This is a genomic window from Cryobacterium sp. PAMC25264 (genome assembly GCF_019443325.1).
Classification (GTDB): Bacteria; Actinomycetota; Actinomycetes; order Actinomycetales; family Microbacteriaceae; genus Cryobacterium.
Map to the genome: position 1 here is coordinate 3200122 of NZ_CP080383.1, position 57503 is coordinate 3257624.

At 68.3% G+C, this 57503-nt stretch carries 51 protein-coding genes and 2 pseudogenes (2 of these 53 only partly in view); 24 read left to right on the forward strand and 29 right to left on the reverse strand.

What is annotated here, in order from left to right:
• Together KY500_RS14925 and KY500_RS14930 are read right to left on the reverse strand one after the other, a co-directional pair.
• On the reverse strand, positions 1-1052 hold the 5' portion of the coding sequence (locus KY500_RS14925) for an NAD-dependent succinate-semialdehyde dehydrogenase (RefSeq protein WP_219901211.1). The gene continues 328 nt to the left of window position 1, outside the view; only the first 1052 of its 1380 coding nucleotides appear in the window; it begins with the start codon at positions 1050-1052; its stop codon lies off the left edge, out of view.
• A gap of 157 nt (positions 1053-1209) precedes the next feature.
• Positions 1210-1563 (reverse strand): VOC family protein, encoded by a 354-nt coding sequence (locus tag KY500_RS14930; RefSeq protein ID WP_219901212.1) that lies wholly within the window; start codon positions 1561-1563, stop codon positions 1210-1212.
• 67 nt (positions 1564-1630) lie between these two features.
• Here KY500_RS14930 and KY500_RS14935 point away from each other — a divergent pair, with 67 nt between their 5' ends.
• Together KY500_RS14935 and ald are read left to right on the forward strand one after the other, a co-directional pair.
• Positions 1631-3334, forward strand: coding sequence for a sodium:proton antiporter (locus KY500_RS14935; protein WP_219901213.1), 1704 nt, complete (start codon positions 1631-1633; stop codon positions 3332-3334).
• A 211-nt stretch (positions 3335-3545) separates the two neighbouring features.
• Positions 3546-4652, forward strand: coding sequence for an alanine dehydrogenase (gene ald, locus KY500_RS14940; protein WP_219901214.1), 1107 nt, complete (start codon positions 3546-3548; stop codon positions 4650-4652).
• 200 nt (positions 4653-4852) lie between these two features.
• Here ald and KY500_RS14945 read toward each other — a convergent pair whose 3' ends face one another.
• The 4 genes from KY500_RS14945 to KY500_RS14960 are packed head-to-tail and all read right to left on the reverse strand — an operon-like array spanning position 4853 to position 6792.
• The gene (locus tag KY500_RS14945) at positions 4853-5392 is read right to left on the reverse strand and encodes a TetR/AcrR family transcriptional regulator (RefSeq protein ID WP_219901215.1); all 540 of its coding nucleotides are present in this window, start codon (positions 5390-5392) and stop codon (positions 4853-4855) included.
• Complete coding sequence (locus KY500_RS14950) at positions 5389-5982, reverse strand: sugar O-acetyltransferase (protein WP_219901216.1); 594 nt, start codon at positions 5980-5982, stop codon at positions 5389-5391. Before KY500_RS14950 ends, KY500_RS14945 begins: the two co-directional genes overlap by 4 nt.
• Before the next feature lie 52 nt (positions 5983-6034).
• On the reverse strand, positions 6035-6520 hold the full coding sequence (locus KY500_RS14955; protein ID WP_219901217.1) for a hypothetical protein: 486 nt from the start codon (positions 6518-6520) through the stop codon (positions 6035-6037).
• Positions 6517-6792 (reverse strand): helix-turn-helix transcriptional regulator, encoded by a 276-nt coding sequence (locus KY500_RS14960; protein ID WP_219901218.1) that lies wholly within the window; start codon positions 6790-6792, stop codon positions 6517-6519. Before KY500_RS14960 ends, KY500_RS14955 begins: the two co-directional genes overlap by 4 nt.
• Before the next feature lie 104 nt (positions 6793-6896).
• Here KY500_RS14960 and KY500_RS14965 point away from each other — a divergent pair, with 104 nt between their 5' ends.
• Genes KY500_RS14965 through KY500_RS14990 form a run of 6 tightly spaced genes read left to right on the forward strand, consistent with a single transcriptional unit; the run spans position 6897 to position 11543 of the window.
• Positions 6897-7892: an epimerase gene (locus KY500_RS14965; RefSeq protein ID WP_219901219.1), complete on the forward strand. Its 996-nt coding sequence runs from the start codon at positions 6897-6899 to the stop codon at positions 7890-7892.
• Between the two features lie 56 nt (positions 7893-7948).
• Positions 7949-8353 (forward strand): molybdopterin-binding protein, encoded by a 405-nt coding sequence (locus tag KY500_RS14970; protein WP_066598279.1) that lies wholly within the window; start codon positions 7949-7951, stop codon positions 8351-8353.
• Positions 8350-9153, forward strand: coding sequence for a molybdate ABC transporter substrate-binding protein (gene modA / locus KY500_RS14975; protein WP_219901220.1), 804 nt, complete (start codon positions 8350-8352; stop codon positions 9151-9153). Before KY500_RS14970 ends, modA begins: the two co-directional genes overlap by 4 nt.
• Before the next feature lie 4 nt (positions 9154-9157).
• Positions 9158-9976, forward strand: a complete 819-nt coding sequence (locus KY500_RS14980) for an ABC transporter permease (protein ID WP_219901221.1) — start codon at positions 9158-9160, stop codon at positions 9974-9976.
• Positions 9973-11058 carry a sulfate/molybdate ABC transporter ATP-binding protein gene (locus KY500_RS14985; RefSeq protein WP_219901222.1) on the forward strand — a complete coding sequence of 362 codons (1086 nt, stop codon included), beginning with the start codon at positions 9973-9975 and terminating at the stop codon, positions 11056-11058. Before KY500_RS14980 ends, KY500_RS14985 begins: the two co-directional genes overlap by 4 nt.
• 23 nt (positions 11059-11081) lie before the next feature.
• The gene (locus tag KY500_RS14990; RefSeq protein WP_255579398.1) at positions 11082-11543 is read left to right on the forward strand and encodes a MepB family protein; all 462 of its coding nucleotides are present in this window, start codon (positions 11082-11084) and stop codon (positions 11541-11543) included.
• A gap of 101 nt (positions 11544-11644) precedes the next feature.
• Here the strand turns inward: KY500_RS14990 and KY500_RS14995 are convergent, their stop codons facing one another.
• Positions 11645-12661, reverse strand: a complete 1017-nt coding sequence (locus KY500_RS14995) for a LacI family DNA-binding transcriptional regulator (RefSeq protein WP_219901223.1) — start codon at positions 12659-12661, stop codon at positions 11645-11647.
• Between the two features lie 26 nt (positions 12662-12687).
• Here KY500_RS14995 and KY500_RS15000 point away from each other — a divergent pair, with 26 nt between their 5' ends.
• Complete coding sequence (locus tag KY500_RS15000) at positions 12688-14118, forward strand: MFS transporter (protein WP_219901224.1); 1431 nt, start codon at positions 12688-12690, stop codon at positions 14116-14118.
• The gene (locus tag KY500_RS15005) at positions 14111-14770 is read left to right on the forward strand and encodes a sugar O-acetyltransferase (protein ID WP_255579399.1); all 660 of its coding nucleotides are present in this window, start codon (positions 14111-14113) and stop codon (positions 14768-14770) included. Before KY500_RS15000 ends, KY500_RS15005 begins: the two co-directional genes overlap by 8 nt.
• Before the next feature lie 232 nt (positions 14771-15002).
• On the opposite strand, the gene KY500_RS15010 is transcribed toward KY500_RS15005, so the two are convergent.
• The 4 genes from KY500_RS15010 to KY500_RS15025 form a co-directional block, all read right to left on the reverse strand.
• Entirely contained in the window at positions 15003-15749 is a 747-nt protein-coding gene (locus tag KY500_RS15010; protein ID WP_219901225.1) for an SUMF1/EgtB/PvdO family nonheme iron enzyme, read from the reverse strand.
• A 174-nt stretch (positions 15750-15923) separates the two neighbouring features.
• The gene (locus tag KY500_RS15015) at positions 15924-17012 is read right to left on the reverse strand and encodes an EAL domain-containing protein (RefSeq protein WP_255579400.1); all 1089 of its coding nucleotides are present in this window, start codon (positions 17010-17012) and stop codon (positions 15924-15926) included.
• An 8-nt stretch (positions 17013-17020) separates the two neighbouring features.
• Complete coding sequence (locus tag KY500_RS15020) at positions 17021-17197, reverse strand: DUF1059 domain-containing protein (RefSeq protein WP_219901226.1); 177 nt, start codon at positions 17195-17197, stop codon at positions 17021-17023.
• Between the two features lie 108 nt (positions 17198-17305).
• Entirely contained in the window at positions 17306-18928 is a 1623-nt protein-coding gene (locus tag KY500_RS15025; protein WP_219903467.1) for a peptide chain release factor 3, read from the reverse strand.
• Between the two features lie 140 nt (positions 18929-19068).
• On the opposite strand from KY500_RS15025, the gene KY500_RS15030 reads away from it, so the two are divergent.
• Both KY500_RS15030 and KY500_RS15035 read left to right on the forward strand, forming a co-directional pair.
• Entirely contained in the window at positions 19069-21423 is a 2355-nt protein-coding gene (locus KY500_RS15030) for an excinuclease ABC subunit UvrA (protein WP_219901227.1), read from the forward strand.
• A gap of 81 nt (positions 21424-21504) precedes the next feature.
• Positions 21505-23043 carry a hypothetical protein gene (locus KY500_RS15035; RefSeq protein WP_219901228.1) on the forward strand — a complete coding sequence of 513 codons (1539 nt, stop codon included), beginning with the start codon at positions 21505-21507 and terminating at the stop codon, positions 23041-23043.
• Between the two features lie 7 nt (positions 23044-23050).
• On the opposite strand, the gene KY500_RS15040 is transcribed toward KY500_RS15035, so the two are convergent.
• Together KY500_RS15040 and KY500_RS15045 are read right to left on the reverse strand one after the other, a co-directional pair.
• Positions 23051-23686 carry a hypothetical protein gene (locus tag KY500_RS15040; RefSeq protein WP_219901229.1) on the reverse strand — a complete coding sequence of 212 codons (636 nt, stop codon included), beginning with the start codon at positions 23684-23686 and terminating at the stop codon, positions 23051-23053.
• A gap of 43 nt (positions 23687-23729) precedes the next feature.
• Positions 23730-23921: pseudogene (locus KY500_RS15045) on the reverse strand (GTP-binding protein); the annotation flags it as partial.
• Positions 23922-24170: 249 nt separating this feature from the next.
• Between KY500_RS15045 and KY500_RS15050 the strand changes: the two are divergent.
• Positions 24171-25124 (forward strand): ROK family protein, encoded by a 954-nt coding sequence (locus KY500_RS15050; protein ID WP_219901230.1) that lies wholly within the window; start codon positions 24171-24173, stop codon positions 25122-25124.
• Between the two features lie 145 nt (positions 25125-25269).
• On the opposite strand, the gene KY500_RS15055 is transcribed toward KY500_RS15050, so the two are convergent.
• From KY500_RS15055 to KY500_RS15080, 6 genes are all read right to left on the reverse strand, one after another.
• Positions 25270-26808 (reverse strand): glycoside hydrolase family 3 protein, encoded by a 1539-nt coding sequence (locus tag KY500_RS15055; protein ID WP_219901231.1) that lies wholly within the window; start codon positions 26806-26808, stop codon positions 25270-25272.
• On the reverse strand, positions 26805-27749 hold the full coding sequence (locus tag KY500_RS15060; protein WP_219901232.1) for a carbohydrate ABC transporter permease: 945 nt from the start codon (positions 27747-27749) through the stop codon (positions 26805-26807). The genes KY500_RS15055 and KY500_RS15060 overlap by 4 nt, the downstream gene beginning before the upstream one ends.
• The gene (locus tag KY500_RS15065) at positions 27746-28690 is read right to left on the reverse strand and encodes a carbohydrate ABC transporter permease (protein WP_255579401.1); all 945 of its coding nucleotides are present in this window, start codon (positions 28688-28690) and stop codon (positions 27746-27748) included. Before KY500_RS15065 ends, KY500_RS15060 begins: the two co-directional genes overlap by 4 nt.
• A 105-nt stretch (positions 28691-28795) precedes the next feature.
• Positions 28796-30148: an extracellular solute-binding protein gene (locus KY500_RS15070; RefSeq protein ID WP_219901233.1), complete on the reverse strand. Its 1353-nt coding sequence runs from the start codon at positions 30146-30148 to the stop codon at positions 28796-28798.
• 73 nt (positions 30149-30221) lie between these two features.
• Complete coding sequence (locus KY500_RS15075) at positions 30222-31397, reverse strand: ROK family transcriptional regulator (protein WP_219901234.1); 1176 nt, start codon at positions 31395-31397, stop codon at positions 30222-30224.
• Positions 31398-31511: 114 nt separating this feature from the next.
• Positions 31512-32165 carry a nucleoside/nucleotide kinase family protein gene (locus tag KY500_RS15080; RefSeq protein ID WP_219901235.1) on the reverse strand — a complete coding sequence of 218 codons (654 nt, stop codon included), beginning with the start codon at positions 32163-32165 and terminating at the stop codon, positions 31512-31514.
• 324 nt (positions 32166-32489) lie between these two features.
• Here KY500_RS15080 and KY500_RS15085 point away from each other — a divergent pair, with 324 nt between their 5' ends.
• Both KY500_RS15085 and KY500_RS15090 read left to right on the forward strand, forming a co-directional pair.
• Positions 32490-33896, forward strand: a complete 1407-nt coding sequence (locus KY500_RS15085) for a DUF6421 family protein (RefSeq protein ID WP_219901236.1) — start codon at positions 32490-32492, stop codon at positions 33894-33896.
• Complete coding sequence (locus tag KY500_RS15090; protein WP_219901237.1) at positions 33889-34563, forward strand: SDR family oxidoreductase; 675 nt, start codon at positions 33889-33891, stop codon at positions 34561-34563. The genes KY500_RS15085 and KY500_RS15090 overlap by 8 nt, the downstream gene beginning before the upstream one ends.
• 163 nt (positions 34564-34726) lie before the next feature.
• On the opposite strand, the gene KY500_RS15095 is transcribed toward KY500_RS15090, so the two are convergent.
• Positions 34727-37249: an MMPL family transporter gene (locus KY500_RS15095; RefSeq protein ID WP_219901238.1), complete on the reverse strand. Its 2523-nt coding sequence runs from the start codon at positions 37247-37249 to the stop codon at positions 34727-34729.
• A 97-nt stretch (positions 37250-37346) separates the two neighbouring features.
• A complete protein-coding gene (locus KY500_RS15100) occupies positions 37347-37991 on the reverse strand; it encodes a TetR/AcrR family transcriptional regulator (RefSeq protein WP_219901239.1) in 645 nt (214 codons plus the stop codon).
• Between the two features lie 129 nt (positions 37992-38120).
• Here KY500_RS15100 and KY500_RS15105 point away from each other — a divergent pair, with 129 nt between their 5' ends.
• From KY500_RS15105 to KY500_RS15130, 6 genes and pseudogenes are all read left to right on the forward strand, one after another.
• On the forward strand, positions 38121-39506 hold the full coding sequence (locus tag KY500_RS15105; RefSeq protein ID WP_255579404.1) for a sensor histidine kinase: 1386 nt from the start codon (positions 38121-38123) through the stop codon (positions 39504-39506).
• Entirely contained in the window at positions 39503-40207 is a 705-nt protein-coding gene (locus KY500_RS15110) for a response regulator transcription factor (protein ID WP_219901240.1), read from the forward strand. The genes KY500_RS15105 and KY500_RS15110 overlap by 4 nt, the downstream gene beginning before the upstream one ends.
• A gap of 131 nt (positions 40208-40338) precedes the next feature.
• On the forward strand, positions 40339-40920 hold the full coding sequence (locus KY500_RS15115; protein WP_219901241.1) for a GrpB family protein: 582 nt from the start codon (positions 40339-40341) through the stop codon (positions 40918-40920).
• A gap of 108 nt (positions 40921-41028) precedes the next feature.
• Positions 41029-41535, forward strand: a complete 507-nt coding sequence (locus tag KY500_RS15120; protein WP_219901242.1) for a universal stress protein — start codon at positions 41029-41031, stop codon at positions 41533-41535.
• Positions 41536-41641: 106 nt separating this feature from the next.
• Positions 41642-42525: pseudogene (locus KY500_RS15125) on the forward strand (ABC transporter ATP-binding protein).
• Between the two features lie 65 nt (positions 42526-42590).
• Positions 42591-43694 carry an ABC transporter permease gene (locus KY500_RS15130; RefSeq protein ID WP_255579949.1) on the forward strand — a complete coding sequence of 368 codons (1104 nt, stop codon included), beginning with the start codon at positions 42591-42593 and terminating at the stop codon, positions 43692-43694.
• Between the two features lie 8 nt (positions 43695-43702).
• On the opposite strand, the gene KY500_RS15135 is transcribed toward KY500_RS15130, so the two are convergent.
• Entirely contained in the window at positions 43703-44962 is a 1260-nt protein-coding gene (locus KY500_RS15135) for a phosphotransferase (RefSeq protein ID WP_219901243.1), read from the reverse strand.
• A gap of 190 nt (positions 44963-45152) precedes the next feature.
• Here KY500_RS15135 and KY500_RS15140 point away from each other — a divergent pair, with 190 nt between their 5' ends.
• From KY500_RS15140 to KY500_RS15150, 3 genes are all read left to right on the forward strand, one after another.
• Positions 45153-46223, forward strand: a complete 1071-nt coding sequence (locus KY500_RS15140) for a low specificity L-threonine aldolase (RefSeq protein WP_255579407.1) — start codon at positions 45153-45155, stop codon at positions 46221-46223.
• Complete coding sequence (locus KY500_RS15145) at positions 46220-47920, forward strand: long-chain-fatty-acid--CoA ligase (protein ID WP_219901245.1); 1701 nt, start codon at positions 46220-46222, stop codon at positions 47918-47920. Before KY500_RS15140 ends, KY500_RS15145 begins: the two co-directional genes overlap by 4 nt.
• Before the next feature lie 154 nt (positions 47921-48074).
• Positions 48075-48650 carry a nitroreductase family protein gene (locus KY500_RS15150; protein WP_219901246.1) on the forward strand — a complete coding sequence of 192 codons (576 nt, stop codon included), beginning with the start codon at positions 48075-48077 and terminating at the stop codon, positions 48648-48650.
• A gap of 223 nt (positions 48651-48873) precedes the next feature.
• Here the strand turns inward: KY500_RS15150 and KY500_RS15155 are convergent, their stop codons facing one another.
• From KY500_RS15155 to KY500_RS15185, 7 genes are all read right to left on the reverse strand, one after another.
• Entirely contained in the window at positions 48874-49923 is a 1050-nt protein-coding gene (locus KY500_RS15155) for a zinc-dependent alcohol dehydrogenase family protein (RefSeq protein WP_219901247.1), read from the reverse strand.
• Positions 49924-50089: 166 nt separating this feature from the next.
• Positions 50090-51766, reverse strand: a complete 1677-nt coding sequence (locus KY500_RS15160; RefSeq protein WP_219901248.1) for a cell wall metabolism sensor histidine kinase WalK — start codon at positions 51764-51766, stop codon at positions 50090-50092.
• Positions 51767-51889: 123 nt separating this feature from the next.
• Positions 51890-54052: an ATP-dependent Clp protease ATP-binding subunit gene (locus KY500_RS15165; protein ID WP_219901249.1), complete on the reverse strand. Its 2163-nt coding sequence runs from the start codon at positions 54050-54052 to the stop codon at positions 51890-51892.
• A 224-nt stretch (positions 54053-54276) separates the two neighbouring features.
• Positions 54277-55572: a Y-family DNA polymerase gene (locus KY500_RS15170; RefSeq protein WP_219901250.1), complete on the reverse strand. Its 1296-nt coding sequence runs from the start codon at positions 55570-55572 to the stop codon at positions 54277-54279.
• Complete coding sequence (locus tag KY500_RS15175; protein WP_255579950.1) at positions 55565-55969, reverse strand: LexA family transcriptional regulator; 405 nt, start codon at positions 55967-55969, stop codon at positions 55565-55567. The genes KY500_RS15170 and KY500_RS15175 overlap by 8 nt, the downstream gene beginning before the upstream one ends.
• 124 nt (positions 55970-56093) lie before the next feature.
• Positions 56094-56747: an alpha/beta hydrolase gene (locus KY500_RS15180; protein ID WP_219901251.1), complete on the reverse strand. Its 654-nt coding sequence runs from the start codon at positions 56745-56747 to the stop codon at positions 56094-56096.
• Positions 56744-57503 carry the 3' portion of a VOC family protein gene (locus KY500_RS15185; protein WP_219901252.1) on the reverse strand. It continues 155 nt past the right edge of the window, so the window shows 760 of its 915 coding nt (coding positions 156-915); its start codon lies beyond the right edge, outside the window; the stop codon is at positions 56744-56746. The genes KY500_RS15180 and KY500_RS15185 overlap by 4 nt, the downstream gene beginning before the upstream one ends.

The following is a 57503-nucleotide window of genomic DNA, read 5'->3' on the forward strand; positions in this document are numbered from 1 at the left end:
AGCACTGCCGGCGGGAAGAAGTTGCCGGTGGCGGTACCGCTGGCCAGCACGGTCGCACCCTGGGCAACGGCCCGGCCCAGCTGCTCCTCGAGACGCTCGGTGGCGGCGGCAGAGGAGAGCGGCCCGAGCAGGGTGCCGTCGGCGAACGGGTCGGCCGGCTGCGCGGCGGTGAACACGGCGGTGAACTTCTCGGCGAACTGCTCGTAGAGGTCGTCGATCACGATGAACCGCTTGGCGGCGTTGCAGGACTGGCCGTTGTTGTCCAGGCGGGCGTTGACGGCATCCTGCACCGCGGCATCCACATCGTCGGTGGAGAGCAAGATGAACGGGTCGGAGCCGCCAAGCTCGAGCACGACCTTCTTCAGGTGCTTGCCCGCGAGTTCGGCCACGGCCGCGCCGGCTCGTTCGGAGCCGGTCACCGAGATGCCCTGCACCCGCGGGTCGGCGATCAGGGTCGCGACCTGCTCATTGGTGGCGTAGATGTTCACGTAGACCCCGGCCGGTGCGCCCACCGTCTGCGCGGCCTCGGCGAAGATGTCGGCGATGGCGGCCGCAGACTCCGGGCACTGCGGGGCGTGCTTGAGCAAGATGGTGTTTCCGCCCACGACGTTCGGGCCGGCGAAACGGGCCACCTGGTAGTACGGGAAGTTCCACGGCATGATTCCCAAGAGCACGCCGAGGCCGCCGCGGCGGATGAACGCGCTGCCCTTGCCGTCGGAGAGCTCGATGGGCTCGTCGGCGAGGAACGCCGCACCGTTGTCGGCGTAGTACTGGTAGATCGCGGCGGCGAAGTCCACCTCGCCCAGGGCCTGGTCGAGCGGCTTGCCCATTTCACGCACAATGATCTCGGCCAGTTCGTCACGGCGCTCGGTGTGCAGCTCGGCGACCTTCTGCACCAGGGCGGTGCGCGCGGCGACACCGGCCGTGCGCGACCAGTCACTCCGGGCGGCGTCGGCCGTGGCCACGGCCGCCTCCAGCTCATCCGCGGTGATGGTGGGATACTCCCGCAGGGTCTCACCGGTGGCGGGATTGATGACGGCGTAGTGGCTCATGCTGGTTCTCCTTCGGTGACGCACGGTTCGGCCAATGGATGCGCAATCCATCGTTCTGACAACTCTTTCCGCAGCCGAGCGGGCTTATTTCGGACGAATTCGCCCCCATAGTGCCATATGAAGCCCTGAGATCGATATGCCCCGTGCGGATGTGAGCTCATGCCGGCTGCCACAGTTCGATCCTGTTTCCTTCCGGGTCGGTGACCCAGCCGAACCGGCCCACGCCCGCCATCTCCTGGACGTCGTCGGCCACATCCGCCCCGGCAGCGCGCATCTGCGCGAGCATGGCGTCGAGGTTGTTCACCCGGAAATTGAGCATGGTCTGTTGTGCCCGCGAGCCGAAATAGTCGCTGTCAGCGTCGAAGGTCGCGAACACCGTCGGCCCGACCGTCTGGCTCCACAGGCCGTTGGCGTCGATATCCAGGCCCAGGCACTCGCGGTACCAGGCGCTCAGCGCCGTCGGGTTCGCAGCCCGTAAGAAATATCCACCGATTCCCAGTGCTCGTTCCATGCGGACATCCTGGCACGACACCGATACGGAAGACTGGCACGACACCGATTGCGGAAAGACAGGCACCATGGACGTCCAGCTGCTCCTCGTCATGACCGGCGCCCTGATCATCGCCGCCTTCGCCCACTTGCGCGGTCTGCAGGCGGGCATCGTCACCGTCACCCTGGCGGCAGCCATCTCGTTCATCCCCGGCCTGCCCCGGCTGGAACTCGACCCCGAGCTGATCCTCGGTGTCGTGATCCCGCCGCTGCTCTACTCCGCCACTCTGAACTTCTCCTTCTTCGCGTTCGTCAAGAACCTGCGCAGCATCCTGGGTCTCGGCGTGGGCCTGGTGGTCTTCACCACCGTCGTGGTCGGCTTCCTCACCTCCTGGATCGCCCCGGAGATCGGCCTGGCCGGGGCGTTTGTGCTCGCCGCCGTGGTCTCACCGCCGGACTCGGTCACCACGGTCAGCCACGGCCGCGAGATCGGGCTGCCTCGGCGCACGATCTCGATCCTCACCGGGGAGAGCCTGGTGAACGACGCGGCCGCGCTGACCCTGTTCGCGGTGGCAGTGGCCGCCGTCACCGGAGACAGCGAATTCATCGAGAACCCGTTCCTGCTCTTCGGCTGGGAGGCCCTGATCGGCCTGATCCTCGGTGTGATCGTCGGCCGGGTCGTCGTCGCGGTGCGCCGCCGAGTGGGCAACCCCACCATCGAGAGCGGGCTCAACCTGCTGGTGCCGTTCCTGGCCTACTTCGCCGCCGAGCAGCTGCACGCCTCCGGCATCATCGCCGTCGTCGCGGCCGGCTTCACCGTGAGCATCTCGCACTTCACCGTGCGTCCGAGCACGGCGCCGTCCACGGCGTACCGCACGCGGCTGCAGGAGGCGGCGCTCTGGCCCGTGGTCGACCTCATCCTCGAGGCTTTCGTCTTCGCCTACATGGGCCTGCAGTTCCGGTTCGTGCTCGAAGACCTCGCCGAGTCGAGCACGCCCACCTGGTCCACCATCGGCCTGGGCCTGATCGTGCTGCTCGCGGTCATCCTCTGCCGGTTCGCCTGGGTCTACTTCAGTTACGGCCGCGCCCAGCTGGCCCTGCTGATCTACGCCAAGCGGATGGCCGCCTCGCTCGACCCCACCGCCCTGGGCCGCAGACGCCGCCGCGGCTCGGCGCGTCCGGCGGACCCGGCCAGCGCGGCCGGGCGCGACGACGGTCGTGGCAGCGGGCGTGGCAGCGGGCGTGGCGGCGGGCGTGGCGGCGGGCGTGTGGGGCGACGCGTCGGCGGGCGCGACGGCCACAGCGGACCGCTCGGCCGGGAGGGTGGCCGAGACCGCGGCCATATCACGGTGCTTACCCCGGCCGAGAACCTGCTGGTCTCCTGGACCGGCATGCGCGGCATCATCACGTTCGCCGCGGCCGGCGGGATCCCACTCACGATCGCCTCCGGCGCGCCGTTCCCCGGCCGCACCATCATCCAGACCGTGGCGTTCATCGTGGCGGTCGGCACCCTGCTGCTGCAGGGCTCCACCCTGCCACTGCTGGCCAAGACACTCCGCATCGACACCAGCGCGGAAGACGCCGAGGTCGAGGAGGGCCGCGCCGACGCCCGCGCCGCAGCCGCGGCCGCCGTGGCCGGGCGGGAGGACCGCACCAGCGGCGAGTACTTCGACCTGCAGCGGGCCGCCCTCACTCAGGCCGTGGTCTCCCGCGAGGTCTCCCCGGCCAGCGCCGGCGACGTGCGGCACGAGCTCGACGCCCTCCAGGCCGGTGTGACGCCCCTGCTCGACTGACGGATGTGCCCGCTCCGGCGACCGAACAATCTACGGTCGCCGCGGCGTGAGCGAGGGATCATCGTCGGAAAACAAAAACGCCCGACCGAGTTTGCGCGTGATTATTCGGCCGAAACCCATCTGAAACAGGAAGACAGCAGTATTTCCTGCAGGGACCAGTTGATTCTTCGGGCTGACCCCGCATCCAATCCCTTCCCCACCTGGAGCAATCATGCGCGTCGGAATCCCCAGCGAGATCAAGAACAATGAGAACCGAGTGGCCATCACCCCCGCGGGAGTGTCCGAACTCACCCGTCGCGGCCACGACGTGGTCGTCCAGCGCGGGGCCGGCCTCGGCTCCTCCATCACAGACGACGCCTACGCCCTGGCCGGTGCCACCATCCTCGACACCGCGGCCGAGGTGTGGGCCGCCGCCGAGCTGCTGCTCAAGGTGAAGGAGCCCATCGCGGCCGAATACGGCTACCTCCGCGCCGACCAGGTGCTCTTCACCTACCTACACCTCGCCGCCGATCGCGCCCAGACCGAGGCGCTGCTCGCCTCCGGTACCACCGCCATCGCCTACGAGACCGTGCAGCTGCCGGGCCGCAGCTTGCCACTGCTCTCCCCCATGAGCGAGGTCGCCGGGCGGCTGGCCACCCAGGTGGGCGCGTACCACCTGATGAGCGCGGCCGGCGGGCGCGGCATCCTGCTCGGCGGCGTGCCCGGCACCCCCAAGGCCAAGGTCGTCGTGATCGGCGGCGGCGTCGCGGGCGAGCACGCGGCGGCCAACGCCCTGGGCATGGGCGCCGACGTCACCATCATCGACCTGTCGGTGCCGCGCTTGCGCGAGCTGGAAAACCGGTTCGACGGCACGATCCAGACCCGCGTCTCCACCGCGTACGAGATCGCCGCCCAGCTTGCCGACGCCGACCTCGTCATCGGCTCGGTGCTCATCCCCGGCGCCGCAGCACCCAAGCTCGTCACCGACGAGATGGTCGCCGGCATGAAGAAGGGCTCGGTGCTCGTGGACATCGCCATCGACCAGGGCGGCTGCTTCGAGGGTTCACGGCCCACCACGCACGACGAACCCACCTTCACCGTGCACGACTCGGTCTACTACTGCGTCGCCAACATGCCCGGCGCTGTGCCGGAGACGTCCACCCGGGCGCTCACCAACGCCACCCTGCCCTACGTGATCGCGCTCGCCGACAAGGGCTGGGAGCTAGCCATCGCCGATGACGCCGCGCTGGCGGCCGGCCTGAACATCCACGCCGGCGCCGTCACCAACGCCGGCGTCGCCACCGCGCTCGGCCTGCCGCTCGCCGCCGCCCGCGGCTAGCGCTCCCTCCGGCGCCGCGACGGGCCGCCGAGAGGTCGCAAGGGTCCCTTCTCATCACCTCACAGGGGACCTTCGCGGCAACTCGGCGAGAGCCCGACCGCCCGGGCCACTCCGCTCCCGAGGTGCGCGGGTCAGGCGCCTGTGCGCGGGTTGCGCGCCAGGCGCGCAGCGGCGCCGCGCCCGCGGAAAGTGCCGGCCCGCTACCGTGCCGTGATCCGCGCCACGGCGTCCACCGTGCGGTGCGGGTCGGCCGGAGCGGTGTCGAGGGCCCGGTGGATGGACAAACCCTCAATCAGCGCATCCAGCTGGGCAGCCGTGTCCGGGGAGAAGTGGCGTTCGAGCGCGATGCGACTTCGGCGCATCCATCGGTGGGTGATCTGCCGGTACTCGGGATTGCGCGCGGCCAGGGCGTACAGCTCGTGGGTGAGCACAAGCTCGTGCGGGGAGGCGAACAGGTCGTCGTTGATGATTCCGACCACCGCAGCCCGGGCCTCGGCCAGGCTTCCGGCCGCCGCCAGCCGGCTCTCGAACACGGCCACGACGGTGTCCGAGAACCGGGTGAAGGCCTCCCGCAGCAGTTCGTCCATGCCGGTGAAGTGGTACGTCATCGAGCCGAGCGGCACATTCGCCCGTTCGGCGACCTTGCGATGCGAGGTGCCCGCCACGCCGACCTCCGCGATCAGCTCCAGGCAGGCGTCGATGATGCGGTCGCGCCGGCCGGGGTCGAGACGGCGGGTCACCGCTCGTCGTCCGGCAGCTCACGGATGACGCGGGCCGGGTTGCCCACGGCGATCACGTTCGCCGGCACGTCCTTGGTGACCACGGAACCGGCTCCGATCACACTGTTGTCGCCGATGCTCACGCCGGGCAGCACGATGACACCGCCGCCGAGCCAAACGTTGTCGCCCAGCACGATGGGCCGCGCAGCCTCGACCTTGTCTCGGCGGGGCTCGGCGGCGAGCGGATGCGTGGGGGTGAGCAGCTGCACGTTCGGGCCGAGCTGGCAGTCCCGTCCGATGGTGATCGTGGCGACGTCGAGGGCGGTGAGGTTGTAGTTGATGAAGGTGCCGGCGCCCACGGTGATGTGCTCGCCGTAGTCCACGAACAGTGGCGGCTTGATGAAGGCGCCCTCGCCCAGGTCTCCGATCAGGTCGTCCAGGATCGGCCTGGCCGTGGCCGCATCGACCGCGAACGCCGCCTGGTAGTCGCCGGCCAGCCGCACAGCGCGGTGGGCCGCCTTCTCAAGGTCGGGGTCGTCGGCGATGTAGGGATCCCCGGCGAGCATCCGCTCACGGTTGGTGCGGTCGTCTCCCGCGAAATAATCAATCATGTGTACGAACGTACACTAGTCGCGTACGTTCGTACACACGCAGGTCGAATGCCTAGACCTTCATCCGCAGCGCTGTCACGAAGGTCGGGATGGTGATGATCAGCTGCCAGGCGATCACGGGGATGATCACCATCACCTCGGTGGGTGCGGCCCACCACGGACTCTGGGCAAGGAGCATGAGCACCACGGTGATCACGAAGACCACCGAGAGCACCCGGTAGGACTGCGCGTAGACCAGGCCACGGATCTGTGCCTGCCGCTCGTCGAGCACCTCGGGCGACAGCTCTTCAACGCCGCGCGTGGAGGCCTTGAGACCGCCGAGCGTGATCACCATCGCAACCATGAGCACCACCATGCCGCCGATGAAGACGCCGACGGGCATCAGCCCAGCCGTGCCGATGAGCACCCCCTCAACCACCAGGATGGCAATGAGTCCGGCAGCCAAGAGGCGACGAGCGCGCGGGTTGCGCAGGCTCTCCATCGACGGGTCGTCCAGGCGGGCCGCGCGGCGCTGCTGGGAGGTCAAGGATGCGTTCATCGGCGTTCTCCTTCGGTGTTGTAGAGCTGGTCGGCCATGCTGGCGAACGGGGTCAGCGAAAAGACGGCGTCGAGCGGAACCCCCAATGCCGCGGCAATGCGCAGCGCGAGCACCAGGCTCGGGCTGTACTCCCCGCGCTCGAGGTAGCCGATGGTTTGGTAGTGCACCCCGGCCAGCTCGGCAAGCTCTTTGCGACTCATGCCGCGCTCGGCGCGCAGCACGGGCAGCCGCGTGTAGAACTGAGGCTGCTCATCTTGCGCTTGCTTCTTCATGTAGCATGATGTACTACACTAATTCGTGTTCGCACAAGACAGACGGCCGTGCCGCCTCTTAGCCAGACGGTCACCGCCGGCACCGCGCGCCGTAAGCTGAGCCCGTGGGGGACACGAGAAAACGCGCAGTGGTAGCCGGGGCATCCGGATTCATCGGCCACAGGCTCGTTCGCGAGCTCCTCGACCAGGGGTACCAGGTCGCCTGCATCGGCCGCTCCGGTCCCGACGCGAGGTGGGGCGACGACGCCGCAGTGCTGTCACTGGTCGACGGAGCCGATCTGCTGGTGAACCTGGCGGGAAAGATCGTGAACTGCCGGTACACCGAGGCCAATCGCACCGAGATTCTCCACTCCCGCGTCGACACCACCGGAGCGCTGCATCGGGCGGTCGCGGCGAGCGCGAAGCCGCCGCGACTGTGGCTGAACGCGAGTACCGCCACGATCTACCGTTACGCGCTCGACCGCCCGATGACCGAGTCCACGGGCGAGCTCGGCACCGGCTTCTCGGTGGACATCGCCCGCGACTGGGAGCGCGAGTTCTTCGCCGGTGACCTCCCCCAGACCCGGCGGGTGGCCCTGCGGATGGCGATCGTGCTCGGCGACGGTCCCGCCACCGCGATCCTCGTGCGATTGGCCCGATGGGGCCTCGGCGGACCGCAGCTCGACGGCTGGTGGTTTCCGCACCAGCGCTACCGCGGCATCGGCCACGCCCCCTCCGGCGACGGCTCGGCGCCCGCACACCGTTCGCACGGACGACAACGGTTCAGCTGGATCCACATCGACGACGTTGTCGGCGCCTTGAAATTCATCGTCTCCCACGATGAGATCACCGGGCCGGTCAACCTGGCGGCGCCTCACCCCAGCGACAATCGCACGCTCATGGCCACGCTGCGCCGGGCGGTGGGGGCTCCCATCGGCTTGCCGGCCTTCCGCTGGATGCTCGAACCGGCCATGTGGTTGCTCCGAACCGAGCCCGAACTGGTGCTGAAGAGCCGCTGGGTGCAGCCGGAACGCCTGCTCGCCGCCGGGTACACCTTCGCCTGGCCCGACCTCGCCCCGGCGATCACCGATGTTGTGCCACGACGGCGACGCCGTCGCTGAGGTCACTGCGCCCCACGCGAGCTAATTTCCGTGAAAACGGAGATAGAGTACATTTCATGCCTCAGATACGGATCAAAGACGCCGCCGCGTTCCTCAGCGTCAGCGACGACACCGTTCGGCGCTGGATCGAGAACGGCACCCTGCCCAGCTCGAAGGATGCCTCCTCCCGCACCGTCGTCGACGGCCTCGCGCTGGCCCGGCTGGCCCGTCAGAACGCGGTGCTGCCCGACGACCCGTCCGGGATCGGCCGCTCCGCCCGCAACCGGTTCGTCGGCCTGGTGACCGACATCGTCATGGATACCGTCATGGCGCAGGTCGAGATCCAGTGCGGTCCGCACCGGGTGGTGTCACTGATGAGCAGCGAGGCCGTGCGCGAGCTCGGCCTCGAACTCGGCTCGGTGGCCATCGCCGTCGTCAAGGCCACCACCGTCATCGTCGAGACCCCGGCGGGCAAGTCGTGACCGGCACACGTCGCCTCCGTCCATTCGCTCTGCTGGCCGCGTTCGGCGTCCTCGCCGCCGGCCTCACCGGCTGCGCCGCGCCGGCCGAGACGACGCCCACGCCGGCGGCATCGGCCGACGACCTGAACGGCAGCATCACGGTCTTCGCCGCGGCCTCGCTCACAACCACGTTCACCGAGCTCGCCGACGCCTTCGAGGCCGAGCACCCCGGCACCACCGTCTCGCTCAACTTCGCCGGCTCCTCCGACCTCGTCACCCAGATCACCGAGGGCGCCCCGGCCGACGTGTTCGCCTCCGCCGACACCACGAACATGACCAAGCTCACGGATGCCGGCCTCCAGCAGACCGACCCCGTCGACTTCGCCACCAATGTGCTCGAGATCGCCGTGCCGCCGGGCAACCCCGCCGGCATCACCGACTTCGCCGATCTGGCTGAGCCCGGGCTCCAGCTGGTCGTCTGCGCCCCCGCGGTGCCGTGCGGTTCGGCCACCGCCGCCGTCGCGTCGGCGGCCGGGGTCAGCCTCAGCCCGGTGAGCGAGGAGTCATCGGTCACCGATGTGCTCGGCAAGATCACCTCCGGCCAGGCGGATGCCGGCCTGGTCTACGTCACGGATGTCCAGGCGGCGGGTGACGCCGTCGAGGGCATCGACTTCGCCGAGTCCGGTGAGGCCGTGAACACCTACCCGATTGTGGCGCTCAAGGGCTCCGCCGATGCGGCCATCGCCCAGGCCTTCATCGACTACGTCACCGGTAGCGCCGGCCAGCGCGTGCTGGCCACCGCCGGGTTCGGGGCGCCGTAGCCGCATGAGCCCAGCAGCCAAGCAGTATTCCGGCGTCCCCGCCTGGGTCGCCGCCCTTGCCGCGGTCGGCGCGGCATTTGTGCTGCTGCCCCTGGCGGCGATGGTTCTGCGGGTCAACTGGGCGGAGTTCATTCCCTTGATCACCTCGGATTCCTCGGTCGCCGCGCTGCTGCTCAGCCTGCGCACCTCGCTCGCCGCCACGGCGCTCTGCGTGCTCTTCGGGGTGCCCATGGCGCTGGTGTTGGCCCGCACCGACTTCTGGGGGCAGAAGGTGCTCCGCTCGCTGGTGCTGCTGCCGCTGGTACTCCCGCCGGTGGTGGGCGGCATCGCTCTGCTCTATACCTTCGGCCGCCGGGGCCTGATGGGCCAGACCTTCCAGGCGCTCGGCATCGAGATCGCCTTCTCCACCACAGCCGTCGTCATCGCGCAGACTTTTGTGGCCCTGCCGTTCCTGGTGCTCAGTCTCGAAGGCGCATTGCGCACGGTGGGCACCCGGTACGAGGCCGTCGGCGCCACCCTCGGGGCGAGTCCCACGACGGTGTTGCGGCGCATCACCCTGCCACTCGTCGTGCCGGCCGTCATCTCCGGCGCGGTGCTGTCGTTCGCCCGCGCGCTCGGCGAGTTCGGCGCCACCCTCACCTTTGCCGGCAGCCTGCAGGGCACCACCCGCACCCTGCCGCTGGAGATCTACCTGCAGCGGGAGACCGACCCCGACACCGCGGTAGCCCTCTCGCTGGTGCTGGTGATCGTCGCGATCGTGATCGTCAGCCTGGCCCACCGCGCGGGTCTGCCCTCCCTGCGGCCCGCGCGGGTATCCTCGTGAGCTTCTCCGTCGACGTGCACGTCGCCGAGCGGGACGTGCGGCTGCACCTCACCGTGGCGGCGGGCGAAACCGTCGCGGTCCTCGGCCCGAACGGGGCCGGCAAGTCCACCCTGCTCGGCGCGATCGCCGGTCTGATCAGGCCCGACAGCGGGCGGAGCGAGTTGAATGGCACGGTGTTGTTCGACCTGCCGGCCGGGCCCGGCCGCGGCATCTGGCGGCCGGCGCACCAGCGCGGCGTCTCCCTCCTCGCCCAGGAGCCCCTGCTGTTCCCACACCTCAGCGTGCTCGACAACGTCGCATTCGGCCCGCGCAGCATCGGCGCCACGACGGCCGGCGCCCGCGCGAGGGCCGCCCGCTGGCTGGGCGAAGTGGATGCCGAGCCTCTCGCGGCGCGTCGCCCGGCCGAGCTCTCCGGCGGGCAGGCGCAACGCATCGCGGTGGCCCGCGCCCTGGCCTCCGACCCCGGCCTGCTGCTGCTCGACGAACCGCTGGCCGCCCTCGACGTCTCGGTGGCGCCGGCGGTGCGGCGGATGCTGCGCCGCGTGCTTGTCGATCGCAGTTCGATCATCGTGACGCACGATGTGCTCGACGCGTACACGCTCGCCGACCGGGTGGTGATCGTCGAGAACGGCCGTATCGTCGACGAGGGCACGCCCGCCGAGGTCTTCGACCGGCCGCGCAGCGCCTTCGCGGCCGGGCTCGCCGGCCTCAACCTGATCACCGGTGTACGCCGGGGCGACACCATGGTCACGGCGGATACCGCGACCACGGTCGAGAACATCCCCGAGCCGACGGTGGCCGAGGGAGCGCCGCTGTCCCTGGCGGTGCGTCCGGCCGCTGTGTCCGTGGTGATTGAGCCGCCGGCCGATCCGCAGTTCAGCAGTGTGCGGGCCGAGCTGATCGACCTCGAGCCCCGGGGCGATCTTGTTCGGGCGCGAAGCGCCGTGCTGGCCGCGGATGTCAGTCCCCAGGAGGCCGCGCAGCTTGACGCCGCCGTGGGCTCCATGGTCTGGTTCGCGTTTCCGGCCGACTCTGCCACGGTGTATCCCACCGTGCCGCCCGACCGCCCCACACCGCTGTGATTCACCCGGACGTGGCAGAGGCAGTGGCCCTGCTCGGGTCGTTGGGCGGCCATCCGGAGCCGGCGGCCGCCGAGATCGACAACGCGGACTACGGCGCCGCCTTCACCCGCATGGGAAAACGACGCCTGCGGTTCCGAGTCGGCAGGGTGACGCCCCGTAAAGTCGGCCTGTTCGTCGCCGTCTGGCGGCGCTCGCCCTCTGGATCGACCGAGCCGTTCCAGGTCGACGATGTCGATCACCTCGTTGTCCTCACCCGGGAGGGGCAACACACCGGTCTGTTCGTGTTCCCGCGGTCCGCGCTGCAACGTCACGGCATCGTGTCCGTGGCGGAATTCGGCGGCAAACGCGGCTTCCGGGTCTATCCACCGAGGTCGCGCACCGACAACGCCCAGGCCATCCGCACTCAGGCGTGGCAGGGCGCGTTTTTCCTGGATACCAGCGACGGCGTCGACCGTGAGCGGCTGCGCGAGCTCCTCGACGCCTGAGTGTGGTTGCCGCACGGTTGACGAGACCGTCGCAGTGGCCCCGGCGCTAGCTCCGGGGACGAGGGCAAGAGACGGTTGAACGAGGTCGCCCCGCAGCCGTCTCAGGCGGAATCGCGGACAACAAGTGTGAGAGCCGTGCGTCGACTTTCCTTCGTGCCGGCGGGTGCGCGGCCGAAGAGAATGTTGTCGACAAGATCGATGGCGTGCTGGGCAAGTTCGGTTTTATCGATCGCGAGACTCGTGAGCTCAGGGGTGACGAGGGCGCCGACCGCCAACCCGTCAGTCCCGATCACGGCGATGTCGCCGGGTACGGAGATGCCGGATCGTGCGAACTCCTTCAGCGCGCCAATGGCCATCACGTCGTTATAGACGAGCACGGCATCTGCGCCCGGATAGTTGTCCATGAGTTCGCGAGCCGCACGAGTACCGCCTTCGTGGGTTTCGTCGTTACGGAACTCGGAACCCTCAGTCCACGGGAGTCCGTGTTGGCTCAGGTATCTGCGGTAGGAGTTCTTTCGGGCCGACGCGATGTGACTGGAATCGATCATGGCGATCTGCCGACACCCGAGGGCAGTCAGGTGATCAAGAGCCGCTTCGACGCCGGCGGCATAGTCGATCTCCACATACGCACCGACCCGATCATCTGCGGATCCGTCGAGCATGACGAGCGGGACACCGTGAGCTTTTCCGCGGATCGCGTCGTCGGGGAGCATGTCGACTGTATCCGTGCGGCAGCCGGTCAACACCAGCGCGTCTACCCGGTCCACCAAGGACTCGAGCCGCGATCGAGCTTTCTCCACGTCATCCCCTATGTCCGACAGAATGACGCTCCAGTCGCGCTCGGATGCGATGCGGCTCAGCGCCGACGCGAGCTCGGGATAGAACGGGTTGCGAAGGTCCTCCACGACTAACCCGATCGTCACCTCCCGTCCGCGCACCAGGCTTTGGGCGGCGCGATTAGGGCGGTAGTTCAACTCGCGGGCGGCTGCGATGACGCGTTCGCGCGTCGTGGCGCTGATGTCGGGAAGGCCGTTGAGGGCTCGGGTCACAGTCTGGCGAGAGACGCCGGCAACCCGAGCCACATCCAGGATGGTGACGGGTGAACCCTTATTTGCCATGCACCAACCGTACTGCTATCCTCGCCGTGAACGTTCCCGTGAACGTTCACGGTACTCAATTGAGGACGAGGTTTGTGAACATTTCGATTCCAGGCCGCCCAAGGCTCCGCCCGGCACGCGAGGCGAGGCGGGCGCGCACCGGCGTAGCAGTGCTGTTCTTCGTGAACGGTGCGCTGCTCTCCAACCTTCTTCCGCGCTATCCCGAGATCAAGAGTGATCTTGATCTGAGCAACGTGCTCATCGGGGCCGCTGTCGCCGCACACCCTCTGGGGGCTCTCATCTCGGGGCTCGGTGCCGGCATCCTGGTCCGCCGGTTCCGTTCCTCGAGAGTGGCTATTGGATCTTCCCTTGTGGCCGCAGCAGCGCTCGTTCTGGCCGGCTTCGCCACCGAGTGGGTGATGCTCGCACTGGCTTTCTTCATCGCAGGTGCGATGGACTCGCTCACCGACGTCGCGGCCAACTCCCACGGACTACGTGTCCAGCGTTTCTACGGACGATCCATCATCAACTCCTTTCATGCCGTGTGGTCGATCGGTGCCGTGGCAGGCGGCCTCACTGGCGCCGCCGCCGCCAGCCTTGGTGTTCCGTTGGGAACGCACATTCTCAGTGCAGCAATCGTTCTTGGGCTGGCGGCGTTTGCCTCTTCCCGCTTTCTCCTGCCGGGGTCGGAGCCCGTTGCCGTTGGCGTTGGCGTTGCCGAACGTCTGCCGGTTGCTGAGGTTGAGAAGAATCTGTCCCCTGCAGCCCGACCGCGGGCCACACTTCTCCCGCGGTATGGGGTTCTGCTCGCCTTTGTCATAATCGCCGCCGGCGGTGCGATCGTTGAGGAGGCGGGGTCTTCATGGTCGGCCATCTATCTCTCAGGCGCCCTCGGCGCGACCGCGTTCGCAGCCGGTCTGGGCTTCATCACCCTCCAGAGCACGCAGGTCATCGGCCGCCTCCTCGGCGATCGCATGGTCGACCGATTCGGTCAGCGCCACGTGGCCCGCGCGGGCGGGTTCATGGTGTTCGTCGGTATGGGCACCGCCCTGGCCTACCCCAGTGTGATCATCACAGTCCTGGGGTTTGGGCTCGCAGGATTTGGCGTCGCCACGTTGATTCCCGGCGCTATGCACGCCGCCGACGAATTGCCCGGACTGCGCCCCGGCACAGGCCTCACTCTCGTCAGCTGGCTACTACGCGTGGGCTTTCTCATTTCCCCGCTCATAGTCGGAGCCGTTGCCGACGCTTCGTCTCTTCGATTCGGTCTCGTTCTCGTTCCGATCGCGGGTGTCGTGGTGATGGTCTTCGCCGTCGCCTTTCCCGTGCGGACGACTCAGCCACTCGACTCAACGGGCACACACACGTTTTCGGAATGCCCCGAATGCCAACACGACTCTGATCGGTTCCTTCTTTCACATCCGGACGAGACAATCCCTGCCAGATCAACCCACAAGAGAGAGACACACAATGAGTGAAACCGCCAAGGCGACCGAGGACCAAATGATGGATGCCCGCGAACGCGACGTCCGCAACCGGATGGACCAGCACCAGCTCTACACGGACTCCGGCGCCGGCCTGGAAGCCCTGACCGAAGAGCGACTTCGCGGCAAGGACCTTGCCGACGACTTCAACGCAACCCGGGCCCGAGACGAAAGCGGACGCCACCGTATCTTGCTCGAACTGTTCGGCAGCATGGGCGAGAACGTGTGGGTCGAGCCACCTCTCCGTGTCGCCTACGGCAACCACGTTCACGTCGGCCACACGGTGTACGCCAACTTCAATCTCACACTCGTCGACGACGTCGACATCTATATCGGCGACCGCGTCATGTTTGCCCCCAACGTAACCATCACCACCACGGGACATCCGGTGCATCCCGAACTCCGCCGTGACGGATCCCAGTTCTCCGCCCCGGTGCACATCGAGGACGATGTCTGGATCGGCTCCGGCGCCATTATCCTTCCGGGCGTCACTATCGGCGCCGGCGCAATCGTGGGCGCAGGAAGCATCGTCACGGCCAACGTTCCCGCCGGCGTGGTCGTCGCGGGCTCTCCGGCCCGAATCATCCGAACGATCTCCGACGCCGACCGGCAGTTCTCGTACCGAGCGCCGCGCGACCTCCAGTAGCCCAGGCACCACAGCTGGATGTGACTTTCGGCGTCATCTGGTGGTGCTCTGCGATCGCTATGTGGCGCGTCTGCCTGGTCGCCGGCGCCGCCTCAGAACGGTAGTCAGCATCGTGTGACTCGGCGGATGGGAAACGCCGAGGTTGTGCGACGGTCTGGCGCCATGAAGTGTCCGCGCACGGAATGGCCTGCGAACTCGCTGTGTTCCCGCGCATGGTCCTCAAGAATCAGCGTCAGTGCCGCCGGGGTGTCCATCCCGATGGCAGCATCCCCGTTGTTTTCTCTCGTTCAGCATCAGCATCGGCGGACCAGCCTTGAGCTATCAGAGCATGATCGAAGGCACCCCGCGCCAGGCGGAAGCCAAGATCAGGGTGACTCATCTGTGGCGCACCGCCACGACGCGTCGAGGCCCGCACACTCCAATGTCTGTCAGAGAAGCCTCCGCCGCGGAAGACGCGGTAGCCGCCGTATCGGGCAGGATCGAGCAGGTCCCAACACCATTCCCAGACGTTACCCAGGGTGTCGTGGAGCCCGAAGCCGTTGGGCTGCTTGAGGCCAACTTCTTTCGGAATCTCTAGCTCGTCCCTCGCGGTCCACCCGATGTCTTCGAGAGGTCCGTAGCGTGGCCCGGTAGTGCCAGCACGACACGCGTATTCCCACTCAGCCTCGGTTGGCAAGCGGTACCCCGAGGCATCAGTGCGCCACGTCACTTCGCCTTCATCCACCGTGTACGCCGGAGTGAGTCCCTCGTTCACTGACGCAGCATTGGAGAATTCGATGGCGTCCAGCCAGCTCACGTCCACCGACGGCGTGTGTGCACCAGGTCCTCCACTGCCTGTCAACCGCGCAAACTGAGCCGAGGTAACAGGAACGACCCCGATTTCGAATGGTTCCAGCTGGACAACCCAGCGGCGCTGACGCCGCGCGTCATGTAATCCCACTTCTCCGGCCGGCAGCGGACGAAGGTCGAACATAGACATTTCACAATGCTCCCACGTGGTCGTCTCACACGCAGGATGGTAGGCGGTCCACGACTGACACCGCCGAGGGTGTCGCGTTTGTCCTACCCGATCAGCCCTCTGAGTGACACCAGGTCAACACACCTCATCGCTGTTCACCGATCCCGGCGCGGCGACCGGGCCGCCGACTCCACATCAGCGAACCGCGGTGGTGACCAGGCGCTCCAGCCGAACGATTCCGGCGTAACGGCCGGCGTTGTCGGTGACGATCAGCGGGTCGTAGCGGTGCGCCCGATCGCGTGTGATCGCCCGGAGGAGGGCGTCGCGCACCGGGGTATCCAGGGTGACCCGCAGCGCATCCACGGCCATGCCGAGGTGGGCGCTCTCGCTGTCGAGAACCGAGACCGGGCGACTGTGATGGTCGATGAGGACCACGGTGCGCACCTCGGAATCGCCGGTGAAGATCTGCGCGGCCAGGGTGACGCTCGCCACGGCGGGCACGACGTCGAGCAGGTCCCGCACCGTGGGCACCGGGTTCGACGTCTTGGCCCGCAGCACCGTTGTCGCCAGAGCCGGCCAGGCCGGCCCGGGCCGGGCGAGGTAGTACCCCTGGGCGAGCGGAACCCCGAGTGCCATGATCGTGTCATATTCGGCAGCAGTCTCGATGCCCTCGGCCAGCACCCAGGAGTCAATGCGGCTGGCGAAGGTGCCGATCATCTCCACGAGGGCACGCTTCGCCTCGTCGGCGTCGATGCCTTGGATGAGCTCACGGTCGAGCTTGATCAGCGCGGGCTTCAGCGCGAGCAGACGGGACAACCCCGCGTATCCGGAGCCGAGATCGTCCACGGCGATGAGGCCGCCGGCGGCACGGATGGCGTCCAGCTCGGGCTCCAGATCGGTGGCTGACTCGATGGAGGATTGTTCGGTGAGCTCCACAAAGACGCCCTGGAGGTCGGGGTGGTCCCGCCAGACCGCGCGGATGGCCTCGTCCCGAAGCACGGGCGGCGACACGTTGACGGTGAGAAAGCAGTTGGCCGGCAGCGTTCCTCGTTCGGCGAGGATCACGCGCAGGCAGGCCGCCTCGATCTCCGCCGATCGGCCGGTCGCGCGCGCCCGCTCGAACAGGTCCTCCACACCGATGCCGTCGGGCAGGTCGAAGCGGGCCAGACCCTCGAACCCCACCACGACACCGCGGGCGGTGTCGACGATCGGCTGGAACGCGGCCGACACCCCGGTTCCGGCACCGACAGCGTCCAGCAGAGTGACCCACCCCGCGTCGGACACGCCGTGCGTCAGGAGACGGTCACGATCCGGTTGGTGATGCTCTCAACCAACTCCGGCGTCACGGTCGTGATCCCGTGGGCCGTGGCGGCGTGCTGGGCAACGAGAACGAGGATCTCGTCGTCGGTGGAGCTGACCCAACTGGCCGCGCATCCCGGAACCACATCACCACAGGCAAAAGACTTCATCACACTCTCCCCCTCATCGCACGGTGGCGACTCTATGTATACGTATGTTTCGAGTGTAGTTCGGAGGCGCGGCCGGCGCGGATTGGAGCCGGCCGCATCTCGCTCAGGCTAGTAACGTACCTCATCGATGGGTCCGCCGCCGGCGAGGTCTTCGAGCAGCAGTTCGGGGTGGTCTCGCACGGTGTTCCGCAGCCGCCACGGGGTGCTGAACAGGGCCAGCAGGGTGCCGTCGCTGCGGCGGAGCACCTCCACCTGACGGTCGTGGCCGAGGATCAGGGCGCTTTCCTTGTCGGTGCGGCGGGCCAGCTGGTACGGCAGCACGTCGCTGCGGATGGCGGCGCCGAAGTCGTGCGACATCCGCTCTTCGACGACCTCGAACTGCATCGGGCCCACGGCGCCGAGCACCGGGGCTTGGTCGCCGCGGAGGTCGGAGCGCATCACCTGGATGACGCCCTCGTGGTCGAGCTGGTCGATGCCGCGGCGGAACTGCTTGTGCTTGCTGGTGTCGGCGGGGCGCACGGCGCGGAAGTGCGCGGGCGCGAACATCGGCAGTGGCGGGAAGGTGACGGCCGGGTTGCCCTCGTGGATCGAGTCGCCCACGCGGAGCGCGGACGCGTTCACGAGGCCCACGATGTCGCCGGGCCAGGCCTCCTCGGCCACCTCGCGGTCCTTGCCGAAGAGCTGCTGCGCGTACTTGGTCGCGAACGGCCGCCCGGTGGCGGAGTGGGTGACGACCATGCCGCGGCGGAACTGGCCGGAGCAGACCCTCACGAAGGCGACGTAGTCGCGGTGCGAGGAGTTCATCCCGGACTGCACCTTGAACACGAACCCGGAGAACGGGCTGGTCACCGGGCGGTGGCCGCCGTCGGCGTCCAGGCGAGCCTTGGCGGGCGGGGCGAAGTCCACCAGGGTGTCCAGGATGTGCTGCACGCCGAAGTTGAGCACCGCGGCGGAGAACAGCACCGGGGTGGTGATGCCGCCGAGGAAGGACTCTTCGTCGTGGTTCTGGCCCTCTTCGGCGAGGAGTTCGGACTCCTCGGCGGCGGCAACCCAGGCGTCACCCTCGTCGATCGCGGCCTCGGCGGCGGTCGTGCGCTCGGAGTCGGCGCGGGTGGCGCCGCCGGCGGTGCGGTTGAAGCGGATGAAGTCGCTCGTCTCCCGTTCGATCACCCCGCGGAAGTCACCCGCGATGCCGACCGGCCAGGTGAGCGGGGTGGGGATCAGGCCCGTGCGGGTGCGGATCTCGTCCATGAGGTCGAGGGCGGCGGAGCCGGGCCGGTCCCACTTGTTGATCACGGTGATGACGGGCAGGCCCCGCTGCTTGCACACCTCGAACAGCTTCATGGTCTGCACCTCGAGGCCCTTGCTGGCGTCGACGAGCATGACGGCGGCATCCACCGCGGAGAGCACCCGGAAGGTGTCTTCGGAGAAGTCGGCGTGGCCGGGGGTGTCGACGAGGTTGATCACGCTGTCGCGGTACTCGAACTGGATGGCGGCGGAGGTGATCGAGATGCCACGCTCCTGCTCCATGGTCATCCAGTCGGAGACGGTGCCGCGGCGGCCGGCCTTGCCGTGCGTGGCGCCGGCGGTGGTGATGGCGCGGGCGTGCAGCAGCAGCGCCTCGGTGAGCGTGGACTTGCCCGCGTCGGGGTGCGAGATGACGGCGAAGGTGCGCCGGCGCACGGCCTGGGCCTCGACCTCTTTCGGGGACACCTCGGTGCCCGGGGTCATGGTTGTGTCAGCCACGTGCTCAGTTCCTACCTCTTGTAGTGCACGAAAATACGCGCACTACCTTCAAATCTACCCGGCGCGGGTCGACCAGCGGCACCCGCTCTGCTTGAATCAAGCCAGACGACGCACGAGGAGACACCATGAGCATGCTCGCCGACAGTCACGACCTGATCCGGGTGCAGGGGGCCAGGGAGAACAACCTCAAGGGCATCACTGTCGAGATTCCCAAGCGCCGGCTCACAGTGTTCACCGGGGTCTCCGGTTCCGGCAAGAGCTCGCTGGTGTTCGGCACCATCGCGGCCGAGTCGCAGCGGATGATCAACGAGACCTACAGCGCCTTTCTGCAGGGCTTCATGCCCACGCTGGCCCGGCCCGATGTGGACGTGCTCAGCGGGCTGACCACGGCGATCATCGTGGACCAGGAGCGGATGGGCGCCAACTCCCGGTCCACCGTGGGCACCGCCACCGACGTCAATGCGGCGCTGCGCATCCTCTTCAGTCGGCTCGGCGACCCGCACATCGGCGCGCCCCAGGCGTTCTCGTTCAACGTCGCCTCCGTCTCGGGCGCGGGCGCGGTGACCATGGAACGCGGCGGCATCACGGTTAAGGAGCGGCGCAGCTTCAGTGTCACCGGCGGCATGTGCCCGCGCTGTGAGGGCATGGGCACGGTCAACGACATCGACCTCACCCAGCTTTTCGACGACTCCAAGTCGCTGAACGAGGGCGCGCTCACCATCCCCGGTTACACGGCGGATGGCTGGGGCGTGCGCATCTTCACCGGCTCGGGGTTCCTCGACGCCGACAAGCCGATCCGCGACTACACCACGCGCCAACTGCAGGACTTCCTCTACAAGGAGCCGGTCAAGGTGAAGGTCGGCGACATCAACATGACCTACGAAGGCCTGATCCCCAAGGTGCAGAAGTCCTTCCTGTCCAAGGACCGCGAGGCCATGCAGCCGCACATCCGCGCCTTCGTGGACCGTGCCGTGACCTTCGCGACCTGCCCGGACTGCGGCGGCAGCCGGCTGAGCGCGGCCGCGCGGTCGTCGCGCATCGATGGGCTGAACATCGCCGAGGCCTGCGCCATGCAGATCAGCGACCTGGCCCAGTGGGTGAACAAGCTCGACGCCCCCTCGGTGGCGCCGCTGCTGGCGGAGCTGCGGCATACCCTCAACTCCTTCGTGGAGATCGGGCTCGGCTACCTCTCACTCGACCGGCCCTCCGGCACCCTGTCCGGCGGTGAGGCGCAGCGCACCAAGATCATCCGGCACCTCGGCTCGTCGCTCACCGATGTCACCTACGTCTTCGACGAGCCCACCATCGGCCTGCACCCGCACGACATCCAACGCATGAACGACCTGCTGCTGCGGCTGCGCGACAAGGGCAACACCGTGCTCGTGGTGGAGCACAAGCCGGAGATGATCGCTATCGCCGACCACGTGATCGACCTGGGCCCCGGCGCGGGCACCGCGGGCGGCGAGATCTGCTTCGAAGGCACCCTGGAGGGGCTGCGGGCCAGCGACACCCTCACCGGGCGGCACCTCGACGACAGGGCGGCCGTGAAGCCCGTCGTGCGCACGCCCACCGGTACCCTGCCGATCCGCGGTGCCACGGCGAACAACCTGCAGGATGTCGACGTCGACATTCCTCTCGGCGTGCTGGTGGTGCTCACCGGGGTCGCCGGCTCGGGCAAGAGCTCACTCGTGCACGGTTCGATTCCCGCCGGAGCCGGTGTGGTGTCGATCGACCAGGCCGGCATCAGAGGGTCCCGGCGCAGCAACCCGGCAACCTACACCGGGATGCTCGAACCCATCCGCAAGGCCTTCGCCAAGGCCAACGGTGTGAAGCCGGCGTTGTTCAGCTCCAACTCCGAGGGCGCCTGCCCCAATTGCAACGGCGCCGGCGTGATCTACACCGACCTGGGCATCATGGCGAGCGTCTCGACCACCTGTGAAGTGTGCGAGGGCAAGCGATTCGACGCATCCGTACTGGAGTACCGCCTGGGCGGACGCGACATCAGCGAGGTCCTCGCGATGTCGGTGACCGAGGCCGTGGACTTCTTCGCCTCCGGCGAGGCGAAGACGCCGGCCGCGCACACGATCCTTACGGGCATGGCGGATGTGGGGCTCGGCTACCTGAGTCTGGGCCAGCCGCTCACGACCCTCTCCGGCGGCGAACGGCAGCGGCTGAAACTGGCCACCCATCTGTCGGAGAAGGGCGGCATCTACGTTCTCGACGAACCCACCACCGGCCTGCACCTGGCGGATGTGGAGCAGCTGCTCGGTCTGCTCGACCGGCTGGTGGACTCGGGCAAGTCGGTGATCGTGGTGGAGCACCACCAGGCCGTGATGGCGCACGCCGACTGGATCATCGATCTGGGCCCCGGCGCCGGCCACGACGGCGGCCGCATCGTCTTCGAGGGCACCCCCGCCGACCTCGTGGCCGACCGGTCCACCCTCACCGGAGCGCACCTGGCGACCTACGTGGGGGCCTGAGCCCGCCGCCGGGAACCGATCTACCCCGTCCGGACATTCCTGGGTACAGCACTCTCGGTACAGAGTGCGTGAGGGGCAACGATGAAACGGATCAGAGGTCTCGCCGCGGTGCTGGCGCTCGCTCTCTCGGGATGCGCAGCAGGAGCTGCGAGCACACCGAGTCCGTCCGCCAGCGAATTCCCGATGTTCACCGACGGGGTGCTCACCTACGAGCGGGTGCAACAGCCCGACGGCGGGTACATCTCGATGCTCGCCCTGTTCACGGGCACTCTCACATTCGAGAACGGCTGCCTGCTCGTCGGTGGTGATCCGTTCCTCTTTCCCGCCGACCTCACGACCTGGGACGGCACCACACTGACAGTGGACGGCCTGGAATATCAGGTGGGCGACGACATGGCGGCCGGCGGCGGCGTGCTGCACGACACCGTGTTGCCGGCTGACGTTCGCGATCGCTGCGGCGACCACTCCCCCGTGCTCGTGGGCGGGGTGCAGGAGGAGATTCCGGAGCCGCTGCTCCCACCGGACCTGCCCCCCGACGAGGCGTGGGGCGAGTTGCCGGAGAGCCCGCTCTCGCCTCGGCGCGACAGCCTGGGGGCCTGGGTCGGGGACAGGTTCGTGATCGTGGGCGGCCGGACTGACAAGCCGTGCCCCCCGGCGGCGGACTGCGCCGATGGCGAACCGGCCCGGCAGGACGGCGCGAGCTACAACCCGTACACCGACATGTGGCAGCGCATCGCGCCGGCCCCTCTTCCGGTGAACCAGTACAGCTCCGCGGTCGTGGGCGGCGACCTCTACCTCTTCGCCTTCGACATCGCCACGGGCGACCTCGAACCCGGCCCCGACGGCCTCGCTCCGGTCTCCTTCCTGCGTTATACCCTCGACACAGACACCTGGACCACCCTGCCGTCCCCGCCCTCCGGCGGCGCGCTCATCGCGGCCGGTGACCGGGTGCTCTCCATTTCGGGGTCAGACGAGATCGCGGGCGGCGTCGATTCGGTCTACGACCCCGGCAGCTCGACGTGGACAGCACTGCCCGACGATCCGCTTCGTCGGAGCTATGACCGCGAAGCGGTGTGGCTGGACGACCAACTGATCCTCGGCGCCAACTCCCTCGATTCCGTCGACGCCGGCTCCGAAGGACCTGCCGTGGTTCGGCTGGCGACCCTGGACAGCGGCTTGACCGACTGGACAGTCTTACCCGACAGCGACATCACCGGGATCGGGGCCCTCGCAGTAGCCGGCCGGGTCGTGTTCCCCTTCTACGGAGTGACCGCCGACCGCATCGCCCTGAGCGCCGGGCAACCCTACGCCGAGGGCGGTATCTTCAACCCGGTCGACCAGGGCTGGACCGCTCTGCCCGACCTCCCCACGGGGACTCCCCTTGACGAATACGCGAACGGCCGCCCGCCCCAGGTTGTCGGGGACCAGGTCCTGATCGGCGGTCAGTTCCTGCTCGACCCCGTCGCGGGCGTCATCACACCACTCCCGGAACCATCGTGGAGCGGTCGTGGCTCGGCGACGGTAATCACCGGACTGGACAGCATCCTGGTCTGGGGTGGCGTGACCTACGACGGAACGGCCGGTGAGAATCACGCGGACGGGTACCTTCTGGGCCTCTGATCACGACCTATGTGGGCGTTTGAGCCCTCCCGATCGACACCACCAGCGACCCCGAGGCGCGGCCGGCGCGCAAGTCGTCGAGGGCCACGTCGACCTGGTCGAACCCGTAGGTCGTGACCGTCGGGTTGAGACCCAAGTTCTGGGCCAGGCGCAGGAACTCGCGGCCGTCGGCGCGGGTATTGCAGGTGACGCTGCGCAGGTCGCGCTCGTGGAAGAGGTGCTCTTCGTAGCCGAGCACCGGGATGTCGCTGAGGTGGATGCCGGCGACAACGACCGTGCCACCGGGCCGGGTCGCCGCAAGCGCCACGGGCACGAGGCCGCCGGCGGGGGCGAACAGGATCGCGGAGTCCAGGTCGTCGGGCGGTCGGGAGGCCTCGTCGCCGACGAACCGGAGCGGCATCGTGCGGGCGAGGTCGCGGTTGGCGTCTCCGCGGGTCATGGCCGAGACGGATGCCCCCGCCGCCAGCGCGAGGGCCGCTGTGATGTGCGCGCTGGAGCCGAAGCCGTACAGGCCGAGGTGGCCGCCGGGCGGCAGGTTGGCCCGGCGCAGCGCCCGGTAGCCGATGATGCCCGCGCAGAGCAGCGGTGCCGCGGCGACCGGGTCGGTGCCGGCCGGTAGCGGGTAGGCGAACGCCTCGCGCACCACGGTGTGCCGGGCGAAGCCGCCGTCGGCGTCGTAGCCGGTGATCGGAGACGGTGCTGCGGCGGCCGGCCTTGCCGTGCGTGGCGCCGGCGGTGGTGATGGCGCGGGCGCGCAGCAGCAGCGCCTCGGTGAGCGTGGACTTGCCCGCGTCGGGGTGCGAGATGACGGCGAAGGTGCGTCGGCGCACGGCCTGGGCCTCGACCTCTTTCGGGGACACCTCGGTGCCCGGGGTCACGCTTACTTCACCTACTTTCTCAGTTTCCTACCTTTGTGAGTCTGTCCGTACAAGTGCTCTCGCGCACGCGTCCTTCGAACCCAACCTGCGCGACTGCTCAACTCCTCCGCCATAATTGTTACCGTCCTTTACAAACGTGGTCGCTACGTGGGATAATTTCGTCGCAGGCAGTTGACGATCAGCATTCACACGCATTCTCGGCCGGTATCTTGCCCCGCCACACTCGCCTACCGCTGAGGAGCCCCCGCCATGACCTTCTCCTCGGTACTGGCCCACGCGCTTCCCCTCGGCACCGGCGCGGCCGTGATCGCCGTCGACGTGGGCGGCACAGACACCAAGGCCGCGCTGTTCGACGAATCCGGCCGGATGCTCGGCCTTAGCCGTACCCCGACACCGCACCGCGGCGAGGGCACCGCCACGGCGGTCGTCGCCAGGGTGCAGGAACTCACGCTGCAGTTCGCCGCCGACTTTCCAGAGGTGAGACCGCGCGCGGTAGGCCTGATTGCCCCCGGCGTCGTCGATGACGATGCCGGGATCGGCATCCTGTCCGCGAACCTGCACTGGTCGAACGTGCCCTTCAAACAACTCACCGAAGATCTCGTTCGGCTGCCGACCACGTTCTCGCATGACGTGCGGGCCGCCGGGGAGGCGGAGTTCAGGCTCGGCGCCGCACGTCCATACCAGAACGTGGTGGTGCTGGTCATCGGCACCGGTATCGCCGGTTCACTGTTCATCGACGGGCACGCACACACAAGCGCCGGGTACGCGGGCGAGATCGGCCACGCCATCGTCGACCCGCACGGGCCGCTCTGCGGTTGCGGTTCCCGCGGCTGCCTGGAGAGCATTGCCTCGGCCGGCGCCCTCGTGCGGCGGTATACCGAGCTCACCGGCATCCGGCCGAGCGGGGCGCGCGAGGTGCTGGCCCTCGCCCAGGTCGGCGACGCCGCCGCCACGGCGATCTGGATCAACGCCCTCGACGCGCTCGCCCTCAGCATCGCCCAGCTCGCCGCTGTTCTCGCGCCGGAGGCCGTCATCATCGGCGGCGGCCTGGCTCAATCCGGCGACCGCCTGTTCGTTCCCCTGCGCGAGCGGGTACACGCCCTGCTGAGCTTCCACCGTCGGCCGCTCATCCTGCCGGCGTCGATCGGCGAGAACGCCGGCCTTCTCGGTGGCGCCCTGCGCGCCCGCGACCTCGTCAGCTAGCGGCGCGCCCCGAGTTCGCCGAGGCCGCGCCATCCGCCACCGCCGGCGTCACCACACATGACTAGCCCACTTTCGCTAGTCCAACGGGGTGGCACACTAGCAAAAACGGGCCAGTCATGACCGTGGTGGCGGCGGGCCCGGCGCGCTAGACCAGTGTGTGAGACGTGAGCGGCAGCAGCTCGAGCAGGGCCCGGCCGGCGAGCCTGGATGCGCCGTAGGTCGCAATGTCGGCGTAGGACAGGTCGTCCGAGGGCCAGCCCATATCCACCACGATCACGTCAGTGCGCTCGGCACGCAGGGCGTCGATCACGTCGCGAATGAACGGATGCCTGTGGTTGTCCTTGCCGATCACCAGGACGGGAGACTCGGCGGGCAGCTCCAACTCGGAGTCGTCCTCGCTCCCCCGGGCCACTAGGGGCCTGGCGGCCCATGCCACCGCGGCTCTGGCACGCGGGTGGGCCGCCACCTCGGCGAAGGGTCCCCAGGGGGCACCGCCGACGGCGATGTTCGTCACCGTGTCGAGGCGCACCACCGAAAAGCCCTCAGCGGAGGACGCGAGCCATCGCGCCGCCCGGTCATTCACGGCGAAGGAGGCCCGGATGCGCCCGGCGTCGAAACTGGGCTCGGACACACCCTGCGCCGATTCGGGCAGCGGTGTTGCCAGGCTGGCGTCGAGGGTCTCGGCGACCAGCCGGTGCACCCGGTCGGCTGCATCGGCGAGCCGCCCGGGCGGTAGGGTGCCGGCGTCAACGGCGGCGAGCACGGCGGCCTCGATCTGTTCGAGTTGCTCGGCGGTGTTCTCGGTGCCGATGCAGAGCAGGTCACAGCCGGCGGCGAGGGCGGCCGCGGCCGCACCGGGGATACCGAGGGTGCCGCTGGCGCCCGCCATGTCCAGGGCGTCACTGACGATCACGCCGTCGAAGCCCAAGCCGGACCGCAGCAGCCCGTCGAGCACGGCGGCGGAGAGGGTGGCGGGGTGCTGCGGGTCGATCTGGGGCAGCAGGATGTGCGAGGTCATAACGGTCTTCGCCCCGGCGGCGATCGCGGCACGGAAGGGCACCAGCTCGCGCTCTCGCAGTGTCGCCAGCGGCACATCCACCACGGGCATGGCCAGGTGTGAATCCAGGGCGGTGTCCCCGTGGCCCGGGAAGTGCTTGGGGCAGGCGGCGACGCCGGTGGACTGCAGCCCGCGCACCCAGGCCGCGGAGTGCAGGCCGACCCTGGCGGGGTCGGTGCCGAAGCTGCGCACGCCGATCACGGGGTTGTCGGGGTTGGAGTTGACGTCGGTGTCGGGGGCGAAGGTGAGCGTGCAGCCGGCCTTCCGCAGTTCCCAGCCGACCTGCCGGCCCACCTCCTCGGTGTAGTCGATGTCGTCGATGCGGCCGAGGATTGCGTTGCCGGGGTAGGGCGAGCCCGAGGCGAAGTGGAGCCGGGTGACGTCTCCGCCCTCCTCGTCGATCGCGATGACCGCGTGCGGGTTGGCGGCGAGGATCGCGGCCGTGAGCGCACGCAGCTGACCCAGCGAGGTAATGTTCTGCCCGAACAGGCAGACCGCGCCGAGTCCGTTCCGCAGGTGCTGCTCCAGCCAGCCCGGCAGCTCCGTGCCGACGAAGCCCGGCATCAGGGTGGCCCTGATGTTTCGGCGCAGCCGGGCCTCCTCGGTCCCGACCTCGGCGGTGGTCATCCCTTGACCGCCCCGCTGACCAGTCCGCTGGTCATTTTGCCCTGCACGAAGAGGAAGAAAATGATCACCGGGATGGCAACCAGGGTCGAGGCCGCCATCACCTGGCCCCAGTCAGTGGCCCGGCTGGCGCTGGCCTGGATGAAGCCGCGCAGCCAGAGCGGAAGTGTCTGGCTGGAGTTGTCTTGCAGCAGGACCAGGGCCACGGTGAACTCGTTCCAGGCTTGCAGGAAGGCATACACCCCGGATGCGACCAAGCCGGGCGCCAAGAGGGGGAAAGTAATGCGCATGAAAGCCTGGGTGCGGCTCAGGCCGTCGATCATAGCGGCCTCTTCCAGGTCGGCCGGGACTCCCGCGACGAATCCGCGCAGCATCCAGATTGTGAATGGCACGACGGCGGCGATATAGATGATGCTCACGCCCACGATCGAGTTGAGCATGTTCAGGCTGCCCATGAGCTTGTACTGGGCGATGAAGAGTCCCTCGGCGGGGAGCATCTGAATCAGCAACACAGCCAGGACGAAAGCCTTGCGTCCGCGGAACTTGAAGCGGCTGATCGCCAGCGCCCCGAGAAATGCGAAGAGTAGACAGAACGTCACCGTGATGATGGCAATGGCTGTGCTCATTCCGAGCGCCGGCAGAAATGTGCCGCCCTGAAAGACAGCGATGAAGTTGTCCAACGAGCCACCGAACGGGAGCCAGGTGGGCGTAGTGCTCTGGAGAACGACGTTGGGAAGCAGCGACGAGTTGAGCATCCAGTAGACCGGGAAGACCCAGATCAGCGAGACAACAATGCCCACCAGGCCGAGGACGATGCGGCCTGGGCGGAACCGGCGGTTTCCGCTCGGTTTGGCGCGGCGCCCGGTCGGCGGCCCGGAGCGTGTGGGGAGGGTCCGGGGAGATTTCGCGGCACCGGTACCGGTGGATTCGACTGTCGAGGTCATGATTCGTCCTCCTTAAGCATGCTGCGTACGTAGAACCAGCTGAGTGCGACAGTGAGTACGAGCACGAAGATCGAGACCGCACTGGCCATCGCGAAGTCGCTGGAGCCCACGCCGAGTTGGTAGATATAGGTACCGAGCAGGTTCGTCTCGGATGCGATCGATCCGGCATCCTGCAACAGGCGGATCTGCGTGAACACCCGCAGGTCCCAGATCACCTGAAGCAGCAGGATGATGGCGAGTACCGGCCGGATGATCGGAACGATGATGAAGCGGAGCCGCTGGGAGAGTCGTGCACCGTCGAGCTGGGCGGCTTCGAGAACCTCGGTGGAGACCTGGGTGAGGCCGGCGAAAATGGAGAAGGCCACGAACGGCACACTCATCCAAACCACGATCACCATGGCGATGAAGAAGAAGGAGAGCGGGTCGGCCAGCCAGTTGTGATTGTGAAAATCCAGGCCCATGCCAGTGAGTACCGAGTTCAGGACGCCGCGGCGCCAGTCGATGAGCCAGTTCCAGACCGTCATGGCCGCGACAACGGGCATTGCCCAGGCGAGCAGCATAGAAATCTGAATCGTGATGCGCACTCCGGTGTGCACTGCGTTCATGAGCAGCGCCATCAGAGTACCGATGATCATGGTGACCCCGGCGGTGATCAGGCAGAAAGCCAGGGACCGGGCAACGACGGTCCACATGTACGGGTCGGTGAAGAGGGTGACGTAGTTGTCGAACCAGACGAATTCCGGCGGTTGACCGAACTGCTGGGACAGACCGAACTTCTGCAATGACGTGATGAACTGCCAGCCCAGCGGGTAACCGAGCGCGAGAATCAGGATGGCGCAGGCCGGGATGATCAGCAGATACGGCGTTGATCTACCCTTCTTGCGGGGCCGGGCGGGGCGCGGCGAATCTGTTCGACCTCTCACGAGGTTCTCTGTGGTCACGGCGCTCTCCTTTCGTTGGTCTGATGTTCTGATGCGGCCAGCCCGCGGGCCGACAGGCTCGACGACCGTGACGGCGATCGAGCCTGTCGATCCGAAGGCTGGAGGCTACTTACCGTTCAGCATCGGAGTGATCTTCTCGTCGTACTCCTGCGCGAGCGCAGTGAGATCGGTCGAATCCTTGATTTTGCTGAAGAATTCTTCCATCACGAGCGATCCCTCAACCGTGGCCCAGCCGGGTGCGGCAGGCGTCAGCTTTGAGTTCGAGGCGGACTCGATCAGGGCCTGGGCGAACTGGTCGTCGCCGAGGGCATTCACGTAGTCGCTGTTCGCCGGGCCCAGGCCGTTCTTGCCGAGCATCGTCTGGTACTCCTCAGAGAAAATGATCTTCATGAGGCTCTTGGACAGTTCCGGGTTCTTGCTGGCCGCGGAGATGCCGATGTTGGATCCGCCGGCGAAGACCGGGGCGGGCTTGCCGTCGTTGCCAGGAAGGGCAAAGACAGCGTTCTTGGTGTCATCCCAGGTGCGGGTTGGCTTACCGTCAGCGTCGGTGCCGAGTGTCCCGATGGACCAGTGTGCCCAGGTGGGAGCCATGATCGTTGCTGCGGATAGTGAGGTGTTCGCCGTGACGGCACCCTCAGCATCCTTGACCTCGTCGCTGTCGTTGAGGTAAATGTACTGGTTGCTGTCTTTGGCATCGTTCGGAGCGTTGGAGGCGGACTTGTAGATGTCCTGCAGCTGAGCCAGGCCCTTGAGGCTGTTCTTCGACGCGAGTGTTGACGTCCAGGTGCCGTCCTTCACCGTGGCGAGTTCACCATCGTTGGCGAAGATCCAGGAAATACCGTTGCGCCAGTCCTGCCCACCGAGGTAGAAGCCTGAGAAGTCAGGGATGTTCAGCGGGTTTGCCGCATTGATGGTGGCGACGCCAGCATTGAACTCGTCGAGGGTCTTGGGCTGTTCGACTCCGGCGGCGGCCCAGACATCGGAACGGCTGAATACGGCGCGGGAGCCGAAGTAGTAGGGCAACGTGTAGTTCTTGTCGCCCACCATCCCGGCGTCGACGAAGGACTGCAGAAGATTGCTGCCACCGAGCTCGTCATACATGTCGGAGATATCCAGGAACGCACCGACGTTGGTGAAGGTCGACGATTGGGTGTTACCCATCTCCGTCACGTCCGGCGTGTTGTTGGCGTCCGGCAGCGATGTGGTCAGCTTGGTGACCAGGTCTCCCCAGTCCTGCTGCTGAATATTCAGCTTGGCGCCGGTCTCCTTGTTGAACTCGGTCTTGAGGTAGTCCCGCATTTCGTCTGGGGTATCGCCACCGGCGAGCCACAGGGTGATGGTCTTGCCGCTGTTGTCGGCGGAGGCAGCGTTGCCTCCATCTGCCTCAGAAGAGCATCCGGCCAACACGAGGACGGAGGCCGTGGCCAGCGCGGCGAGAGATACAAGCTTTCTTTTCATGAGAATTTCCTTTCGTGGATTGCCGACGTTTGCGGTTGCAACATCGTTGGTGCAGGGGTGAACTTTGTTGTGACTAGGAGACTCCGAGTTGTGCGGAAAGAACCGTGACGGCTGCGCCGCGCAGAACGATGTCCTCGCCTTGCGCGGTCATTCGGACAACGAGATCGTCATTTTCCGAGACCATGGTTCTCGCACGGAGCGTCTCGACCGTGGCCTGGGACAACGGCCCGTCGAGAAGTTCGGGCGGACCGCTCAAGACGATCTCGAGCAGGTTGAGAGCGCCGACGATGGGAGCGAGGACGATACCCAGGCGGCGCCCGGCTTCGCAGAGGACCTGCTGAACGGCCTGGTCCGCCTCCGCAGGGGTGGCAGAAGTCGCGGTGGCCTCCTGGATGGCGTTAGTGAGTCGAGGTGCGGAGAGCCAGGCCTCCAGGCAGCCGGCCTTACCGCAGGCGCACATTGGACCGTCGTCTGTGCCGACGACCACGTGACCAATCTCACCGGCGGCGAAGCGTTCTCCGAAGATGGCGCGGCCGCCGATCAACAGTCCGGCTCCGACTCCGTGACCGACCTTCACCAGCAACAGGTCATGGTCAGCGCCGCCAAAGCTGTGTTCGGCCAGCACCGCGGCGTTCGCGTCGTTGACCACCCGAACGGGCAGACCGGTCAGCTCCTGGAGCCGAGCCTGAAGCGGCTGGTCACGCCAGCCGAGGTTGGGGGCGTTGCGCACGACTCCCGCGCGGTCCACGATGCCGGGGGACCCGATGCCCACCCCGAGGATCGGGGCGGTGGCCCTGGCGATCACCTGGGCGAGCAGCTCGGCGACGGTGTCGAAGGCGGCCTCGCCGCGGGCTCCGGCCAGGTCGAGTCCCGAGCTGGAGAGCACCGCACCGTCGAGGCTGAGCACGGCACCACGCAACCGGGTGTGACCGGACAGGTCGAGCGAGACGATCTGGAAGGCCACCCGATTGATGTCGAGCAGGGTGGCCGGCTTGCCCGGGCGCGATTCCTGGCGCTGGCCGAGCTCGATAACGAGGTTCTCCCCCATTAGCTCGCTGATCAGGTCAGACACCGTCACCCGGGTGAGACCGGTCTCACGGGCCAGATCGGCGCGGCTCTGCAGCCCGGTGCGGTACAGCGTCTGCAGCACCAGGGTGCGGTTGTTCAGGCGGATGTGCTCGGGCAGCACCTTGGCGGTCGGGCGCAGGGCCCGATCCTGGATCGTCCGCGGGGTGCCGGTGGCTGTCATGTTTGTTAGTAAATCTTACGAACTAAATGCGCGCAAGGGAGAACAAACTATTGGCCGGGTTATTTACCAATTCGTGACGCGACGACCGCTGCACCGGCACCGGTCGCCGCGCAGCTAGTGCTGGGCCCCGCCGGAGACGATCAGGTTGGCCCGGTACCGCGTGGTCTCGATGAGCCGGGCGTTCGCCCCGTCCACCGAGCTCGCCCAGGTGTGCGCCGCCTCTGGGCTGCGGCCGTGGCGGGTGTGCCGGTCGACCAACCGGGTGAGCCGCTCGTCTGCGGCCGTCTGGCAGAACCAGGTTTCGGCCAAGAGGCCCGGAATCCGGTTCCACGGCTCCTGATCGACCAGGAGGTAGTTGCCCTCCACGATCACGATCCGGGCGCCGGCCGGTATCGCGACCTCCCCCGCGATCCCCTCGTCGACGGTGCGCTCGAAGCTTGGGGCGTAGACGGTGTGGTCCTGCTCGTCGAGCACCCGGGTGAGAAGAGCAACGAACCCCCAGGCGTCGAAGGTGTCGACGGCGCCCTTGCGATCGTGGATGCCGAGCCGGTCGAGCGTGGAGTTGGCCAGGTGGAAGCCGTCCATCGGCAGATACACCGCCCGGGCGCCGTCGTCCCCGGCGTTCAGCCGGTCGACGAGTTCCTTGGCCAGCGTGGTCTTGCCGGCACCCGGGCTGCCGGTGATGCCCACGATGATGCGGGAGGCCGTGCCCAGCAAGCCAACGGCCCGCTCGGCCAGAGCGTCGACGGTCGCCGGGTCAATGTCCATGTGACAACTATCCAGGCATCCCACGCGAAGTGCCGCACACGTCCCCGTCACCGCTGTTGACAGGGCACTGTGCGGCGTGTCGATGATCTGCGCGCCCGCGACGTGCCGCGAACCTTCCCCACGGAGGCATCCATGGGGCACAAGGGCGTAAGTCGGGGACCTCGGCGGCGGCGCTATCCGGCGCGAAAGCGCTCGGATGCGGCGATTCACTGCGGAACGCTGCATGAAAACGCCGCGAGGGCCCGGATACGCTGGTGGCGGCGCACACCGGTGTGCGTCGCACGCACGTCGCGCCCGCGGCACTCACGAGGACGGGAGGTTCCCATGTCGAATTACATTGCAGATGCACTGGTCGGTGAGCCCGAGGTTCTCGAAGACACAGTTCTCGAAGACATGGCCATCACCAACCTCACCGGGTCTCCCGCGTGGCGCCGGCTCAAGCAGGCCGCCACCGCCCTGCAGGGCGTGCAGGCGCAGGACGGCTCGATCCCCGAGGTCGACGCACACGCGGATGCGCGGGGCTGGGTCACCGAGATCACGGGCGCGGTCACCGAGCTGGCGCCGCGGTTCCCGCACGACGCGGAGTACCTGGCCGCGGTTGTGGTGGACTTCGAGCGCTGGGCAGCCGAGGGCTTCGGCGTGCCCGACTTCTACGATTCACTGATGGCCTTCCACCCCGAACACCACCGGGTCGACCGCACCCGGCACCTGGTGGTGTTCCCGATGTACACCCAGAACGGCAGCGCCAACCGGCTGGTCGAGGCGGTGCTGATCGAGGTGATCTGGCCGGAGTTCGTGGCCGAGCTGGAGCTCGAGTACACCAACAAGCTGTTCGTGCCCATCCGGTTCCTCGACTTCACGGCCGGATATGACACCAACTCTGCGGTGTTGTTTCCCGAGACCGTGGCCATGCGGCAGATCCCTACCTTCACCTGGGGTGCGATCTTCGCCGACCGCGAGGCCGCGAGGTTCCGCACCGTGGTGCGGGCCGCGGCAGAGATCACCCGCCTCAAGCTGCCCGCCGAGGCCGCCGCGCTGTTGGATGACCAGCACCTCACCGAAGAGACCTTCGTGATGTGGGACCTCATCCACGACCGCACCCACATGCGCGGCGACCTGCCATTCGACCCGTTCATGATCAAGCAGCGGATGCCGTTCTTCCTCTACTCGCTCGAGGAACTGCGCTGCGACCTCACCGCGTTCCGCGAATCGGTGAAGATCGAACGCGACGACTCCGCCAGTCCCGAGGCCCGCCGGCACGCCAAGCTCGTACAGTACGCGGTGATCTTCGACCGGATCTTCAGGTTCGCGATCACCGGCACGAGGGTGCGCAACTACGACGGCCTGGGCGGCCAGCTGCTGTTCGCCTGGTTGCACCAGCACCACGTGCTGCACTGGACCGACACGGCACTGTCCTTCGACTGGGACGCGGTGCCCGATGTGGTCGTCGCGCTCGGCGCGCAGATCGACGAACTGTATTGGGAGTCGATCGACCGGCCGAAGAAGGCGCACTGGCTGGCCGCCTACGAGATGCTCACGAAGACCCTCACGCCCAACCCCGCGTCCACCTGGGCGCGCGGGCTTCCGCTCGAGGTGCTCGCCGGGCCCCCCAAGGGCTACACCGACCTCGTCCTCGACGACGAGTTCCCGCTCTCAATGTTCTTCGAGGCGCTCGACAAGAAGATGAAGCCGGTCATCGAGTCGACCGTGGGCATCACCGCGGATGCCTGACGCCGCCGGCACACCCGGCGCTGCCGGGCGCACGGTGCTCATCGCGGGTGCCACCAGCGCCGCCGGGGTGGCCGTCGCGGCCGCCCTGGCCGGCGCCGGCGCCACGGTACTCGCCGTGGGCTCCAACGCGGAGCGCCTCGAGCGGGTGCTCGCGGTGGCGCCGGAGGCATCCGTGTACGTCTGCGATCTGGCCGACCCCGGCCAGGTGACGGCGCTGGCCGAGGCCGTGCACGCCGAACACGCCTCCGTGGACGGCCTGGTGCAGCTGGTCGGTGGGTGGCGCGGCGGCGGCGGGCTGGACGGCCAGACCGACGCGGACTGGGACTTTCTGCACGAGCGCATCGTCACGACGCTGCGCAACACCACACGCGCGTTCAACGCCGACCTGCTCGCCTCGACCGCCGGCCGGTTGGCGATCGTGTCGTCGGTGTCGGTGGATGCGCCCACCCCTGGCGGCGCCAACTACACCAGCGCCAAGGCAGCCGCCGAGACCTGGACCCGGGCCGTGGGCCACGGCTTCGCCAAGTCCGGCGCCGCCGCCGCGGCCGTGATCTTCGCGGTGCGCGCCCTCGAGGGACTCGAATCCCGGCTGGCTACCGAGGTCGTGGCCCTCTGGGACTGGCCTGCGGATGCCCTGAACAACACCCGCCACATCCTCACTCCGTAGCCTGGCCCGCCGCCCACGGACACTCGGCCCGCGATCCGCGGGCGAGGCGCCGGTGCGCGCGTGGCACGCCACCGGCGCAGTGGCGCGTCACCCGCGCAACGAAAACGCGGCCCATCGCCCCCGAGGGAGCGGTGGGCCGCGTTCGGCCGACTGGAACGGGCGGTCAGCTCCGCGGAGCCACGACCGGCTCGGCCTCGGGGTGTACCGGGTGGGTGCGTTCCAGCGAGGCGCCCTCGACATCCACGTTGGGCAGGATCCGGTCGAGCCACTTCGGCAGCCACCAGGCCGCGTCACCCAGCAGGTGCATGACGGCCGGGATGATGAGCAGCCGCACGACGAAAGCATCCAGCAGCACGCCGACAGCCAGGCCGAAACCGATCGACTGGATCATCACGGAGTTCGAGAAGACGAAGCCGGAGAACACCGACGCCATGATCAACGCGGCAGCGATCACCACGGTGCGCCCGGCGTGGAAACCGCGCTGCACCGCCAGCCGTGCGGGGGCGCCGTGAGTGTACGCCTCGCGCATCCCGCTGACCAGGAACAGCTGGTAGTCCATGGCCAGCCCGAACAGCACACCGACCACGAGGATCGGCAGGAAGCTCAGGATGGGCCCCGGATCGTGGATTCCGAAGAGGAACCCGAGCCAGCCCCACTGGAACACCGCCGTGATGGCGCCGAACGCCGCGAACAGCGACAGCACGAAGCCGAGGGTGGCCGTGACCGGCACCAGGATCGACCGGAACACGAAGATCAGGATGATCAACGAGAGCCCCACGACCACGAGCAGGTAGAGCGGCAACGCGTCGGCGAGCTTTTCGCTCACGTCGATGTTGCCGGATGCGTTGCCTGCGACGCCGAGTGCGCTCACGCCGTCGACGTCGAGGTCGCGCAGGTCGCGCACGAGCTGCTCGGTCGATTCGCTGGTCGGGCCCTCCTCGGGGATGACCTGGAAGGCCAGCAGCAGGTCGTCATCGGACGCACCGATCGGTGCGACCGCGACGACGTCGTTCACGGCCTTGAGGGCCGTTCCGATGCGCACCTGCTCGGCGAGGAGATCGTCATCGGTGACGGCCGAGTCGAGGTCGGCCACCACGAGCAGCGGGCCGTTGATGCCGGCGCCGAACTTGTCGTCGACGAGCTTGTAGGCGCGGTAGGCGCTCGAGTCGAGCGGCTCGGACGAGCCGGCCGGGAGGCCCAGTCGCATCGACAGGGCGGGAATCGCCACGATCAGCAGCACCACGATGCCGGCGATCACGGTCACGACAGCGCGCACCGTGTTCATCGGCTTGTCAGGCGCCACGACCTTGACCTCGGGGCTGCCGAGGTGCGCACGGGCCTTCTTCGTGAGGATCTTCGTGCCCACCAGGCCGAGCAGCGCCGGCGTGAGGGTGATCGCGATGAGGATCGCGACGAAGACACAGACGGCGCCGACGGTACCCATCAGCCCGAGGAACGGGATGCCGGTGAGGTTGAGGGCGAGCAGCGCGATGAGCACGGTGGCGCCGGCGAACACCACGGCGTTACCCGAGGTGCCGTTCGCCAGCCCGATCGATTCCTGCATCGGCACCCCGTTGCGCAGCTGGGTGCGGTGCCGGTTGAGGATGAACAGCGAGTAGTCGATGCCGACCGCGAGGCCGAGCATCACACCCAGGACCGGGGTGACGGAGAGCATCTCGATGGAGCCGGACAGCGCGAGCGAGGCGAGCACGCCGACACCGACGCCGACGAGCGCGTTCAGCAGCGGGAGGCCGGCGCCGATGAGGGTGCCGAGCATGATGAACAGCACGACGGCCGCGATGAGCACGCCGCCGATCTCGCCCGGGCCGAGGATCTCGGGGATGCTGGCGGCGATGTCGTTGGACACCTCGGCCGTGACGCCGTCGATCCCGGCATTGTCCATCTCCTCGACGATCGCCTCCTTCGACTCGGCCGGCACCTGGTTGAGCGAGGTGTCGAACTGGATGCTGGCGACGGCGGTGGTCTCATCGGTCGAGACCTGGCGAATGCCGGCGGCCAGGTCGAGAAGGTCGGAGCCCTGCTCGAGCGTGCCGCTCTGGGTCTTCAGCTCGGTGCGGCTGGCATCGAGCGTGGCCTGCTGCTGGGCGATCGCCGCGGTGCCCGCGTCGATCTGGGCCTGCTGGGCGTCGAGCGTCGCCTGGGCGGCGGGGAGCTGACCGGCGGCCTCCGCCTGGGCGCGGGCGGCGTCGAGCTGTGCCTGGCCGGCGGTGAGCTGGGCCGTGGCCGCGTCGATCTGCGCCTGGCCGGCGTCGATCTGGGCGGTGCCGTCCGCGATCTGCTGGCGGCCGTCCACGACCTTCTGCGCCTGATCGTCGATCTGGGCCTGGGTGTCGAAGGGGTTCGTCACCGACTTCACGTTATCGCTTCCGACGAGGCCGGTGAGCAGCTCACCGACCGCGGTCTTCTGCTCGTCCGTGAACGCGGAGTCGTCGGTGGTGGTGAACACGACGGTGCCCCGTCCGCCGCTGGCGGCGGGGAACTTCTCGGCGAGCTCGTCGCTGACCGCCTGGGTGGCGGTGCCGGGGATGCTGACGGAGGAGGTGAGAGTTCCGCCGAAGAGTGCGAACGCACCCCCGGCAAGGCCCAGGATGACCACCCAGGCGACGATGACCAGCCACGCTCGGTGCGCGGAGAACCGACCGAGTCGGTAGAGAAGGGATGCCATGTGTCTTCAGGTTCTTTCTTGATGTCGGGTTGTCACTGATGGATCTCGCATCGCGTCATCGGGAAGAGAGCTGGTCGGGCGGAGGAAGAGAGGAAAGTCAGCTGCCGGCAGGGTAGCCGGCGCGGATCGAAGCGATCAGGCGGTCGACCAGGTCGTCCCACACGATCCGGGAGGACTCGTCGAGCAGCCCACCGGTGCGGGTGATCCAGTGGCCGGAGACCACGGCGACGCCGTTCATCACCGAGCTGAGGAGAATCGCGACCTCGAAACCGTCGATAGCTGGGTTGCGGTCGGCGATCTCCAACGAAAGCTGCTCGGTGGCGCGGGTGAAGACGTCGCTGAGGGCGTGCGGGGAGCGTGCGTTCTCGCGTTCCTCGGCGAGCACACCCCACAGGTAGGCCACCACGGTCGGCAGGTCGATCGCGCGCACCGCCGAGGTGATCTCGTCGAACAGGGCCACCAGGCTGCCGTCGGCCGCGGGCGCCGTCTGCGTCGCTGCCCGAAAGTCGTTGACGACGTCGCTGAGCAGCCGCGTACAGGTGGTCATGAGCACATCGTCGAGCGAGGAGAAGTGATTGAACACGGTGCGGCGCGAGACATCCGCTCTCACCGCGAGTTCGTCGACACTGAACTGCGGCTTACCGCGCTCGCGAATGAGCGCGTCGGCGGCATCCAGGATGGCCTCACGGTGCCGCGCCTTGAGTTCGGCACGGCGATCGGGGACAACAAGACGGGAACTCACATGATTACACTAAGTGCAACGACGCACGGGGTGCAACCGGATGCGTCGAGCTAGGCGTGTTCTGTCGTTATTCGGTTCCTCCCCCGCAGGGCTGAGGTGCTCGGGGACGCACGGCGCTAGCGTGGTCGCATGAGCATCCAGGCCCTCTCGACCGAGTCCATCGACCCGTTGGCCGACGGCTGGCGGCGACCGCGCGGGCCCCGGTCCGGCTACCGGGTGGACGCCTGGGTGGCACTGGCACTGGCCGCTGGCACGGCACTGAGCCTCATGCTCACCCGCAGCGCCGGCATCATGGACGAGGCGCCCTGGTGGCTCGCGGCCCTGTGGGTGGTGCTGATCGCGCTGCCGCTGGCCGCCCGGCGCCGTTGGCCGGAGGCCGTGGCGCTGGTCGTCTCGCTGGTGTTCGGCGTCTTCGGCAGCATGGGGGTGTCCGACCCTCTTTTCTCGAGCATCTGCCTCTATGTGGCGATCTACTCGGTGGGCGCGTGGAGCCATCACCGCACGGTCGCTCGTTGGACGCGCCTGGGCATCATCGCGAGCATGTTCGTCTGGTTGTTCTGGACCCTGCTCGAGCACGCCAACCAGGCCACCGCGATCCCCGAGCTCTCCCGCGAGGGTTTCTTCTCGCCCTACGCCGCGTACGGCCTGCTGCAGGTGCTGATCAACCTGGTCTACTTCTGGGCCGCGTACCACTTCGGTGACACGGCCTGGCAGGCGGCCCGGCGCGCCGATGCGCTCGAGGCCCGTACCCGCGAGCTGGCCGCCGAGCGGGAGCGCACGGCCACCCAGGCCGTGACGCTGGAGCGGGTTCGGATCGCCCGTGAACTGCACGACGTGGTGGCCCACCACGTGTCGTTGATGGGGGTGCAGGCGGGAGCCGCGCGGCGCATCCTCGACCGTGATCCCGCTGCCGCCGCCAGGGCGATCACGGTGATCGAGGAGAGCGCCCGCACCGCCGTAGAGGAGCTGCACACAATGCTCGGCGCCCTGCGTGCCGACGAGAACGACTGCGACGGCACCCAGCCAGCGCACCAGAGCACCAGCACCCGGGGAGTCGACCAGCTCGCCGAGCTCGCCCTGGAGACCACCAACGCCGGCCTATCCGTGCGGGTGCAGGTGATCGGCGATCCCCGCCCGGTGCCGGGCACCATCGGGCTCAGCCTGTACCGAATCGCCCAGGAGGCCCTCACCAACACCCGCAAGCACGCCGGCGCGGGCGCCACGGCCGAGGTACGGCTGCGCTACGAAGCGGATGCCGTGGAGCTCGAGGTCACCGACACCGGCCGGGGCGCCCGTCCGGCCGGTGGGCCTGGGTCCGGCCTGGGCCAGCGCGGCATGCGGGAGCGGATCGCTGCCGTGGGCGGCAGCCTCGAGCTCGCCAACCGTCCGCGCGGCGGCTACCTCGTGCGTGCCCGGGTCCCCCTGGCATCACCCCGGCCAGGCGTTCCATCCGAGCGGGGCAGCACCGAACACGACAGGAACGAACACGACATGAGCGCAGGGACGCAGACATGACCACGCCGATCCGGGTGCTCCTGGTCGACGACCAGGCGCTGGTGCGTGCGGGTTTCCGCATCATCCTCGAGTCCGAACCGGGCATCGAGGTGGTGGGCGACGCCGCCGACGGTGCCGCCGCCATCCGTCAGGCAGCGATTCTGCAACCCGACGTGATCTGCATGGACGTGCAGATGCCCGGTATGGACGGCCTCACCGCCACCCGCGCGATCGTGGCCGACCCGGCCAGCCGGGCCGCCGTGCTCGTGCTCACCACCTTCGACCGCGAGGACTACCTGTTCCAGGCGTTGCAGCACGGCGCCAGTGGGTTTCTGCTCAAGAACTCGACGCCCGAGGCGCTGGTGGAGGCCGTGCAGGTACTGGCCCGCGGCGATGCGCTGCTCTCCCCCGAGATCACCCGCCGGGTGATCGAACGGTTCGCCGATTCCGGGGCGGCGGATGCCCACCCGCTGGAGCGCGGACGCCCGCCAGAGCCGTCGGCCGTGGGCGAGCTCACCGACCGGGAGCGCGAGGTCTTCGAGCTGCTCGCGCTGGGCCTGGCCAATTCCGAGATCGCCGGCCGCCTCTACCTCGGCGAGGCCACCGTCAAGACCCACGTCTCCAAGGTGCTGCAGAAGCTGCAGCTTCGCGACCGCATCCAGGCCGTCGTCTACGCCTACGAGCACGGGATCGTCGTTCCCGGCGCCAGCAGGCCGCGCTGACCGTCGCGCGTTTATCGGGACATCGAACGCGTGGAAGGAGGTCTCGTGCAATCGCGTCCTAGCAATTTCACGTTTTCCTGATTTTCGGGCGGGCAGCGGGCCAGGGTCGGCCCTGGGAAGATGTTCTGGTGATGGAAGAAAACCGAGCACAGCGACGGCCGGACGTCACCGGACTCGACCTGGTCGGGGGTCCCGAGCGAGTCGAGATCCAGCTGCAGAACGCTGACGACCGGTGGCCGGGCGCCTATCTCGAGCATCGGTCGCGCATCCGGGCGGCTCTCACCGCAGCCGGCGTCGATGTGGAACACCTCGTCATCGAACACATCGGGTCCACCTCGGTTCCCGGCCTGGCCGCGAAACCGATCATCGACATCGTCGTCGCGGTGAACGACATCACGGCCGAGGAGGACTACCTCGAGCCGCTCCTGGCCGCCGGATACGAGCTGCGGGTACGCGAGCCCGGGCATCGCCTCGTGCGCACGCCGGCCCGGGACGTGCATGTGCACCTGTACGAACGACAGGATCCCGCCGTGACGGAGTACCTCCTGCTCCGGGATCATCTCCGCACCGATGCGGGCGACCGCGACCTGTACGAGAGCACCAAGAGAGCCCTGCTCGCCCAGAAATGGGACGACATGAACGACTACGCCGACGCGAAGACCGAGGTCATCCTGGCGATCAAGGCGCGAGCGCGGGCAGCTCTCGAACGCTGATCTGGTCAGGTACCTGTCTTCCGGACCGCGCTCCCCGGTAGTGTCGGAGGGAGAGCCCGGAACCGGGTGATCCGGCACCCCGGGGCCCTCCTTCGCAAAGGAGCTGCCATGGTGCGTGTGCCACCACCTGTCGTCGTCGGCGTCACCGCGGGCCAGCCGGACGCGGTGGTGCTGGCGGCCTCCGAGTTCGCGGCGATGTTCGGCGCCGAGTTGATCTGCGCATCCGTCGACCCGAGCCGTTACATGCTCGAGGAGCTCCCCGATGGCAGCATGACCTCGTCCTCGTTCGACCCCGATTCGCTGGAGCAGCCGACGACGGTCTTCGATGAGGGCCTGCGCGCGCAGATCGAACGTGTGCTGGCCGGGCGGAAGGTCACCTGGTCTACGCGCGCCCTGGCTGGAGACCCGGCCAGGGCCCTGGGCACCCTTGCGGGCACCGTGCGGGCCGTGATGATCATCGTGGGCTCCCGCGAACCCACCATCCGGCACAACCTGCGGACGTTCTTCACCGGCTCGGTTGCCGTGCGGCTCGCCCACGGGCAGCAGCGCCCGGTCGTGATCATCCCGCTGAACCCCGTGCCGTTCGGCACCGAACTGCCCTGGGAGAAGGAGTGAGCGCGCCCGCCTCCCCCGCGGGGCTGACGCGCACGCTCCGTCCCGCGGCGGATGCGGCGGCCTGCCGCCATCCGTAGCGTTAGAGTCACGCGACGAAAGGGCACCCATGCTCGAGATCAGGGGAATCAACAAGCACTACGGTGCGCATCAGGTACTCACCGATGTGGGCTTCACCGTGGGCAGCGGCCGGATGACCGGCTTCGTCGGCGCGAACGGCGCCGGCAAGACCACCACCATGCGCATCATCCTGGGTGTGCTCTCGGCCGACTCGGGCGAGGTGCTGCTCGACGGCGCGCCGCTCACCGACGGCGACCGGCGCCGGTTCGGCTACATGCCTGAGGAGCGCGGTCTGTACCCGAAGATGAAGGTGGGCGAACAGCTCGTCTACCTGGCCCGGCTACACGGCCTCAGCCCGGCCGCCGCCAAGCGCAACACCGACGACCTACTCGAGCGGCTCGGTCTCGGCGAGCGCGCCGGCGACCTGGTCGAGGCGCTCTCCCTGGGTAACCAGCAGCGCGCCCAGATCGCGGCCGCGCTGGTGCACGACCCCGAGTTCCTGGTGCTCGACGAACCGTTTTCCGGCCTCGACCCGATCGCCGTCGAAGTGGTGCTCACCGTGCTCCAGGAGCATGCAGCCGCCGGCGCCCCGTGCTGTTCTCCTCCCACCAGCTCGACCTCGTCGAGCGGCTCTGCGACGACCTGGTGATCATCGCCGCCGGCGAGATCCGCGCCAACGGCTCCCGCGAGCGCCTGCGCGACCAGTTCAGCACCGCGCGCTTCGAGATCAGCACCGACGCCGACGCCGGCTGGATGCGCGCCGTCGAGGGCATCACCGTCATCGACTTCGACGGCGGAGAGGCGGTCTTCGAGGCCGACTCGGATGCCGCCAGCCAGGCCGTGCTCCGCGAGGCCCTCTCGCGCGGTGCGGTGCACTCCTTCGGCCATCTCCGGCCCACCCTCGCCAGTATCTTCAAGGAGGTCGTGCAGTGAGCACCGACATCACACCGGGCACCGACACCACACCGGGCACTGAAACCGTCGATTCCCGTCTTGGCGTGGCCCGCACCCGAGCCACCCACAGCGCTCCCGGCTTCTGGAGCAGCGTGTGGCTCGTGGCCTCCCGCGAGATCATGGCGCGCATGCGCAGCAAGGCGTTCCTCATCTCGACCGGCATCCTGCTGCTGCTGGCCATCGGCTCGGTCGTGGCCGGCGGCCTGCTCAGCGCCAACCCGTCGAGCACCCAGGTGGCCGTGGTCGGCTCCGCCAGCGCCGTGGTCGGGCAGGCCGACGGGCTCACCGCGGTAGCCGCCGACACCGTGGCAGACGCCGAGGCCCTCGTGCGTGACGGCACCGTGGCCGCCGCCATCGTGCCGGCCGACGATTCGCTGCTCGGCATCTCCGTGATCGCCCTCGACTCCGCCCCCGTGGACGTCATCAACGCGCTCAGCGTCTCGCCGAGCGTGCAGCTGCTCGACCCGGCAGCGCAGGGCGGCTTCCTGGTCTACCTGGTGGCCATCGGATTCGGGCTGGTGTTCTTCATGTCGGCGCTCACCTTCGGGTCCACCATCGCGCAGAGCGTCGTCGAGGAGAAGCAGACCCGCGTGGTCGAGATCCTGATGAGCACCATCCCCGTGCGCGCCCTGCTGGCCGGCAAGGTGCTGGGCAACTCGATCATGGCGTTCGGCCAGATCGTGGCGATAGCCCTGCTCGTGGCCATCGGCATGGCCGTCACCGGTCAACGGGTGCTGCTGGCCGACCTGGGCCCGGCCATCGGCTGGTTCGCGGTGTTCTTCGCCTTCGGCTTCGTGATGCTCGCCTCGCTCTACGCGGCGACGGCATCCATGGTGTCCCGGCAGGAAGACGTGGGAACGGCCACCTCCCCGGTGGCCTACCTGGTGATGATCCCCTACTTCGCGGTGATCTTCTTCAACGACAACCCACTCGTGCTCGGCATCATGTCGTACGTTCCGTTCGCGGCGCCGGTCGGGATGCCCGTGCGCATCTTCCTGGGCACGGCCGAATGGTGGGAGCCGCTTCTGTCACTGGCGCTCCTGCTGGTGACCACGGCGGGCGTGATCCTGTTCGGCTCCCGCATCTACCGCAACTCACTGCTGCGGATGGGCGGCCGGGTCACCTACAAGCAGGCGCTGCGCGGCTGACGCACCGATCAGTCGATCGCGTCGGTGCCGGTAATGATCCAGGCCCGGGCCCGTTCAAGCAGGTCGGCGTAGGCGGCCGGAATCCGGTCGGCAGGCAACGAGGTGAAGTCGGCGGCGTGCGAGTAGCCGGCCACCCGGCGCACCGCTTCGACTCCGGCGAATCGCCAGGCGTCGCTGCGGATGCGGGCGAGCCAGGCATCGAGGTCCAAGCCGTCGGGAGCGCCCAGGCGTTGTGGCCAGCGCTCGGCGACCACGGCCACAAAGGCGCTCCAGCTCGACTCGATCGCCGAGGCACGGGCGGCAGCGAGCTCGATGGCCTCCACCTGGGTCGCCGCGATAGCCGCGATCGTGAGGTTGGCCCAGAACAAACCCAGGTCCATGCCGGCGGGACCGACGAAGCTGAACTCGGGGTCGAAGACCTTGGTGGCCTGCTCGCCGTCTCGCACCCCCACCATGAGCGAACCGGAGTGCAGGTCACCGTGGATGAGGGCCTCGGCGCGCGTGGCAAAGATCTCCCGCACCTGCGTCACCGCCGCGAGCAGCTCAGTGTCCGTGTACAGCGCGCGCACCTCGGCGTCGAGCTCGGGGATCCAATGATTGTGGTCGTTCAGACGGTAGGGCTCATCGAGGACGGCGTCCACCGTCAGGGCGCACAGCTCCGGGTTGGCCGCGGTCTCGATGAGCGCGGCGTGCTCCTCCGCTCCGAGACCCACGCGGCTCGTGGCCAGGGTGAGTTCAGCGCTGAAGCGCCCCACAACGGTGCCGAGGGTCTCGAAGTCCAGGGGAACCGGCTCGGCGCCGGCGACGACATCCGCCACCTGACGCACGAGCGCATCGCGCAGCACGTCGAGGTCGGAGAGGTCTTCCATCACCAGCACGTAGCGTTCGAGGTCGACCGGCTCGACGGCCGGCACGCTCGCCGGCGCGAGGTCGGCGAGCATCGCGTAGGCACGAGCCTCCGAGGCGATCCGGTTGGGATCGACCGGCCAGTCGGGACCGACGGCCTGCACCCACGGTGGCGCCTGCTTGACGGCCAGGCTACCCAGGGGTCCTCTGGCGATGAAGACCCGGTTCATATTGCCCGCGGTGACCTCGTCGACCTCGATCTCGTCGGCGGCTGCGGCCAGGCGGGAGAGGTAACCGGCCCCGTCGAGGTACGCCACAACGTCGTCACGGTCGACCAGCAGTTCATAGGGGCTCATGGACGAGCGGGGAGCCCCTCCCGCGATCTCCGCCAGGTCGCTGGTCTGAGAATCAGGATCGGTCACGGGAGCCTCCGGGTGTCGGGCGGTGCACCCGTCGAATCGGGGCGGTCTGACGAGAATACCCGCGGAGCGAGATCCAGCGTGATTCTCACGGACGACGCTCCAGCGGCCGGTCGGCCGGGACCGACAACTCAGGTGCCGCCGCTAGGCGGACACACAGATGCGCTGCATCCGTTTGCGCCAAGATAGTGAGGTGACTTCCCTCCATGACTTGTTCTCCCGTGGCTTCGCCTCCGACAACTACTCGGGCGTACACCCGGAGATCCTCGACGCGATCGTGCGGGCTAACGGTGCCCACCAGATCGCCTACGGCGACGACGTGTACACGGCCGAACTGCAGCGGGTCTTCGCCCGGCACTTCGGCGAGGGCGCCCTGGCGTTCCCGGTGTTCAACGGCACCGGAGCGAACGTCACCGGCCTGCAGTCGATGCTGCCGCGCTGGGGAGCGGTGATCTGCGCGAGCACCGCGCACATCAACACCGACGAGGGCGGAGCCCCTGAGCGGGTCGGCGGCCTCAAGCTGCTGCCCGTGCAGACGCCCGACGGCAAGCTCACCCCCGAGCTGATCGACCAGGAGGCCTGGGGCTGGGGCGACGAGCACCGCGCGCAGCCGCTCGTGGTCTCGATCACCCAGACCACCGAGCTCGGCACGCTGTACACGCCGGCCGAGGTGCGCGCCATCGCCGACCACGCGCACGCCAGGGGCATGCTGCTGCACATGGACGGCGCCCGCATCTCCAACGCCGCCGCCGCCCTCGGGGTGCCGTTCCGCGAGTTCACGAGCGACGCCGGCGTCGACGTGCTCAGCTTCGGCGGCACCAAGAACGGCATGATGCTCGGCGAGTGCATCGTGGTACTCAACCCCGACGCATCCACGGGCCTGAAATACCTGCGCAAGCTCAACATGCAGCTCTCCTCGAAGATGCGCTTCATCTCGGCCCAGCTGATCGCCCTGCTCGACGGGGACCTGTGGTTGCGCAACGCCGACCACGCCAATGCCATGGCCGCGCGCCTGCGTGGTGCGCTTGAAGAGGGCCTGGCGGATGGCTCGATCACCGGGGTCTCGTTCAGCCAGCCCACCCAGGCCAATGCAATCTTCGCCGTGCTGCCCGCGGGCGTGGCCGACAAGGTGCGGCAGCTGTACCGTTTCTACGACTGGAACCCGGCCACCGGCGAGGTGCGCTGGATGTGCGGGTTCGACACCACCCCCGAGGACGTCGACGACTTTGTCGCGGCCCTGACGAAGGAGCTGGCTGCAGCATGAATGTCTTCGCGAGTAAGCCGTGGCTGAATTCCTACGCGGTGGGCGTGCCCAACGCCATCGCGGACCCCACCGAGACCCTGGTCGACATGATCGAGGGTTCCACCCGTCGGTTTGCCGACAAGGTGGCGCTGGATTTCTTCGGCGGCACCATGACCTACGGTCAGCTCGGCGACGAGATCTCCCGGGTGGCCAATGGGCTGCGCCGGCTCGGAGTGAAGCCCGGCGACCGGGTGGCGCTCGTTCTGCCGAACTGCCCGCAGCACATCGTGGCGTTCTATGCGGTGCTGCGCCTCGGCGCGATCGTGGTGGAACACAACCCGCTCTACACCGAACGTGAACTGCGTCACCAGTTCGAGGACCACGGCGCGAGCGTCGCCATCGTCTGGGACAAGGTCTATTCGATGGTGCGCGGGTTCCCGCGCGACATGGGCCTGCACACCGTCGTGGCCGTGGACGTCACCAAGTCGATGCCGTTGGCCACCCGGCTGGCCCTGCGCCTGCCGATCCCCAAGTCCCGCACCGCCCGCGCCGCCCTCACGGTTGCCCAGCCGCTCAAGGACGCCATCGAGTGGCCGGCCCTGGTGGGCTCGCGCCGGCTTCGCACCGCGCATCCGCGCCCTCTGCTCGGCGACACCGCCGTGCTGCAGTACACCAGCGGCACCACAGGGGCGCCCAAGGGCGCCATCCTCACCCACTTCAACCTGCAGGCCAACGCGCAGCAGAGCGAAGCCTGGGTGCCCGGGCTCGAGCGCGGCAACGAGGTGTTCTACGGCGTGCTGCCGATGTTCCACGCCTACGGTCTCACCCTGTGCCTCACGGTCGCCATGTCCATCGGCGCGCGCCTGGTGCTCTTCCCCAAGTTCGATGTGGGCCTGGTCCTCAACGCCGTCAAGCGCACCCCGCCCACCTTCCTGCCCGCCGTCCCGCCGATCTACGAGAAGCTCGTCACGGCCGCGAACGACAAAGGCATCAGCCTGCACGGAACCAGGTACGCCATCTCCGGCGCGATGAGCCTGCCCCTGAAGACCGTCGAGCTGTGGGAGACCGCCACCGACGGGCTGCTCGTGGAGGGCTACGGCATGACCGAGTGCTCGCCCATCGCGGTGGGCAACCCGATGGGCCCGAGTCGACGCCCCGGCACCGTTGGCGTACCCTTCCCCAGCACCGAGATCCGCGTGGTCGACCCCGCCGACCCCACCGTGGACCGCGGCTTCGACGAAGAGGGCGAGCTGCTCGTACGCGGCCCGCAGGTCTTCTCCGGCTACTGGGACCGCCCCACCGAGACTGCCCAGACTCTGCTGGCGGATGGCTGGCTCCGCACCGGCGACATCGTCACGGTGTCCTCCGACGGCTTCGTCACCATCGTCGACCGCATCAAGGAACTCATCATCACCGGGGGTTTCAACGTGTCGCCGTCCGAGGTGGAGGCCGCGCTGCTGTCACACCCCGACATCGCCGACGCCGCCGTGGTGGGGCTCAAGAGCGCTGGCGGCGGCGAGGATGTCGTGGCCGCCGTGGTGCTCATCGCCGGGGCCACCCTTGATGTGGACGGCCTGCGCGAGTACTGCCGCACCCGCATCTCCGCCTACAAGGTGCCGCGCCGCATCGTCGAGGTCGACGACCTGCCCCGGTCGCTGATCGGCAAGGTCATGCGCCGCCAGGTGCGCGACAGCCTGGCCGACACCCCGGCTGGCTGAGCCACGCGATCGCGGCCCGCGGCAGGGTCACCCCTGCCGCGGAGCGATGATGCGAACGCATGGAATAACTTGGCGCGTTATGCGTTGACATGACTGGGTCGATGGAGCCCCGCACCCGTTTCACTCCCACAGGCAACACAGAAAGCCGGGCACCATGACCCTCATCACCGACACCCACAGCCGTTCCGCCGACACCACGTCACCGATCCTGCCCGCGCTGGCCGAGCGCTGGAGCCCCCGCGGATTCGACCCCACCGCCGTCATCGACGAAGACACCCTCACCACCGTGCTCGAGGCCGCCCGCTGGGCTCCGTCCGGCAACAACAACCAGCCGGCCCGATTCATCGTCGCCCGCCGCGGCTCCGAGAGCTTCCGCAAGATCCACGCCCACCTGATGGGCTTCAACCAGGCCTGGGCCGACAAGGCCTCCGTTCTGATCCTCAACATCGCCGAGGGCGACAACCCCTGGGCTCAGTACGACCTCGGCCAGGCCGTCGCGCACCTCACCATCCAGGCACAGCACGAGGGCCTGTCCACCCACCAGCTCGGCGGCATCGACCGCAAGGGCTTGGCCGACGCCTTCCATCTCAAGGCCGGCCAGGACGCCGTCACCGTCACGGTGCTCGGTGTGCTCGGCGACGTCGACTCGCTCACCCCCGAGCTGTTCGAGCGCGAGATCGCCCCACGCACCCGCAAGCCGCTCTCCGAAGTGCTGCTCGTCAACGACTAGGTCGGTCCACGCGGACTGCTCGTTCCCCCGGAGCGAGTTGCCGGTTGCGGCTCCCTCCGGCAGGTCGAGGGGGCGCCAACCCGCAACTCACCTGCGTGCCGCAGACCGCCCCTCCGGGAGCGCCAAAAGGAATGTTGGCGCCAAGTCGCCGAGACGCATCCCGCTCACATGACGAACGCCCCCTCGCATCGTGCGAGGGGGCGTTCGTGGTGAAACCGTGCGCCTACGGGCGCAGCAGCACCTTGATGGCGCGGCGTTCGTCCATGGCTGCATAGGCCTCGGCTACCTCGGTCAGCGGCAGCTGCAGGTCGAAGACCCGACCGGGGTCGATCGCTCCGCTGAGCACCTCGGGCAGCAGCTCTTCGACGTAGCCGCGCACGGATGCGACGCCACCGTTCACGCCGACATTGCGGCCGAAGAGCGCCTTGATCGGCAGCTCGGCGCCGCCGTTTGGCACGCCCACGTAGCCCACCATGCCGCCGGGGCGGGCCGAGCGGATCGCCTGGTCCATCGATTCCTGGGTGCCGACGCACTCGAGCACGCAGTCGGCGCCGACGCCGTCGAACATCTCGTGGATGCGCTCGACACCCGCGTCGCCGCGCTCCTCCACGATGTCGGTGGCTCCGAACTCGCGGGCCACGGCCTGCCGGTCGGCGTGCCTGGACATCGCAACGATCCGGGAGGCGCCGAGGCGCTTGGCGGCGATGATGGCGCAGAGGCCCACGGCCCCGTCGCCGACCACCACGACGGTGCTGCCGGTGGTGACGCCGGCCGAGACGGCGGCGTGGTGCCCGGTGCCCATGACATCGGCCAGGGTGAGGAGGCCCGGAACCTGGGCATCCGTCGGCTGCACGGGCGTGGCCACGAGCGAGCCGTCGGCGTGCGGGACCCGCACACGCTCGCCCTGGGCGCCGTCGGCGAAGCCGCCGAGCCTGTCGTCAGAGCCCCACCAGCCGCCGTTCAGGCAGGAGGTGCTGACGCCGTTCTGGCAGTTGACGCAGGTGTTGTCGCAGTCGTAAAACGGGGCGATGACGAAGTCGCCCACCTTGATGGTCTGCACATCGGGCCCGATTTCGTCGACGATGCCGACGAACTCGTGGCCGATACGGTGCGGTTCGTTCGTGGGGGTCACACCGCGGTACGGCCAGAGGTCTGAGCCGCAGACGCAGGCCGCGACGACCCGCACGATGGCGTCGCCGCCGGTGGAGAGGATGGGGTTGGGTACTTCTTCGAGTCGGATGTCCCGCTCGCCGTAAATCACTGTTGCACGCATCCAAAAAGCCTAACGCCGAGCCCGCGCCCGCGCCCGGGCGAAGCCCACGACTGGGCATCTTCTCAGACCCCCAACCCCTCCCGCCCCTCCCGCCCCTCCCGCCCCTCCCGCCCCTCCCGCGAACTGTGAGTAAAGCCCCAAAAATCCGAGATTTGAGGTGCTTAGCTCACAGTTCGCGGACGAGGACGGGGACCGCGGGGGCGGGGGCGGGGACGGCCGGGCGGAGAGGGAGGCGCACCGTGACGGTGGTGCCCTCGCCCAGAACGCTGCTCAGCTCAACCACGCCGGAATGCGCGGTGACGAAGGCGCGCACGATCGCCAGGCCCAGGCCCATGCCAGGGATCGCCAGCTCGGTGGAGGTGCGGGCGCGGAAGAACCTGTCGAAGACCTGCCGTGCGTCCTCCGCGCTGAGGCCCACTCCGGTGTCGGTCACGCGCAGCACGGCATCCGTGCCCTCGATGTCGACGCTGAGTGTGACGGCGCCCTGCGGCCGGGAGAACTTGATGGCGTTGGTGAGCAGGTTGTCGATGACCTGTTCGATGGCCACCGGGTCGACCTCGGCGACCACCATCGCGCCCGGCCGGGCACTGATGGTGACGCCGGCGGACTGCGCGCGCGGCATGGCGGTGTCCAGGCACGACTGCAGGATGCGGCCGAGGTCGGCGTCGACCCGGTGGATCGCCGGATGACCGTCGGTGGCGCTGAGAAGATGCGCGATCACCGAGAGCAGTCGCTCGGCGTTCCGCTCGATCACACCGATCTCCATGGTGATGCCGAGCTCCTCGGCGTCGATGAGGTCGAGGTAGCCGAGGATCGACGTGAGCGGGGTGCGCAGCTCGTGCGACACGGTGGCGAGGAAGTCGTCGCGCACGGCGATCGCTTCCACCAGCGGGGTGACGTCGGTGGCGACCACGACCGTGCCGAGGGCGTACCCGTTCTCCCGTTCGACCACGCCGGAGGAGGCGATGATGGCGCTCTGATCGTCGTGCCCGCCGACCCAGTAGACCCGCTTGGCCACGAGGTCGCCGCGGAGGGCCCTGGCGGCGATCTGGTCGTCGAGGGAGACGAGCGTGGTGCGGTCCACGTCGAAGACCAGGGAGGCGTCCCTGCCGTAGCCGCCGGTGGTCGAGTCGGTGCGCACGGCCAGCCTTCGGGCGGCGGCGTTGCTCAGCACCACCTCGCCCTGCGGGTTGTAAAGCTCGATGCCGGCATCGACGGTGTCCATCACCGCCTCGAAGGTCGCCTGGCGATCGGTGGCCTCGAGCAGAGCTTCCCGCAGTTCGCGGGACACCACCAACAGCCGGCGTTGCTGGGCGCGCAGACCGTTGGCGGCGACGCGGGCCGTGATGGCGATGAACGCCGTCGTGATCGGCAGCAGCAGCACGTTCGCCCAGCCGATCGTATCCGTGGGCAGCTCGCCGATCTGGAACAGGGGGAAGACTCCGACGAAAAACGCGCCGACCAACGCCAGGCCGAGCGCCCACCAGGCGAATCCGTAGGCCAGCCACAGCACCGGCACGACGACGAGCATGCTCACGGCCGGCAGGGTTTCCCGCACACCGTCGCGGAGGAAGGCGACCACGAGCACGTCCACGAGCGGCACGATCACGAGCCACTGATAGCCGTGGCGTTCCCACGGTACGACCAGGCCCGCCACGGTCACGGCGACCGCGAGGGCCAGCCCCACGAGGAATCCGGTCTTGGACAGGGTGTCCGGTGCGCCGGCAGCGGCGAACGCCACGATCAGGAGCACCCCGGCGAGGAACGGGATCTGCGCGTAGGGAACTTCCCGCGTGCGCGGCTCCACAAAATCAGGAACGGACCACTCAGGGGCTTGCGACAATCGACGATCCTCACGCTGGCTGAGGCGTCACCGGCGCACTCGCCCGCCCTCTTCAGCATTCAAGCAGGTCCGGGCGCAAATGTCCCCCTTTGCGGGGACATTGTTCCGCGGGGGAAGGGGGCCTCAGGCGTGCCCGAGCGGCGTCGGCGACACCGTGAGCGAGTCGCCGTCCTCGGCGAGGTCCACCAGAACGGTCTCCCCATCGCGGATGCTCCCGCCCAGCAACGCCGTCGCCAGCCTGTCGTCGATCTCGGTCTGCATCAACCGTCGCAACGGCCGGGCCCCATAGATCGGGTCGTAGCCGCGCTCGGCCAGCCAGGCGCGGGCATCCGGGGTCACCGCCAGCTCGAGCCGGCGTTCGCTCAGCCGGCGCTGCAGCCGGTCCACGTAGAGCTCCACGATCTGGGCCAGGTCGTCGGTGGACAGCGACGAGAACACCACGATGTCGTCGAGCCGGTTGACGAACTCGGGTTTGAAGGCCTGCCGCACCATCTGCTGCACGGCCTCTTCCTTCTCCTCCCAACTCAGGGTGGGGTCCACCAGATACTGCGAGCCGAGGTTGGAGGTGAGCACCAGGATGGTGTTGCGGAAGTCGACCGTGCGGCCCTGGCCGTCGGTGAGCCGGCCGTCGTCGAGCACTTGCAGCAGCACGTCGAACACCTCGGGGTGTGCCTTCTCCACCTCGTCGAAGAGGATCACCGAATAGGGCCGGCGGCGCACCGCCTCGGTGAGCTGGCCGCCCTGTTCGTAGCCGATGTAGCCGGGAGGGGCGCCGACGAGGCGGGAGACGGAGAACTTCTCGCCGTACTCGCTCATGTCGATGCGAACCATGGCCTTCTCGTCGTCGAAGAGGAACTCCGCGAGCGCCTTGGCCAGCTCGGTCTTGCCCACGCCGGTGGGGCCGAGGAACAGGAACGAACCCGTGGGCCGGTCGGGGTCGGAGATGCCGGCGCGGCTGCGACGCACGGCGTCGGCCACGGCCCGCACGGCGCGTTTCTGGCCGATCAACCGGTGGCCCAGTTCGGCCTCGAGGTTCAGCAGCTTGTCGGTCTCGCCCTGCAGCAGCCGGCCCACCGGGATGCCGGTCCAGGCGGCGACCACCGCGGCAATGTCCTCGGCGGTGACCTGGTCGCCCACCATCCGGGCGCCCTCCTGCTCGGTCTGTTCGGCCTCGGCCAGCTCCCGCTGAATCACCGGGATGTCGCCGTAGAGCAGCTTGGAGGCCTTTTCCAGGTCGCCGCGGCGTTCGGCCACCTCGGCCTGGCTGCGGGCGGCATCCAGACGCTTCCGCAGGTCACCCACGCGGTTCAGCGACGAGCGCTCCTTGTCCCAGCGCGCCTGCAGCCCGCCGAGCTTCTCCGTGCGCTCGGCCAGGTCGCCGCGCAACTTCTCCAGCCTCGCCTTCGAGGCGTCGTCCTTCTCCTTCTTCAGCGCGAGTTCCTCGAGCTTGAGCCGGTCGACACTGCGGCGCAATTCGTCGATCTCCACGGGCGAGGAGTCGATCTCCATCCGCAGCCGGCTGGCGGCCTCGTCGATCAGGTCGATGGCCTTGTCGGGCAGCTGCCTGGCCGTGATGTACCGGTTCGAGAGCGCGGCCGCGGCGACCAGCGCGGCATCCGCGATGGAGACCTTGTGGTGCGCCTCGTAGCGCTCCTTGAGACCGCGGAGGATAGCGACGGTATCTTCAACGCTAGGTTCGTCCACGAGCACGGGCTGAAAGCGGCGCTCTAGAGCGGCGTCTTTCTCGATGAATTCGCGGTACTCGTTGAGCGTGGTGGCGCCGATCAGCCGCAGTTCGCCGCGGGCGAGCATGGGCTTGAGCATGTTGGATGCGGCCACGGAGCCTTCGCCGCCGCCGGCGCCCATGAGGGTGTGCAGTTCGTCGACGAAAGTGATGATCTGGCCGTCGGCGTCGTTGATCTCCTTGAGCACGGCCTTGAGCCGCTCCTCGAACTCGCCGCGGTACTTGGCGCCGGCCACGAGCGCGGCCAGGTCGAGTGCCACGAGTTGTTTGTCCTTGAGCGAGTCGGCTACGTCGCCGGCCACGATGCGCTGGGCCAGGCCCTCCACCACGGCGGTCTTACCCACTCCGGGTTCGCCGATGAGCACCGGGTTGTTCTTGGTACGACGGGTGAGCACCTGGCTGATCCGGCGGATCTCGGCGTCACGCCCGATCACGGGGTCGAGTTTGCCGCTCTTGGCAATCTCGGTGAGGTTCACGCCGTATTGTTCCAGCGCGGTCTTCTGCTTCTCGTCGGTTCCGGGGGCGCCCTGCATGTTGGCCATCAAAACATCCTTCGCAAATACTTGAGTGAACTCGACTCAAGTTTAGACCGAGTGTGGCGGATGCGCTACCGGTCGCTAGTCTGCTCCAGCAGCGACCGCCGTGCAGGCGTCGCGCCCACTCGTCGATCGAGCGTGTCGAGATCCCGCGGGACGACGTCGGAACACGGCCGCGTCACCCGGTCTCGACGGGCTCGACCAGCGGCTGGGGCGGCCGCCTGCACAGCTCACTTGGCGGCGACCGTGATGAGCTCGTCCCAGTGCGTGGTGGCCCGCGGGGACACCATGTCCCGGCGCATGGTCCAGGCCCGGTTGGTCTTGAGGCCGGCCCGGCCGAGACCCAGGTTCTCCTGGCCATACTTGGCGGCGATGGAGTCGAGCACCGCGCCGGCCGCGAACGGGGCCGACTCGGTGCCGAAGATGTCGAGGCTGGCGTGCGAGTCGCGCGACGAGAACTCGTACAGGCTCACGCCCACCCGCACATACTGTTGGCCGGCCTGCAGCTGCGGGCCGAGCGCGGTGATGGCCGCCCGGTACATCTGCACAGGGTCATCGGTGGGGTCGGGAAACGCGAGCGAGACGGCGTGGCTGACGTGGTTGTCCCGGAACGGCGATGTCGAGGCCGTGCAGCCCATCATGCGGGCCAGCGAGCCCTGGTCGCGGAGCCGGGCGGCGGCCCGCTGCGTGTAGACCGAGAGCACCTCTTCGAGCTCGGCCACGGTGCTGATGGGCACGGCGAACGAGCGGGAGAACTGGATCTGCTCCCGGTCGGCCCGTTCCTCCTCCAGCGGCAGGCAGTCGACGCCGCGGAGCTCCTGCACCACCCGCTCCTGGTTCACCCCGAACCGCCGGCGCAGTTGCACGGCGTCGGTGTCGCGCAGGTCGGCCGCCGAGTGGATGCCCATCCCCGCCAGCTTCTGCGCCGTGCGGGAGCCGATCCCCCACACATCTCCCACGTCCACCGACGCGAGAATCGCGGTGATCTGCGCCGGGGCGTAGGAACCCAAGTTGCAGACCCCCTGCAGTGCCGCGGATGACTTGGAACCCCGGTTCGCCAGTTTGGCCAGGGTCTTGCTCGTCGCGATACCGATGCTCACCGGCAGTCCGATCATCTTCTTGGTAGCCAGGCGGATCTCCCGCGCGATGGAGCTGACCTGCTCGGCGCTGCCGGTGAGCCGGATGAAGCTCTCGTCGATGGAGTACACCTCTTGCGAGGAGGTGAACCGGCCGAGCAGCTCCACACAGCGGGCGGAGATGTCGCCGTACAGCTCGTAGTTGCTGGAGCGGGCGATGACGCCGTGAGCAGTGGCCTCGGCGGCGATGCTCTGCCACGATGCCGCCATGTCGAGCCCCAAGGCCTTGGCCTCCTGTGAGCGGGCGATGACACATCCGTCGTTGTTCGACAGCACGACCACCGGCTTGCCCTCGAGCCGTGGGTCGAAAATGCGTTCGCAGGAGACGTAGAAATTGTTCGCGTCGACAATCGCGATGGAGGGCGGGTGAGACCCGGTGCGACTAGACACGGTGCAGGCACCTGGTGACAACGCCCCACACCGACAGTTCGCTCAGCTCGTGCAGCACGATGTCGGGGTAGGCCGGGTTCTCGGGCACGAGGCGCACGGTGTCGCCGTCGAGGCGGAGCCGCTTGATGGTGAGTTCGTTGTCGACCACGGCGATCACCACACTCCCGTCGCGGGCCTCGATGGAGCGGTCGACGATGACCTCGTCGCCGTCGAAGATTCCGGCGCCGGTCATGCTGTCGCCGCTCACTCGCACGATGAACGTGGAGGTGGGATCCCTGATCAGATGCCGATTGAGGTCGACAGGGCCGTTGTAGTAGCCCTGCGCCGGCGAGGGGAAGCCTGCGTGCACGGACTCGAGTGCTTCCTGGATGAAGCGCTGGCCGGCATCCGTCGACACTCCGGAGACCGGCCGGACGATCGGGTTCACTGCGTGCACGGCGTGGTTCCCTTCTGCGACGCTGCCAATCGTTCGCGCCCCTCCTATTGTCTCTCGCGCCGGTTGGCCTCGACGCAGAAAGCCGTCATCGGGCGGTGACGGCTTCGGCGCCGGCGTTCAGCGCCAGGAACGAGCGGACGTCCTCGATCTCGGCGGCGTTGATTCTGTGCGCCAGGCCCGCGTACCTCCGCTCGACCAGGGTGAAGTGGCTGGGCAGGAACGCGCTGGTGCGGTCGATCGCGGCCTCCCCGATGACACGGTCGTCGGTACCGCGTCCCCAGAACACCGGTGGGAGGGTACTGGAGAGGGTCGCGTCGCCGGGCTGGTCCGCGCCGAGCACAAAGCCACCGAGCACGACGGGGGCCAGGACCCGCTGGGGCCGGGTACGCACAAGCTGACTGGCCATCAGGCCACCCTGCGAGAAGCCGATGGGGATCACCGAGGTGGTGGAGTCCAGGTTGGCGTCCACCCAGGCCCAGATCGCATCCGTGGCCTGGGCGACGGGCTCCGCGTCGGGATTTCCGGGGGTCGTGATGGTGAACCAGGCCGCACCCCCGGTGCCCAGTTCGAGCGGGGCGCGCAGGGCCGCCCACGGCAGGGCGAGCCCCAGCGCCGGCGCGAGTCCGGCCAGGTCGGACTCGTTCGACCCGTAGCCGTGCAGCAGCAGGACCACGGCGGATGTCTCGGTCACCTTCGCGGCCCATCCCGGCGAAAGGATGCCGGAGAGCTGCGCGGTCATCGGGCGATGAGTTCGTCGGTGGAGAGGTCGGGCAGCGAAACCGTCACCTGCGTGCCCCAGGGGTCGGTGATCGACACCGAGCGGCCGTCGCCGGCGAACGGAATGGACCGGGCCGTCAGGCGTGCGGTGAGGGCGTGCAGGTCCGCGACCGCGGGCACAGTGACGGCCACATCGCCGAGGCCAAGGCTCGCCGCGCGCGGGCCGGCGCCGCGGCTGTTCCAGGTGTTCATGGCGATGTGGTGGTGGTAGCCGCCCGCCGAGGCGAAGAGCGCGCCCGGGTAGCCACCCTGCGTCGCCTCGAAACCGATCGCGTCGACGTAGAACGCCCGCGCCGCGGCCACATCGCCGACCTGCAGGTGCACGTGCCCGACCACGCCGGGCAGGGCAGCGCCGGCATCCAGCACCACCTGGTCGAGGTGGCTCTGCAGGTAGGCGTTGGGATCGAGGTACTCCGTGGCCATTCGGATCTGCTCACCGTCGTGGATCCAGGTGCTGCGGTCGCGGTCGGTGTACAGCTCGACACCATTGCCCTCCGGGTCGGTGAAGTAGAAGGCCTCGCTCACCAGGTGGTCGCTCGAGCCGATGAAGCGGCTGCGCGGGTCCTGCGCGGCGCGGTACACGGTTGCCGCGAGGCTGCCGGGAGTCTCGAAAAGGAACGCCGTGTGGAACAGGCCAGCCTGGCGGGCGTCCACACCGGGCAGGTCCGGGGTGTGGATCAGCCGCACGAGCGGCGTCGTGCCCCGGCCGAGAACCCGG

Excerpts from the sequence above, each read along its gene's own strand:
- KY500_RS14930 (WP_219901212.1), bottom strand. The coding sequence starts at position 1,563 with ATGGAACGAGCACTGGGAATCGGTGGATATTTCTTACGGGCTGCGAAC.
- KY500_RS14935 (WP_219901213.1), top strand. The coding sequence starts at position 1,631 with ATGGACGTCCAGCTGCTCCTCGTCATGACCGGCGCCCTGATCATCGCC.
- ald (WP_219901214.1), top strand. The coding sequence starts at position 3,546 with ATGCGCGTCGGAATCCCCAGCGAGATCAAGAACAATGAGAACCGAGTG.
- KY500_RS14950 (WP_219901216.1), bottom strand. The coding sequence starts at position 5,982 with ATGATTGATTATTTCGCGGGAGACGACCGCACCAACCGTGAGCGGATG.
- KY500_RS14955 (WP_219901217.1), bottom strand. The coding sequence starts at position 6,520 with ATGAACGCATCCTTGACCTCCCAGCAGCGCCGCGCGGCCCGCCTGGAC.
- KY500_RS14960 (WP_219901218.1), bottom strand. The coding sequence starts at position 6,792 with ATGAAGAAGCAAGCGCAAGATGAGCAGCCTCAGTTCTACACGCGGCTG.
- KY500_RS14970 (WP_066598279.1), top strand. The coding sequence starts at position 7,949 with ATGCCTCAGATACGGATCAAAGACGCCGCCGCGTTCCTCAGCGTCAGC.
- KY500_RS14980 (WP_219901221.1), top strand. The coding sequence starts at position 9,158 with ATGAGCCCAGCAGCCAAGCAGTATTCCGGCGTCCCCGCCTGGGTCGCC.
- KY500_RS14995 (WP_219901223.1), bottom strand. The coding sequence starts at position 12,661 with ATGGCAAATAAGGGTTCACCCGTCACCATCCTGGATGTGGCTCGGGTT.
- KY500_RS15005 (WP_255579399.1), top strand. The coding sequence starts at position 14,111 with ATGAGTGAAACCGCCAAGGCGACCGAGGACCAAATGATGGATGCCCGC.
- KY500_RS15010 (WP_219901225.1), bottom strand. The coding sequence starts at position 15,749 with ATGTCTATGTTCGACCTTCGTCCGCTGCCGGCCGGAGAAGTGGGATTA.
- KY500_RS15020 (WP_219901226.1), bottom strand. The coding sequence starts at position 17,197 with ATGAAGTCTTTTGCCTGTGGTGATGTGGTTCCGGGATGCGCGGCCAGT.
- KY500_RS15025 (WP_219903467.1), bottom strand. The coding sequence starts at position 18,928 with ATGACCCCGGGCACCGAGGTGTCCCCGAAAGAGGTCGAGGCCCAGGCC.
- KY500_RS15030 (WP_219901227.1), top strand. The coding sequence starts at position 19,069 with ATGAGCATGCTCGCCGACAGTCACGACCTGATCCGGGTGCAGGGGGCC.
- KY500_RS15035 (WP_219901228.1), top strand. The coding sequence starts at position 21,505 with ATGAAACGGATCAGAGGTCTCGCCGCGGTGCTGGCGCTCGCTCTCTCG.
- KY500_RS15050 (WP_219901230.1), top strand. The coding sequence starts at position 24,171 with ATGACCTTCTCCTCGGTACTGGCCCACGCGCTTCCCCTCGGCACCGGC.
- KY500_RS15055 (WP_219901231.1), bottom strand. The coding sequence starts at position 26,808 with ATGACCACCGCCGAGGTCGGGACCGAGGAGGCCCGGCTGCGCCGAAAC.
- KY500_RS15060 (WP_219901232.1), bottom strand. The coding sequence starts at position 27,749 with ATGACCTCGACAGTCGAATCCACCGGTACCGGTGCCGCGAAATCTCCC.
- KY500_RS15070 (WP_219901233.1), bottom strand. The coding sequence starts at position 30,148 with ATGAAAAGAAAGCTTGTATCTCTCGCCGCGCTGGCCACGGCCTCCGTC.
- KY500_RS15075 (WP_219901234.1), bottom strand. The coding sequence starts at position 31,397 with ATGACAGCCACCGGCACCCCGCGGACGATCCAGGATCGGGCCCTGCGC.
- KY500_RS15080 (WP_219901235.1), bottom strand. The coding sequence starts at position 32,165 with ATGGACATTGACCCGGCGACCGTCGACGCTCTGGCCGAGCGGGCCGTT.
- KY500_RS15085 (WP_219901236.1), top strand. The coding sequence starts at position 32,490 with ATGTCGAATTACATTGCAGATGCACTGGTCGGTGAGCCCGAGGTTCTC.
- KY500_RS15090 (WP_219901237.1), top strand. The coding sequence starts at position 33,889 with ATGCCTGACGCCGCCGGCACACCCGGCGCTGCCGGGCGCACGGTGCTC.
- KY500_RS15095 (WP_219901238.1), bottom strand. The coding sequence starts at position 37,249 with ATGGCATCCCTTCTCTACCGACTCGGTCGGTTCTCCGCGCACCGAGCG.
- KY500_RS15105 (WP_255579404.1), top strand. The coding sequence starts at position 38,121 with ATGAGCATCCAGGCCCTCTCGACCGAGTCCATCGACCCGTTGGCCGAC.
- KY500_RS15110 (WP_219901240.1), top strand. The coding sequence starts at position 39,503 with ATGACCACGCCGATCCGGGTGCTCCTGGTCGACGACCAGGCGCTGGTG.
- KY500_RS15115 (WP_219901241.1), top strand. The coding sequence starts at position 40,339 with ATGGAAGAAAACCGAGCACAGCGACGGCCGGACGTCACCGGACTCGAC.
- KY500_RS15120 (WP_219901242.1), top strand. The coding sequence starts at position 41,029 with ATGGTGCGTGTGCCACCACCTGTCGTCGTCGGCGTCACCGCGGGCCAG.
- KY500_RS15145 (WP_219901245.1), top strand. The coding sequence starts at position 46,220 with ATGAATGTCTTCGCGAGTAAGCCGTGGCTGAATTCCTACGCGGTGGGC.
- KY500_RS15150 (WP_219901246.1), top strand. The coding sequence starts at position 48,075 with ATGACCCTCATCACCGACACCCACAGCCGTTCCGCCGACACCACGTCA.
- KY500_RS15155 (WP_219901247.1), bottom strand. The coding sequence starts at position 49,923 with ATGCGTGCAACAGTGATTTACGGCGAGCGGGACATCCGACTCGAAGAA.
- KY500_RS15165 (WP_219901249.1), bottom strand. The coding sequence starts at position 54,052 with ATGGCCAACATGCAGGGCGCCCCCGGAACCGACGAGAAGCAGAAGACC.
- KY500_RS15180 (WP_219901251.1), bottom strand. The coding sequence starts at position 56,747 with ATGACCGCGCAGCTCTCCGGCATCCTTTCGCCGGGATGGGCCGCGAAG.